Origin of the sequence: Streptomyces sp. NRRL F-5630 (assembly GCF_000719475.1) — a bacterium.
Lineage (GTDB): Bacteria > Actinomycetota > Actinomycetes > Streptomycetales > Streptomycetaceae > Streptomyces.
The window spans coordinates 109,068-157,520 of record NZ_JOGO01000002.1 but is presented as its reverse complement, the minus strand read 5'-3'; the positions used below and the strand labels follow the sequence as shown (position 1 = coordinate 157,520).

General features: G+C 73.0%; 43 protein-coding genes and 1 tRNA gene (1 of these 44 cut by a window edge). 22 read left to right on the top strand and 22 right to left on the bottom strand.

The genetic code is table 11. The annotated features are described in order from the left end of the window. Positions 1 to 534: 534 nt before the first annotated feature. Positions 535 to 1,032, bottom strand: coding sequence for a MarR family winged helix-turn-helix transcriptional regulator (locus IF99_RS0101300; protein ID WP_030994389.1), 498 nt, complete (start codon positions 1,030 to 1,032; stop codon positions 535 to 537). A gap of 100 nt (positions 1,033 to 1,132) precedes the next feature. Here IF99_RS0101300 and IF99_RS0101295 point away from each other — a divergent pair, with 100 nt between their 5' ends. After that, positions 1,133 to 1,528 carry a RidA family protein gene (locus IF99_RS0101295; RefSeq protein WP_030994388.1) on the top strand — a complete coding sequence of 132 codons (396 nt, stop codon included), beginning with the start codon at positions 1,133 to 1,135 and terminating at the stop codon, positions 1,526 to 1,528. Positions 1,529 to 1,551: 23 nt separating this feature from the next. Then, positions 1,552 to 2,364 carry a trans-aconitate 2-methyltransferase gene (locus IF99_RS0101290; RefSeq protein WP_030994387.1) on the top strand — a complete coding sequence of 271 codons (813 nt, stop codon included), beginning with the start codon at positions 1,552 to 1,554 and terminating at the stop codon, positions 2,362 to 2,364. Positions 2,365 to 2,554: 190 nt separating this feature from the next. Here the strand turns inward: IF99_RS0101290 and IF99_RS0101285 are convergent, their stop codons facing one another. From IF99_RS0101285 to IF99_RS0101275, 3 genes are all read right to left on the bottom strand, one after another. Beyond that, positions 2,555 to 3,154 (bottom strand): Uma2 family endonuclease, encoded by a 600-nt coding sequence (locus tag IF99_RS0101285; protein ID WP_234340543.1) that lies wholly within the window; start codon positions 3,152 to 3,154, stop codon positions 2,555 to 2,557. 271 nt (positions 3,155 to 3,425) lie between these two features. Further along, the gene (locus IF99_RS0101280; RefSeq protein WP_078654943.1) at positions 3,426 to 4,139 is read right to left on the bottom strand and encodes a TetR/AcrR family transcriptional regulator; all 714 of its coding nucleotides are present in this window, start codon (positions 4,137 to 4,139) and stop codon (positions 3,426 to 3,428) included. Positions 4,140 to 4,146: 7 nt separating this feature from the next. Then, on the bottom strand, positions 4,147 to 5,130 hold the full coding sequence (locus tag IF99_RS0101275) for an acyl-CoA desaturase (protein WP_030994384.1): 984 nt from the start codon (positions 5,128 to 5,130) through the stop codon (positions 4,147 to 4,149). Positions 5,131 to 5,556: 426 nt separating this feature from the next. On the opposite strand from IF99_RS0101275, the gene ppc reads away from it, so the two are divergent. Then, positions 5,557 to 8,298 (top strand): phosphoenolpyruvate carboxylase, encoded by a 2,742-nt coding sequence (ppc, locus tag IF99_RS0101270; protein WP_030994383.1) that lies wholly within the window; start codon positions 5,557 to 5,559, stop codon positions 8,296 to 8,298. A 162-nt stretch (positions 8,299 to 8,460) separates the two neighbouring features. On the opposite strand, the gene pth is transcribed toward ppc, so the two are convergent. The 6 genes from pth to IF99_RS0101240 all read right to left on the bottom strand — a co-directional run bounded on the left by pth (position 8,461) and on the right by IF99_RS0101240 (position 13,543). Next, positions 8,461 to 9,057 carry an aminoacyl-tRNA hydrolase gene (gene pth, locus IF99_RS0101265; protein ID WP_030994382.1) on the bottom strand — a complete coding sequence of 199 codons (597 nt, stop codon included), beginning with the start codon at positions 9,055 to 9,057 and terminating at the stop codon, positions 8,461 to 8,463. 106 nt (positions 9,058 to 9,163) lie between these two features. Next, positions 9,164 to 9,757: a 50S ribosomal protein L25/general stress protein Ctc gene (locus IF99_RS0101260; RefSeq protein WP_030994381.1), complete on the bottom strand. Its 594-nt coding sequence runs from the start codon at positions 9,755 to 9,757 to the stop codon at positions 9,164 to 9,166. A gap of 276 nt (positions 9,758 to 10,033) precedes the next feature. Next, complete coding sequence (locus IF99_RS0101255; RefSeq protein ID WP_030994380.1) at positions 10,034 to 11,017, bottom strand: ribose-phosphate diphosphokinase; 984 nt, start codon at positions 11,015 to 11,017, stop codon at positions 10,034 to 10,036. Positions 11,018 to 11,158: 141 nt separating this feature from the next. After that, a complete protein-coding gene (glmU, locus tag IF99_RS0101250; protein ID WP_030994379.1) occupies positions 11,159 to 12,607 on the bottom strand; it encodes a bifunctional UDP-N-acetylglucosamine diphosphorylase/glucosamine-1-phosphate N-acetyltransferase GlmU in 1,449 nt (482 codons plus the stop codon). Between the two features lie 132 nt (positions 12,608 to 12,739). After that, positions 12,740 to 12,811, bottom strand: a tRNA-Gln gene (locus IF99_RS0101245). Between the two features lie 12 nt (positions 12,812 to 12,823). Beyond that, the gene (locus IF99_RS0101240) at positions 12,824 to 13,543 is read right to left on the bottom strand and encodes a hypothetical protein (protein ID WP_051703317.1); all 720 of its coding nucleotides are present in this window, start codon (positions 13,541 to 13,543) and stop codon (positions 12,824 to 12,826) included. 144 nt (positions 13,544 to 13,687) lie between these two features. On the opposite strand from IF99_RS0101240, the gene IF99_RS0101235 reads away from it, so the two are divergent. Further along, complete coding sequence (locus tag IF99_RS0101235; RefSeq protein ID WP_030994377.1) at positions 13,688 to 14,980, top strand: sensor histidine kinase; 1,293 nt, start codon at positions 13,688 to 13,690, stop codon at positions 14,978 to 14,980. 41 nt (positions 14,981 to 15,021) lie between these two features. On the opposite strand, the gene IF99_RS0101230 is transcribed toward IF99_RS0101235, so the two are convergent. Together IF99_RS0101230 and IF99_RS0101225 are read right to left on the bottom strand one after the other, a co-directional pair. Beyond that, positions 15,022 to 15,582 carry an SUKH-3 domain-containing protein gene (locus tag IF99_RS0101230; protein ID WP_030994376.1) on the bottom strand — a complete coding sequence of 187 codons (561 nt, stop codon included), beginning with the start codon at positions 15,580 to 15,582 and terminating at the stop codon, positions 15,022 to 15,024. 18 nt (positions 15,583 to 15,600) lie between these two features. After that, positions 15,601 to 16,185 (bottom strand): YwqJ-related putative deaminase, encoded by a 585-nt coding sequence (locus tag IF99_RS0101225; RefSeq protein ID WP_030994375.1) that lies wholly within the window; start codon positions 16,183 to 16,185, stop codon positions 15,601 to 15,603. A 390-nt stretch (positions 16,186 to 16,575) separates the two neighbouring features. On the opposite strand from IF99_RS0101225, the gene IF99_RS0101220 reads away from it, so the two are divergent. The 6 genes from IF99_RS0101220 (at position 16,576) to IF99_RS0101200 (ending at position 22,083) form a co-directional block, all read left to right on the top strand. Beyond that, positions 16,576 to 17,580, top strand: coding sequence for an HNH endonuclease (locus IF99_RS0101220; protein ID WP_030994374.1), 1,005 nt, complete (start codon positions 16,576 to 16,578; stop codon positions 17,578 to 17,580). Between the two features lie 5 nt (positions 17,581 to 17,585). Beyond that, the gene (locus tag IF99_RS31555; RefSeq protein WP_030994373.1) at positions 17,586 to 19,790 is read left to right on the top strand and encodes an SUKH-4 family immunity protein; all 2,205 of its coding nucleotides are present in this window, start codon (positions 17,586 to 17,588) and stop codon (positions 19,788 to 19,790) included. Between the two features lie 99 nt (positions 19,791 to 19,889). Continuing rightward, positions 19,890 to 20,834, top strand: coding sequence for a DivIVA domain-containing protein (locus tag IF99_RS0101210; RefSeq protein WP_030994372.1), 945 nt, complete (start codon positions 19,890 to 19,892; stop codon positions 20,832 to 20,834). A gap of 102 nt (positions 20,835 to 20,936) precedes the next feature. Further along, entirely contained in the window at positions 20,937 to 21,647 is a 711-nt protein-coding gene (locus tag IF99_RS0101205) for a SanA/YdcF family protein (RefSeq protein WP_107048915.1), read from the top strand. Positions 21,648 to 21,760: 113 nt separating this feature from the next. After that, positions 21,761 to 21,886: a hypothetical protein gene (locus tag IF99_RS35390; protein WP_267882227.1), complete on the top strand. Its 126-nt coding sequence runs from the start codon at positions 21,761 to 21,763 to the stop codon at positions 21,884 to 21,886. After that, positions 21,883 to 22,083: a DUF397 domain-containing protein gene (locus tag IF99_RS0101200; RefSeq protein WP_030994370.1), complete on the top strand. Its 201-nt coding sequence runs from the start codon at positions 21,883 to 21,885 to the stop codon at positions 22,081 to 22,083. Before IF99_RS35390 ends, IF99_RS0101200 begins: the two co-directional genes overlap by 4 nt. 128 nt (positions 22,084 to 22,211) lie before the next feature. Here the strand turns inward: IF99_RS0101200 and IF99_RS30470 are convergent, their stop codons facing one another. Both IF99_RS30470 and IF99_RS0101190 read right to left on the bottom strand, forming a co-directional pair. Further along, positions 22,212 to 22,850, bottom strand: coding sequence for a MerR family transcriptional regulator (locus tag IF99_RS30470; protein WP_234340542.1), 639 nt, complete (start codon positions 22,848 to 22,850; stop codon positions 22,212 to 22,214). An 8-nt stretch (positions 22,851 to 22,858) separates the two neighbouring features. Beyond that, positions 22,859 to 23,467: a TetR/AcrR family transcriptional regulator gene (locus IF99_RS0101190; protein WP_037826263.1), complete on the bottom strand. Its 609-nt coding sequence runs from the start codon at positions 23,465 to 23,467 to the stop codon at positions 22,859 to 22,861. 82 nt (positions 23,468 to 23,549) lie between these two features. On the opposite strand from IF99_RS0101190, the gene IF99_RS0101185 reads away from it, so the two are divergent. Further along, positions 23,550 to 24,500: an NADP-dependent oxidoreductase gene (locus IF99_RS0101185; protein ID WP_030994368.1), complete on the top strand. Its 951-nt coding sequence runs from the start codon at positions 23,550 to 23,552 to the stop codon at positions 24,498 to 24,500. A 260-nt stretch (positions 24,501 to 24,760) separates the two neighbouring features. Here IF99_RS0101185 and IF99_RS0101180 read toward each other — a convergent pair whose 3' ends face one another. Further along, the gene (locus IF99_RS0101180) at positions 24,761 to 26,416 is read right to left on the bottom strand and encodes a penicillin-binding transpeptidase domain-containing protein (protein WP_030994367.1); all 1,656 of its coding nucleotides are present in this window, start codon (positions 26,414 to 26,416) and stop codon (positions 24,761 to 24,763) included. Positions 26,417 to 26,502: 86 nt separating this feature from the next. On the opposite strand from IF99_RS0101180, the gene IF99_RS30465 reads away from it, so the two are divergent. From IF99_RS30465 to IF99_RS0101150, 6 genes are all read left to right on the top strand, one after another. Next, positions 26,503 to 27,537, top strand: coding sequence for a LysR family transcriptional regulator (locus tag IF99_RS30465; RefSeq protein ID WP_199806434.1), 1,035 nt, complete (start codon positions 26,503 to 26,505; stop codon positions 27,535 to 27,537). Further along, entirely contained in the window at positions 27,534 to 28,445 is a 912-nt protein-coding gene (locus IF99_RS0101170) for a serine hydrolase (RefSeq protein WP_051703316.1), read from the top strand. The genes IF99_RS30465 and IF99_RS0101170 overlap by 4 nt, the downstream gene beginning before the upstream one ends. Positions 28,446 to 29,117: 672 nt before the next feature. Continuing rightward, a complete protein-coding gene (locus IF99_RS0101165) occupies positions 29,118 to 29,909 on the top strand; it encodes an ABC transporter ATP-binding protein (protein ID WP_030994365.1) in 792 nt (263 codons plus the stop codon). Next, a complete protein-coding gene (locus IF99_RS0101160) occupies positions 29,906 to 32,473 on the top strand; it encodes an ABC transporter permease (protein ID WP_030994364.1) in 2,568 nt (855 codons plus the stop codon). The genes IF99_RS0101165 and IF99_RS0101160 overlap by 4 nt, the downstream gene beginning before the upstream one ends. A 243-nt stretch (positions 32,474 to 32,716) precedes the next feature. Continuing rightward, positions 32,717 to 33,361 (top strand): dihydrofolate reductase family protein, encoded by a 645-nt coding sequence (locus IF99_RS0101155; protein WP_030994363.1) that lies wholly within the window; start codon positions 32,717 to 32,719, stop codon positions 33,359 to 33,361. A gap of 211 nt (positions 33,362 to 33,572) precedes the next feature. Then, the gene (locus tag IF99_RS0101150) at positions 33,573 to 34,178 is read left to right on the top strand and encodes a dihydrofolate reductase family protein (RefSeq protein WP_030994362.1); all 606 of its coding nucleotides are present in this window, start codon (positions 33,573 to 33,575) and stop codon (positions 34,176 to 34,178) included. Positions 34,179 to 34,365: 187 nt separating this feature from the next. Here IF99_RS0101150 and IF99_RS0101145 read toward each other — a convergent pair whose 3' ends face one another. The 5 genes from IF99_RS0101145 to IF99_RS0101125 all read right to left on the bottom strand — a co-directional run bounded on the left by IF99_RS0101145 (position 34,366) and on the right by IF99_RS0101125 (position 38,250). Further along, positions 34,366 to 35,283 carry an AraC family transcriptional regulator gene (locus tag IF99_RS0101145; protein ID WP_030994361.1) on the bottom strand — a complete coding sequence of 306 codons (918 nt, stop codon included), beginning with the start codon at positions 35,281 to 35,283 and terminating at the stop codon, positions 34,366 to 34,368. A gap of 69 nt (positions 35,284 to 35,352) precedes the next feature. After that, entirely contained in the window at positions 35,353 to 36,261 is a 909-nt protein-coding gene (locus IF99_RS0101140; protein WP_030994360.1) for a zinc-binding dehydrogenase, read from the bottom strand. A 635-nt stretch (positions 36,262 to 36,896) separates the two neighbouring features. Continuing rightward, a complete protein-coding gene (locus IF99_RS0101135) occupies positions 36,897 to 37,088 on the bottom strand; it encodes a DUF397 domain-containing protein (protein ID WP_030994359.1) in 192 nt (63 codons plus the stop codon). Between the two features lie 149 nt (positions 37,089 to 37,237). After that, the gene (locus tag IF99_RS0101130; protein ID WP_030994358.1) at positions 37,238 to 37,432 is read right to left on the bottom strand and encodes a DUF397 domain-containing protein; all 195 of its coding nucleotides are present in this window, start codon (positions 37,430 to 37,432) and stop codon (positions 37,238 to 37,240) included. Then, positions 37,429 to 38,250, bottom strand: a complete 822-nt coding sequence (locus tag IF99_RS0101125; RefSeq protein WP_030994357.1) for a helix-turn-helix domain-containing protein — start codon at positions 38,248 to 38,250, stop codon at positions 37,429 to 37,431. The genes IF99_RS0101130 and IF99_RS0101125 overlap by 4 nt, the downstream gene beginning before the upstream one ends. A 313-nt stretch (positions 38,251 to 38,563) precedes the next feature. Between IF99_RS0101125 and IF99_RS0101120 the strand changes: the two genes are divergently transcribed. Next, the gene (locus tag IF99_RS0101120; RefSeq protein ID WP_030994356.1) at positions 38,564 to 39,844 is read left to right on the top strand and encodes a peptide deformylase; all 1,281 of its coding nucleotides are present in this window, start codon (positions 38,564 to 38,566) and stop codon (positions 39,842 to 39,844) included. A gap of 378 nt (positions 39,845 to 40,222) precedes the next feature. Next, the gene (gene mfd / locus IF99_RS0101115; protein ID WP_030994355.1) at positions 40,223 to 43,759 is read left to right on the top strand and encodes a transcription-repair coupling factor; all 3,537 of its coding nucleotides are present in this window, start codon (positions 40,223 to 40,225) and stop codon (positions 43,757 to 43,759) included. Positions 43,760 to 43,844: 85 nt separating this feature from the next. On the opposite strand, the gene IF99_RS0101110 is transcribed toward mfd, so the two are convergent. Beyond that, positions 43,845 to 44,279 carry a VOC family protein gene (locus IF99_RS0101110; RefSeq protein WP_030994354.1) on the bottom strand — a complete coding sequence of 145 codons (435 nt, stop codon included), beginning with the start codon at positions 44,277 to 44,279 and terminating at the stop codon, positions 43,845 to 43,847. 199 nt (positions 44,280 to 44,478) lie between these two features. On the opposite strand from IF99_RS0101110, the gene IF99_RS0101105 reads away from it, so the two are divergent. The 3 genes from IF99_RS0101105 (at position 44,479) to IF99_RS0101095 (ending at position 47,311) form a co-directional block, all read left to right on the top strand. Then, a complete protein-coding gene (locus IF99_RS0101105) occupies positions 44,479 to 45,228 on the top strand; it encodes an HNH endonuclease family protein (RefSeq protein WP_030994353.1) in 750 nt (249 codons plus the stop codon). Between the two features lie 289 nt (positions 45,229 to 45,517). Then, a complete protein-coding gene (locus IF99_RS0101100; RefSeq protein ID WP_051703315.1) occupies positions 45,518 to 46,222 on the top strand; it encodes a SurA N-terminal domain-containing protein in 705 nt (234 codons plus the stop codon). A gap of 33 nt (positions 46,223 to 46,255) precedes the next feature. Continuing rightward, positions 46,256 to 47,311: a nucleoside triphosphate pyrophosphohydrolase gene (locus tag IF99_RS0101095; RefSeq protein ID WP_030994351.1), complete on the top strand. Its 1,056-nt coding sequence runs from the start codon at positions 46,256 to 46,258 to the stop codon at positions 47,309 to 47,311. 70 nt (positions 47,312 to 47,381) lie between these two features. On the opposite strand, the gene IF99_RS0101090 is transcribed toward IF99_RS0101095, so the two are convergent. After that, positions 47,382 to 48,453 carry the end of a GH92 family glycosyl hydrolase gene (locus IF99_RS0101090; protein WP_030994350.1) on the bottom strand. It continues 1,298 nt past the right edge of the window, so only the last 1,072 of its 2,370 coding nucleotides appear in the window; the start codon falls outside the window, past its right edge; it ends in the stop codon at positions 47,382 to 47,384.

Sequence of the window (48,453 nt, the reverse complement as noted above, 5' to 3'; positions counted from 1 at the left end):
TGCTCTGGGGGTGGGCGGAGGACTGCCCTGGGGCAACGGAGGGGCCCCAACCTCTGCGGCAACGGACGGGCCGCCAACTCCTGCCGCAACGGAGGGGCCGCCAACCCCTGCCTCAACGGACGGGCCCCCAACCCCTGCCGCAACGCGACAGACCCCGCCCTCCCAAAGGGGAGGTGGGCCACCCGCTGCCATCAATTCTTCCGCCCCGCCCCCGCCCCTCCCGACCAGAACCGCGAATCTGTGGATAACTCCGCGAAACCCAGAAAACCTCTCACCCTTCCGAGTGAGAGGTTTTCTGGGTTTCCCGGCCAGGAGCCGGCCCCCGGCAACGAGTCCCGCGCCACGCCCCACGCCCGGCCGCCCGCCCCGACCTCCGCCCCACGTGGCCGCCCGCTACCGGCTCCGCCCGCCACAGTCTCCGCGCGCCACTCGCCGCCCGCTGTGGCTGGGGCCGCCACGCTCGCCGCCCACAGCCCACCACCGCCACCGCCGATGCCACGCCCGGACCCCCCGGCCCCCACCCCCGGAGCCCCATCAGTTCGGCGTGTTGTCGAACGGGGCCGTGAGCTGGCGGAGGAGGTTCGCCAGGTCCTGGCGCTGGGCGCCGCTCAGTTCGGACAGGAGGGCGCGTTCCTGGACGAGGAGCCCCGCGAGGGCGGCGTCGGCGACCTCGCGGCCCGAAGGCGTGAGGCGGACCAGGACGCCGCGGCGGTCGTTCGGGTCCGGGAGGCGTTCGACGAGGTTCTTCTTCGCGAGGCGGTCGATACGGTTCGTCATCGTGCCCGAGGTGACGAGCGTCTGCGTGAGCAACTGGCCCGGTGAGAGCTGGTACGGCTGCCCGGCGCGCCGCAGAGCCGTGAGCACGTCGAACTCCCACGTCTCCAGGTGCAGCTCCGCGAAGGCGAGCCTGCGGGCCCGGTCCAGATGACGCGCCAGCCTGCTGACGCGGCTGAGCACCTCCAGCGGCTCCACGTCGAGGTCCGGGCGCTCCCGGCGCCAGGCCGCGACCAGCCGGTCGACCTCGTCCTCCATGCGCTCAGTGTAGAGGGTCGCTCGACATGAAGTCTCTTGACGTCGAGATAACCCGGCTCCATGATGACAGCACACGATCCGCCGCCGAGGAGGCCCCGCCGTGCCGCACCACCACGTCCGTCCCCCGGGCCCCCCGCCCGTCAACGGCTACAGCCACGCCGTCGCCGTCCCGGGGCCCCTCGTCGTGGTCTCCGGTCAGGTCCCCCTCGACGCCGAGGGTGCCCTCGTGGGCGAGAACGACACCGAGGCGCAGGTCCGGCAGGTCTACGCGAACCTCGCCACCGCACTCGAAGCGGCCGGCTCCGACCTCGCGCACGTCGTCAAGTACACCTTCTTCCTCACCGACCTCGCCCGCGACCTGCCCGTCCTGCGCGCGGTCCGCGACGAGCACCAGGACCCCGCCCGGCCGCCCGCCTCCAGCCTCGTCCAGGTCGCCGCCCTCGTGCACCCGGCCTTCCGCGTGGAGATCGAAGCGCTCGCCGTCCCGGCCGTCTGACCAGCCCGCCTCAGGAGTACGTCATGCCCCTCGCCCCCAGCTGGGACCCCGCCCAGTACCTGCGCCACGCCGGCCACCGCACCCGGCCCTTCGCCGAACTGCTCGCCCGCGTGCCCGACCCGGCCACCGAGCGGCCCCGCGTCGTGGACCTCGGCTGCGGTGCCGGGAACGTCACCGCGCTGCTCGCCGCCCGCTGGCCCGCCGCCCACATCACCGGGCTCGACAACTCGGCCGCCATGCTGGACCGGGCCCGTGCCGAGCACGCCGGGCCCCTCGACGGCGGCGGCTCCCTCGACTTCGCCGAGGCGGACCTTGAGGACTGGCGCCCCGACCGCGGCTACGACCTCATCGTCTCCAACGCCGCCCTGCAGTGGGTCCCCGGCCACCTCGACCTGCTCCCCGCCTGGGCCGAGGCCCTGCACCCCGGCGGCACCCTCGCCTTCCAGGTCCCCGGGAACTTCGGCGCCTCGAGCCACGTCCTCATGCGCGAGACCGCCGCGCTGCCCCGCTTCCGCCCGCTCCTCGACGGCGTCCTGCGCCACGAGGACCCCGTCGCCGGGCCCACCGACTACCTTGCCCGGCTCACCGCGCTCGGTCTCGCCGCCGATGTCTGGGAGACCACCTACCTCCACCTCCTCACCGGCGAGGACCCCATACTCGACTGGGTCAAGGGCACAGGGCTGCGCCCCGTCCTCGACGCCCTCGCCCACCACCCCGAGGCCCGCGCCGACTTCCTCACCACCTACCGCGACGCCCTCCGCACCGCCTACCCGGCGGGGCCGCACGGCACCGTCTTCCCCTTCCGCCGCCTCTTCGCCGTCGCCCACGCCGGCTGACGGGGGGAGGGGGACGAGACCGGCTTCCGCTCCGCCCCCCGCAAGGCCCGGCCTTCACGGCACCGCCATCGACACCTCCGCCATCCGCCCCACGGACCGGGGGTTCCCCTCACCCGGGACGACGTCTCCCCGGCCGGGGCCGCTTCTCCGCGCGAGCCCCTTCGGGCAACAGGTGGATTCCCTGAGCCGGTCACAGGGAGTCCACGGCGTCCCAGGTGATGTCGAGATCGATGTCGAACGGAGCCGAGACCTGGAGACGTTTGTGATGGATGCCGGTCAGCGCGTACGCCCCTGTCACGGGATCCAGCTCGTACGTGCGCACCACGGGGTGGGTGTCGTCCGGAGGCATCTCGACGAGCCAGAAGTGCGGAATGCCCGAGGCGGCGTACTTGCGGGGTTTGTACTGTTCATCGCGGAGTCGCGACTCGGGGGAGATCACTTCCACCGCCAGTACGACATCCGTGGCCGCGTACCGCGTCTTCTCCCGGGAGACGGCGTCGGCACGCACTACCGTCACGTCCGGCTCGGGCCCGTTGGCCCCGTCCAGGATCACGGTCATTTCCCGGCGTACCCGAAACCGCCGGGGTGTCGAGTCGCGCAGTCCCGCGACCAACAGGTCGATCATCACGGAGTGGGTGTCTCGCTGCGGACTCACGAAGATCAGGCTCCCGTCGAGCAACTCGGTGTGCGGCGGGAGATCAGGCAGCGTGAAAAGGTCCTCCACGGTCCACCCACCCGGGGGCGGCACCGGCCAGCGGTAACCAGCGTCCTGCGGGGAATCGGCGGTCATCGTTCCTCCCATGGACGCGAGTCTTGAGCTCTGGGATCACCGTAACGGGCGCTTTGCCCGCGCGTCAGCACAAAGAGTGATCAACACCCTGAAGCTGACGCCCCAAGCCCTCAGCCTCCAGGCACTCGGTCCAATGCACCCGGCCCCAGGCCCCAAGGCCCGGGGCCCCGCGCCCAGGCCCCGCGCGCCCCAGCCCCAGGCCCCAGGCCCCAGGGCCAAGGCTCCCCGGCCTCCCGGCGCCCCCCGGCCCCCGGCGCCCCCCCGAAGACCCTCACTGCCGCCGATGCCCTATCAGCCTCGGCTTCTGTTCCAGGCCGTCCAGTCCGTGCCAGGCCAGGTTCACCAGGTGGGCGGCGACCTCCGCCTTCTTCGGCTTGCGGGCGTCCAGCCACCACTGGCCCGTCAGCGCGACCATCCCCACCAGTGCCTGCGCGTACAGCGGCGCGAGCTTCTGGTCGAAACCGCGGCTCTTGAACTCGCTGCCCAGGATGTCCTCGACCTGTGTCGCGATATCGCTGATCAGCGAGGCGAAAGTGCCCGTCGACTGGGCCACCGGGGAGTCACGGACCAGGATGCGGAAGCCGTCCGTGTCCGTCTCGATGTAGTCCAGGAGCGCGAAGGCCGCCTGCTCCAGCAGCTCCCTGGGGTGCCCCGCCGTCAGGGCACCCGTCACCATGTCCAGGAGCTGCCGCATCTCGCGGTCCACCACGACCGCGTACAGCCCCTCCTTGCCACCGAAGTGCTCGTAGACCACCGGCTTGGAGACCCCGGCCTTCGCCGCGATCTCCTCCACCGACGTTCCCTCGAACCCCTTCGCGGCGAACAGCGTGCGCCCGATGTCGAGCAGCTGTTCCCTGCGCTGCGCACCCGTCATCCGGGTACGGCGCGTCCGCCGGGACTTCTCCGCGCTCGTACCGGAGACGCCCCTGCCGGAGCCACTGTTGCCGGGAACACCTGAACCACCTGAGACCGCATCCGTCGCCACGGTGCCATCATGCCGGTTCGGCCGCCTTGTCCCTGCGGCGGGAGCGAATGCGCTCCGCGGAGGGCCAGCGCACGTCGTGCACCCAGCCCGCCAGCTCCATCCAGCGGATGATGCGCGCCGAGGAGTCGATCTGCCCCCGCTCGACGCCGTGCCGCGCGGATGTCGGGTCCGCGTGGTGCAGGTTGTGCCACGACTCACCGCAGGAGAGCACCGCCAGCCACCACACGTTCCCCGAACGGTCCCGCGAACGGAAGGGCCGCTTGCCCACCGCGTGGCAGATCGAGTTGATCGACCACGTCACGTGGTGCAGCAGCGCGACCCGGACGAGGGATCCCCAGAAGAAGGCCGTGAACGCGCCCCACCACGACCACGTCACCAGCCCCCCGACCAGCGGCGGCGTCAGCAGCGACACGAGCGTCCACAGCGCGAACTGCCGCGAGACGCGACGGATCGCCGGGTCCTTCACCAGATCGGGCGCGTACTTGTGCTGCGGCGTCTGCTCCTCGTCGAACATCCACCCCAGGTGCGCCCACCAGAGCCCCTTCATCAGGGCCGGCAGTGTCTCCCCGTACCGCCACGGCGAGTGCGGGTCCCCCTCCGCGTCGGAGAACTTGTGGTGCTTGCGGTGATCCGCCACCCAGCGCACCACAGGTCCCTCCACCGCCATGGACCCCGCGATCGCCAGCGCCACCCGCACCCACCGCTTCGCCTTGAACGAACCGTGCGTGAAGTAGCGGTGGAAGCCGATCGTGATCCCGTGGCAGCCCAGGAAGTAGAAGAAGACCATGAGGCCCACGTCGAGCCAGCTCAGTCCCCAGCCCCAGGCCAGCGGCACCGCCGCGACCACCGCCACGAAGGGCACCACGATGAAGGCCAGCAGCGCGAACTGCTCCACCGAACCCTTGCGGTCACCCCCCATCGTCGCCACCGGAGCGCCGCCCGGTTGCTTCTCTTCCGTTCCCGCCTCGGCGGGTGATGCGGTCGAGGTCATATGAGCCCCTTGCGTGTGTCGAGGATTGTGTGTCCCGAAGGCCGCGGGCCGGGAGCCGGTGCGCGGCCCCTGCTCCCCGTCTACCCGCGGAGTGAACCGTGTGACGAGGTCGTGCGTGTGGGAAGCCGTGCGGCCGGGAAGGTCCCGTTCCGTAGACCCGTACACGTAGATACGCCCGAGCGACGGCAGACTCGCGGCACCACGCCACGGCGCGGCCACGCACAGCTCCGCACCTACGGATACGTAACCTACGGTGACGTAAGTATGGCAGCGCGCTGCGCTCCGGCAAGAGGCCGAACGCCTGTGCTGCCCAGGCGCCACTTATTGTGGGGACGGTCGGACAGCGCGGTCCGCTCGGAAACCCGCCCGGGCCCCACCGCCCGGGTTCCCTCCTGTTCAGCCACCACACTGCAAGGAGCCGCACCTGTGAGCAGTGCCGACGAACACCGTCTTCCCGCCCCGGCCGCCGCACCGGAACTGCGCGCCGACATCCGCAGGCTCGGCGATCTCCTGGGCGAGACCCTCGTCCGCCAGGAGGGCCCCGAACTCCTCGAACTCGTCGAACGCGTGCGCCACCTCACGCGCAGCGACGGCGAAGCCGCGGCGCGCCTGCTCGGGGAAACCGAACTGGAGACCGCGGCGCAGCTCGTGCGCGCCTTCTCCACGTACTTCCACCTCGCGAACATCGCCGAGCAGGTCCACCGCGGACGCGAACTGCGCGAACGGCGCGCCGAGGAGGGCAGCCTCCTCGCCCGTACCGCCGACCGCCTCAAGGACGCCGACCCCGAACACCTGCGCGAAACGGTCGCCCACCTCAACGTCCGTCCCGTCTTCACCGCGCACCCCACCGAGGCCGCCCGCCGCAGCGTCCTCAACAAGCTCCGCCGCGTCGCCGAACTCCTCGACACCCCCGCGAACAGCGCCGACCGCCGCCGCGTCGACACCCGCCTCGCCGAGAACATCGACCTCGTGTGGCAGACCGACGAACTCCGCGTCGTCCGCCCCGAACCCGCCGACGAGGCCCGCAACGCCATCTACTACCTCGACGAACTCCACGCCGACGCCGTCGGAGACGTCCTGGAGGACCTCAGCGCCGAACTCGAACGCATCGGCGTCAAGATCCCCGACGACACCCGCCCCCTCACCTTCGGCACCTGGATCGGCGGCGACCGCGACGGCAACCCCAACGTCACCCCGCAGGTCACCTGGGACGTCCTGATCCTCCAGCACGAGCACGGCATAAACGACGCCCTCGAACAGATCGACTACCTGCGCGGACTCCTCTCCAACTCCATCCGCTACACCGGCGCCACCGAGGAACTCACCGCCTCCCTGGAGAACGACCTCGCGCACCTGCCCGAGATCAGCCCCCGCTACAAGCGCCTCAACGCCGAGGAGCCCTACCGGCTCAAGGTCACCTGCGTGCGCCAGAAGCTGGAGAACACCAAGAACCGCCTCGCCAAGGGCACCCCCCACGAGCCGGGCCGCGACTACCTCGGCACGAGCGAACTCCTCACCGACCTCGCCCTCGTCCAGGACTCCCTGCGCGCCCACCGCGGCGGCCTCTTCGCCGACGGCCGCCTCAGCCGCATCATCCGCACCCTCGCCGCCTTCGGCCTCCAGCTCGCCACCATGGACGTCCGCGAACACGCCGACGCCCACCACCACACCCTCGGCCAGCTCTTCGACCGCCTCGGCGAGGAATCCTGGCGCTACGCCGACATGCCCCGCGAGTACCGCGCCAAGCTCCTCGCCAAGGAACTCCGCTCGCGCCGCCCCCTCGCCCCCACCCCCGCGCCCCTCGACGCGGCCGGCGAGAAGACCCTCGGCGTCTTCCACACCATCCACCGCGCCCTCGACGTCTTCGGCCCCGAGGTCATCGAGTCCTACATCATCTCCATGTGCCAGGGCGCCGACGACGTCTTCGCCGCCGCCGTCCTCGCCCGCGAGGCCGGACTCATGGACCTCCACTCCGGCTGGGCCAAGATCGGCATCGTCCCGCTCCTGGAGACCACCGACGAGCTGCGCGCCGCCGACACCATCCTCGACGACATGCTCTCCGACCCCTCCTACCGCCGCCTCGTCTCGCTCCGCGGCGACGTCCAGGAGGTCATGCTCGGCTACTCGGACTCCTCCAAGTTCGGCGGCATCACCACCTCCCAGTGGGAGATCCACCGCGCCCAGCGCCGCCTGCGCGACGTCGCCCACCGCCACGGCGTACGCCTGCGCCTCTTCCACGGCCGCGGCGGCACCGTCGGCCGCGGCGGCGGCCCCAGCCACGACGCGATCCTCGCCCAGCCCTGGGGCACCCTCGAAGGCGAGATCAAGGTCACCGAGCAGGGCGAGGTCATCTCCGACAAGTACCTCGTCCCCTCACTCGCCCGCGAGAACCTCGAACTCACCGTCGCGGCCACCCTCCAGGCCAGCGCCCTGCACACCGCGCCGCGCCAGTCCGACGAGGCACTCGCCCGCTGGGACGCGGCCATGGACCTCGTCTCCGAGGCCGCCCACACCGCCTACCGCGACCTCGTCTCCGACCCCGACCTCTCCGCCTACTTCCTCGCCTCGACCCCCGTCGACCAGCTCGGCGACCTCCACCTCGGCTCCCGCCCCTCGCGCCGCCCCGACTCCAGCGGCGGCCTCGACGGACTGCGCGCCATCCCCTGGGTCTTCGGCTGGACGCAGTCCCGGCAGATCGTCCCCGGCTGGTACGGCGTCGGCTCCGGCCTCAAGGCCCTGCGCGAAGCCGGGCTCGACGGCGTGCTCGACGAGATGCACGAGCACTGGCACTTCTTCCGCAACTTCCTCTCCAACGTCGAGATGACCCTCGCCAAGACGGACCTGCGGATCGCCCAGCACTACGTCGACACCCTCGTCCCCGACGAGCTGAAGCACATCTTCGACCTCATCAAGGCCGAGCACGACCTCACCGTCGCCGAAGTCCTCAAGATCACCGGCGGCGAACAGCTCCTCGACTCCAACAAGCCCCTCCAGCAGACGTTCAACATCCGCGACGCCTACCTCGACCCGATCTCCTACCTCCAGGTCACCCTTCTCGCCCGCCAGCGCGCCGCCGCCGAGGCCGGCGAGGAACCCGACCCGCTCCTCGCCCGCGCCCTCCTCCTCACCGTCAACGGCGTGGCGGCAGGGCTCAAGAACACCGGCTGAGCGGACCCACGGGCACGGGCCCGCACCCGCCCGCACACGCAACCGGCCCCGGCGACACCACGTCACCGGGGCCGGCCCCGTACCGCGCCGGACCGGCGGGAGCGGCACCGGACCCCCGGGAGCGGCCCGTACCGCGCCGGGCCCGCGGGACGCGACAGCCGCTCAGGAGTGGTACGAGCCCTGCGCCCGCTCCAGGCCCTGCGTCACCAGCGCCTCCACCGCGTCCGCCGCGCGGTCCACGAAGTAGTCCAGCTCCTTGCGCTCGGCCGAGGAGAAGTCCTTCAGCACGAAATCCGCGACCTGCATCCGCCCCGGTGGCCGGCCGATCCCGAACCGCACCCGGTGGTAGGCGGGACCCATCGCCTTCGTCATCGACTTCAGCCCGTTGTGCCCGTTGTCCCCGCCCCCGAGCTTCAGCCGCAACACCCCGTAGTCGATGTCCAGCTCGTCGTGCACCGCCACGACCCGCTCCAGCGGCACCTTGTAGAAATCGCGCAACGCCGTCACCGGACCGCCCGAGAGATTCATGTACGAGAGCGGCTTCGCGATCACCACCCGCGTACTCGACACCCCCGGCACCCCGAGCCGCCCCTCCACCACCTGCGCCTGCGCCCGCGCCGCGCGCTTGAAGCGCCCGCCCACCCGCGCCGCGAGGAGATCGGCGACCATGAACCCCACGTTGTGCCGGTTGCCCGCGTACTCGGGGCCCGGATTGCCGAGCCCCGCCACCAGCCACGGCGCGTTCTCGTCCGCTGCCATTGCGTCCTCCACCGCTGTTCGTACGTACGACGGCGGGGTGGCGCCCCCACCGGACGCCCCCCCCCGCCACAACGATCCGTGAGAGCCCTCGGGCCCCCGCGAGGGCTCAGCCCTCCTCGGAAGCGCCCTCCTCGGCGGCACCCTCGGCCGGGGCCTCCTCGGCCTGCGCGGCCAGGACCTGGATGACGACCGCGTCGGGCTCGACGGCGAGCGAGACACCGCTGGGGAGCTTGATGTCCTTCGCCTCGATCGAGGCACCCGCCTCAAGACCGGCGACCGAGACGGTCAGCTGCTCGGGGATGTGGGTCGCCTCGGCCTCGACGGGGAGCGAGTTGAGGACGTACTCCAGGAGGAACTGGCCCGGGGCCAGGTCACCCTCGGCGAGCACCGGGATGTCGACCTGGACCTTCTCGCCGCGCTTGACGAGGAGGAGGTCGACGTGCTCCAGGAAGCCCTTCAGCGGGTCGCGCTGGACGGCCTTCGGGATGACCAGCTCGTTCTTGCCGTTCAGCTCGATGGCGAGCAGCACGTTCGAGGTCTTCAGGGCCATCATCAGCTCGTGACCCGGGACGGTCACGTGGACGGGCTCGGCGCCGTGGCCGTAGACGACGGCGGGAACCTTGCTCTCGCGGCGGATGCGGCGGGCCGCACCCTTGCCGAACTCGGTACGGGTCTCAACGGCGAGCTTGACCTCGGCCATGGCTCTTCTCCTCAACAGACGGTTCACAGGGGTGGTCACCCGGCCACGAACGGCCTGCTACGAAGAGCGCGTCGATAACGGAGCGCCGGACCACGTCCACCAACGGACGGAGCGGCCTCCCTCGCCGAGCAACTCTCGCGAGTCTACCCGGCGGGGAGGCCGCCCCAGAAATCGATCACCAGCGAGCGGTCAGCGGCGGCGGGCCACCGCGCGGTGGCCCATGCAGAACCGTTCCTGCAACTCCCGCCCCGACGCCCGCACCACCACCGGCGGGCCTCAGCCCACCGGCTCCTCCTCGAACAGGCTCGTCACCGAACCGTCCTCGAAGACCTCACGCACCGCACGCGCGATCGTCGGCGCGATCGACAGCACCGTGATCTTGTCCAGCTCCAGCTCACCCGGCGTCGGCAGCGTGTTCGTCAGCACGAACTCACTCACCTTCGAGTTCTTCAGCCGGTCCGCCGCCGGACCCGAGAGCACCCCGTGCGTCGCCGTCACGATGACGTCCGCCGCGCCGTGCGCGTAGAGCGCGTCCGCCGCCGCGCAGATCGTCCCGCCCGTGTCGATCATGTCGTCCACCAGGACACACACGCGGCCCTTCACATCACCGACGACCTCGTGCACCGTCACCTGATTCGCGACGTCCTTGTCGCGCCGCTTGTGCACGATCGCCAGCGGCGCCCCCAGACGGTCGCACCAGCGGTCCGCGACCCGCACCCGGCCCGCGTCCGGCGACACGATCGTCAGCTTCGAGCGGTCCACCTTCGCACCCACGTAGTCCGCCAGGATCGGCAGCGCGAACAGGTGGTCCACCGGCCCGTCGAAGAAGCCCTGGATCTGGTCCGTGTGCAGGTCCACGGTGAGAATCCGCGTCGCGCCCGCCGTCTTCAGCAGATCCGCCATCAGACGCGCCGAGATCGGTTCACGCCCGCGATGCTTCTTGTCCTGCCGCGCGTAACCGTAGAACGGCACGATCACCGTGATGGAACGCGCGGAAGCCCGCTTCAGCGCGTCCACCATGATGAGCTGCTCCATGATCCACTTGTTGATCGGAGCCGTGTGGCTCTGGATCACGAAGCAGTCCGCACCGCGCGCGGACTCACGGAACCGCACGTAGATCTCGCCGTTGGCGAAATCGAAGGCCTTGGTCGGAACTATGCCGACACCGAGCTGGTGCGCCACTTCCTCCGCCAGCTCCGGGTGGGCGCGGCCGGAGAAGAACATGAGCTTCTTCTCGCCGGTCGTCTTGATTCCGGTCACAGCACTTGTCTCCTCGGACGAGTTCTTTCGCTGCTGCACCCGTCGGGCATCCCGGACCCCATCACGACACCCAGAACCAACGAGCCAGCCGAATCGCGTGCGCCTATCACGGTACGCCGTGAAGGACGCACCTGTTTTCGGTCAGCTTTCGCCTTCCGAACCCCGGGAAGAGTCCTCGGCGGCCTTCGCCGCCGCGCTCCCGGGACGCTTACGGGCCACCCAGCCCTCGATATTCCTTTGCTGGCCACGGGCCACGGCGAGCGCACCCGCCGGCACGTCCTTCGTGATCACCGAGCCCGCCGCCGTGTACACACCGTCCCCGATCGTGACCGGTGCCACAAACATATTGTCCGAGCCCGTACGGCAGTGAGAGCCGATCGTCGTGTGGTGCTTGTTCACGCCGTCGTAGTTCACGAACACGCTCGCGGCCCCGATGTTCGTGTGCTCGCCGATCGTCGCGTCCCCCACGTACGACAGGTGCGGCACCTTCGTACCCGCACCCACGGTCGCGTTCTTCATCTCCACGTACGTACCCGCCTTCGCGCCCGTCCCCAGACGCGTCCCCGGCCGCAGGTACGCGAACGGGCCCACGCTCGCCTCGGCCCCGATCTCCGCCCCGACCGCCACCGTGTTGTCCACTCGCGCGCCCGCGCCCACGACCGTGTCCGTCAGCCGCGAGTTCGGCCCCACCTCGGCACCGTCCTCGACCCGCGTCGCACCGAGCAACTGCGTACCCGGGTGCAGGACCACGTCCCGCCCGAAGCCGACCGTCGCGTCCACGAAGACGCTCGCCGGGTCGATCACCGTCACGCCCCCCAGCATCGCGGCCTCCAGCAGCCGCTCGTTCAGGACCCGGCCCGCCTGCGCGAGCTGCACCCGGTTGTTGATCCCCGCGATCTCCCGGTGATCGCCCGCGAGCGCCGCCCCGACGCGGTGGCCCGCCCCGCGCAGGATGCCCAGGACATCGGTCAGGTACTCCTCGCCCTGCGCGTTGTCCGTGCGGACCTGCCCCAGCGCCTCGGCGAGCAGTCGGCCGTCGAAGGCGAAGACACCCGAGTTGATCTCGCGGATCGCCAGCTCCTCCGGGCCCGCGTCCTTGTGCTCCACGATCGCCGTCACGGCGCCCGAGCCGTCCCGCACGATGCGCCCGTAACCGCTCGCGTCGGGCACCTCGGCGGTGAGGACGGTGACGGCGTTGCCGTCGGCGGAGTGCGTACGGCACAGGGCGTCGAGCGTCGTGCCGGTGAGGAGCGGGGTGTCGCCGCACAGCACGACGACCGTGCCCTCGACGGTGCCGCCGAGTTCGGCGAGCGCGGTGCGGACGGCGTGGCCCGTGCCGCGCTGCTCCTCCTGCACGGCGGTGCGGACCGCCGTGCCGCTCTCGGCGAGGTGCGCGGTGACCTGCTCGCGGCCGTGCCCGACGACGACCACGACCTCCTTGGGCTCCAGCTCGCTCGCGGCCTGGAGCACATGGCCGACGAGGGTGCGGCCGGCGAGGCGGTGCAGGACCTTGGGCGTGGCGGACTTCATGCGGGTGCCCTCACCCGCTGCGAGGACGACGACGGCTGCCGGGCGGTTGGTGGCACTCACGAGCGGGCCCTTCGGCTTCGGTGCGGATGACACGCGAACAATACCGGGGGGTGTGGGGGAGAACGCGGGAAAGGCCCTGACCGGGGGGATCAGAGCCTTGTGGGGTGGTTCGGGGGAGGTTCCTGGAGCTTGCTCCCCTGCCAGGACTCGAACCTGGAACACCAGAACCAAAATCAGGCGTGTTGCCAATTACACCACAGGGGATGGCAAGAAGGGCTAAGCGGACATTTCGATAGTCCTTCTTGGAGCGCCCCCTACTATGCCGCACCAAGCTCCCTCCACGCGACGGTACAAGTCCGCGCTCTTGGCAACTTTTACGACAAGGCAGCCGCGATAGGCGACGCCGGTGTTCTTGCGAACCGTGAGCGGGTTGTGACGCTTGAGTGAGGTTTTGAGGAAGTCTGAGCGCGGGATGCCGGTGACCTCCGCCCAGAACTCTTCGGCGCCCCCGACATCGGCCGATTCGTGGATCAGCAGGGACAGTCGGCGATGGGCGCGGGGGACGTCGAGCAGGTCGAGCCACTTCATGAAGAGGCCGATCATGTCCGGGTCGCTGTTGACGAAGACGAGGCGTTCCCGGCGGGCGTAAGCCTTGTCCTTCGTTCCCTCCGCCCAGTACAGCCCCACCCCCACCAGGAACAGCTCCCGGTCGCTGAGCCGTCCGATCTCCGACCGCGCCTCCTCCTTCACGCGCCTGCGGTGCTCCTCGCGCTCTGCGAGCACCGGCTCCCAGCGGGCGCGGGCGGCCTCGCGGGCGCGTTCCTGCGAGGTGAAGTTCGGTTCCGGCTTCGGCAGGTCCCGCACCCAGAGCGAGACCGAACTCTTCGAACACCCCACCTCCTCCACGATCCGGTCATAGGTCCACCCCTTCAGGCGGAGTTCTCGTGCTTTTTTCCGTGCGTCTGTGCGTGCCGCGACCATGTGGACGATCTTCATGGCGGAATCACAGGTTCCGGCACGGTTCGGGGGTGTTTCGCCTGATCGGGTGAAGGGTGGGGGTGTGCGGGGCGCGCGGTCCGGGTGCTGTGGGCTGGCGCACTCCCCCGGGATTCGGGACGGATCGCCCGTACGCTGGGGGCCATGACCACGACGGGGGAAGGGCACCGGGCGGCCGGGGGGCCGTGGTGGTGGCAGCGGCGGCGGAGTGCCGTGCTGGATGTGGGCCTTGCGGGAATCTCGGCGCTGGAGTGCGGCGTCGAGGGGGCGGTGTTCAGCGACCGGGTGGGGCTCGGCGCGCTGCTCGGGGTGGTGCTGGGGCTCGTGGTCGGGTCCGTGCTCGTCCTGCGGCGGCGGTGGCCGGTCGCCGTGGTGCTCGTGGCACTGGCGGTCTCGCCCGCCGAGATGGGGACGGTCCTCGGCTTCGTGGGCCTCTACACACTCGCCGCCTCGGAGGTGCCGCGCCGGATCACGGCCGTGCTCGCGTCGATGTCGGGGCTCGGCTCGCTCGTCGTCTCGCTGGTGCGCACGGGGCAGCACGTGGACGAGAACGGCTCGGCGATGACGCCGTGGTTCACGCCGTCGATGGCGGTGCTCATGGCGCTCGGGATGACGGGGCCACCCGTGCTGCTCGGTCTCTACGTGGGGGCGCGGCGCCGGCTCATGGAGAGCTTGCGGGAGCGTGCGGATTCCCTCGAACGGGAGCTTCAGTTGCTCGCGGAGCGCGCGGAGGAGCGTGCGGAGTGGGCGCGGGGCGAGGAGCGGCGGCGGATCGCGCGCGAGATGCACGACGTGGTGGCGCACCGGGTGAGTCTGATGGTGGTGCATTCGACGGCTTTGCAGGCGGTCGCGCTGAAGGACCCGGAGAAGGCGGCGAGGAACGCGGCGCTCGTGGGGGACATGGGGCGGCAGGCGTTGACGGAGTTGCGCGAGATGCTCGGGGTGATGCGGGCGTCGTCGGGGGTGCCGGTGGCGCGGGCGGCGGAGCCGGAGCCTGTGGTGCCCGTGCCGGAGCCGCGTGCGGTGCTCGTGGAGGAGGAGCAGGGGCCTTCGCTGGCGGAGTTGGAGGAGTTGGTGGGGCAGTCGCGGGCGGCCGGGATGGTGGTGGAGTTCTCGGTGGAGGGGGAGGGCTCGGGGTACGGGGCGCGGGTGGAGCGTACGGCGTACCGGGTGGTGCAGGAGGCGTTGACGAACGCGCACAAGCACGCGGCGGGTGCGACGACGCGGGTGCGGCTCGCGCGGCGGGCCGAGGAGATCGCGATGCAGGTGGAGAACGGCCCGCCGCCGGAGGGTGGCGTGGACGCGAAGCTGCCGAGCGGGGGGAACGGGCTCGTGGGGATGCGGGAGCGGGTGCTCGCGCTCGGCGGGGTCTTCGTGGCGGGGCCGACGGACGCGGGGGGCTTCCGCGTGTCGGCGGTGCTGCCGGTGGGGGAGTAGAGGCGGCAGGGGGCCGGTGCGGGTCGCGGGGTGTCCGGTGCTCAGCTCTTGGGCGGGTCCTCCACGCAGAGGCGTTCCGGGGCGGTGCCGGTCAGGAGGGTGGTGAGGCCCTGGTCGATGTCGGCGCCGAGGTACCAGTCGCCGGTGTGGTCGAGGGCGTAGACGCGGCCTTCGTCGTCGATGGCGAGGGCGGCGTGGGTGGTGGTGTCGAGGCCGAGGGGGCACAGGTGGGTGCCGAGGGCGGTGCCGAGGTCGCCGAGGGTGCGGGCGAGGTGGAGGCCGTGGAGGGGGTCGAGGTCGAGGCGGGCGGGGGCGAGGTGGCGGCCCTTGGCGGTGGGGTGCGGGCTGAGGCCGCCGAATTCGGCCCAGGCTTCGACGGCGGCGGGGGAGACGTGGTGTTCGTGCCCGGCGGGTGAGGTGTGGGCGCGCAGGGTGTCGGCCCAGATCTCGGCCTGGGCGATGTCCCAGCGGCCGGGGGTCCATCCGGCGGTGCGCAGGGCGGAGTCGACGGCGTCGGGGAAGCGTCCGGTGGGGACTTCGCCGAGGGCGTCGAGTCCTTCGAGGCGGGTGAGTTCTTCGAGGGGGTGGGGCGGGGTCTTCATGGGATGCGCCGTCCGGGTTCAGTCCTGGAGGGTGGGGTCGATGACGCGGACGCCGAAGTGTTCGGCGAGAGCGGTGCAGGAGCGGCAGGGCGGGGCGAAGGCGCCGTGGAGCGGGTCGCCGTCCTCGCGGATGTGCCGGGTGGTGAGTTTGGCGCCTTTGAGTGCTTTGCGGGCTTCGCCGGGGGTCATGGGGCGGCGTGCCGCGCGTTTGGAGCGGGCGGTGCGGGCGGCGTCGGCCTCGGTGAGGTGGCGGGAGAGGAGGACGGCTTCGGCGCAGCGTCCGGTGAAGCGTTCGCGTCTCTCGCTGGTGAGGGTGTCGAGGAAGTCCTGGACGAGGGGGTGCAGGGCGGGGGGCTGGTCGCCGCGTGCGGCGGTTCCGGTGAGGGTGGTGCCGCGTACGGAGAGCGCGGCGGCGACGGCGGGGAGGATGCCGTCGCGGCGGTGGCGCAGGGCGGGCGGTTTGCTGCCGTCGTGGCTCCAGTCGACGCGGGGGTCGTGGGCCGGCAGGAGGGAGGAGGGGCGCGGGACGCGGGGGTTGGGGGTCGCGGGCGTCGCGGGGGCGGTGGGCGCGGTGGCCTCGGGGCCTGGTTGTGCGGTGTGCATGGCGGTGCCTTCCCCTCCGTACCTTCCCCCGTGTTGTTCTCCCGGGGGGACCGTGTGGCGCCCGGCCGGCCCTGGAGAGCGCTGTCAGCCTGCCAAACGTGCGCTTCCGGGTGGTGGTGGGGGTGTCCTGCCGGGGTTACAGCTTCGCACGTGGCGGGCGTGGGAACGGTCCGGCGCGGACGGCCCTTGGCTCGTGCCGCCGCCCGCCCCGGGCCCGGCTGCCCGCCGTCGCCGTCCCGTGCCACCGCTTGTCCCCGCCTGTGCGGCTGCTGGCCCTGTGACCCCTCGGGGCCCACCGCATAGGCTGGGGCGACTGCTTCCGGCGCGGTGTCCGGTTGGTGTCCATTGGTGTCAGTGTTGGTGTCAGCGAGCGTGCAGGGGGCTTCCGCCATGACGACAGGTCGGCTCGGTGAGGGGGCGCCCGCGCAGGGTTCTCCGGTGCGGAGCGCGCCGCCGAACGCCGCGTACGCGGGGCAGTCGGTGCGCTTCCCGGACCCGGTGCGGGCGGCGCGGTATCCGGCGGGTGTCGCGGTGGACGGCGGGGGGCGGCCGGTGTTCACGCCGTACGCGCGGGCCGCTGTGGAGATCGCGGAGCCGCCGACGGGCTTCGGCGTGGACGAGCTGCGGCTGACGGATTACGTGTCGGCGAACGCGGCGATGGCGGCCTCGGGCGACGCGTTGTGGGAGGGGCTGCCCGCTGTGGCGACCCCGCACGGCTGGACGTGGCACCACGTGGCGGACGCGCGGCGGCTCGAACTCGTGCCCGTGGAGGTGAAGGCGCTGCTGCGGCATCACGGGGGGCTGGCGACGGCGCGGGTGGAGCACGAGCGGCGGGGGACGCGGCCTCTTCAGCAGACGAGGCCGGCGCACTTCGGGCTGCCGCGTGAGCTGGTCGCGGTCGAGGAGCGGCAGGTCCTGGCGCTGGAGGAGGACTTGGGGTACCGGTTGCCGGGTGCGTACCGCTCGTTCCTGAAGGCGGGCGGCGGGTGTGCGCCGGTGGGGGTGGCGCTGGACGCGGAGTTGGGGCTGCTGGTGGACCAGCCGTTCTTCACGGTGCGTGAGGAGGCGGCGGTCAACGATCTCGCGTACATCAACAAGTGCTTGCGTGATCATGTGACGAAGGACTACCTGGGGGTGGCCTTCGTGCAGGGCGGGCTCCTGGTGGTCAAGGTGCGGGGTGAGGCGCCGGGTTCGGTGTGGTTCTGCCCGTACGACGACGCGCGGGACCGGGACGGGCTCGATGTGGCGGCGCGGGTGCGGGAGTTGCTGCTGCCGTGCGGTGCGGACTTCGACGCGTTCCTGTCGCGGCTGGCGGGGAGTCCGCCGGAGCTGGAGACGGTGGCGCAGTTGATGGTGGACGGTGGGTTCGCGCGTGTGGTCCCGGTGGGGGAGTGAGTGACGTGGTGACGTTCGCGCAGGCGCAGGAGCGCGGGGAGCGCTGGATCAACGGGGACGTGCCGCGCTATCAGCATCGTGAGGTGCGGGTGCGGGAGTTCGGGCTCGGTTTCGTGGTGTGGGCGGAGGACCGTGCGGAGGCGGGGCCTTCGGACGGGGGCGGGCAGCGCGTGGTGATCGCGCGGGACGGCCGGGATGTGACCTTGTGGCCGGATCTGCCGGTGGCGGAGGTGATCCGGCGGTACGAGGAGGAGTACGGGGCCGTGGCGGAGGAGGAGGCGCCGCCCGAGCCGCCGGAGCGGATCGACCTGAACCAGACCTCGTTCCTGCTGTCGCCGCCGGAGTGGTTGCAGGAGGCGGCGGACCAGTTGGGCATCCCGGGCGGGCGCGGGGACGCCGCGCGGGGCGGTGAGGCGACGGAGGACGAGGCCGCGACGGCCGGTGCTTCCGCCGCGAGCGGTTCCGGTGCGACCGCGGGCGGTTCCGGTACGACCGTGGGCGGTGCGCGGTCCGCCGAGCCGGTCGCTGGTGAGGGGACGTGGGAGGCGGCGGACACGACGGGGGCGGCGCAGGGCCGACTGGTCGTGCCCCCGGCCACGGTGGACACGGCGCAGGGCGACGAGGAGGCGGCGGGCGGTCCCGGTGCCGGGGAGGTCGCGGAGTCGGAGGCGCGGACGCGGTTGCTGGACGGGACCGTGCCGCCGCCCCCCGGTTTCCCCGGGGCGAGGGACGCGCTCGGGGCGCCGGATGTGCCGCCGCGTCCGGCTCCGGGCGCGGAGGAGCTGAGCGAGGCCGCGACGAGCAAGGCGGCGCCGAGGCGCCCCGACCGGGCCCCGGTGCCGCCGCCCGGTCCGGCCCCGGCGGGTCCGGGCGCGGGCCCCGGCGGCACGGGGCAGGACGGTGCGGGCCAGGACGGTGCGGGGCGGGGCGCCTCCGGTGCCGGGGTGCACCACGCCCCCACTGTCTTCGCGCCGCCGCCCCCCGGCCCTGTCGGCGGGACCCCGGCGGCGCCGCCGCCCCCGCCGCCCGCGACCGCCCCGCCCGAGGGCGTGGCGCACGCGGCCACGGTCCTGTCGCGCCCCCCGGGCCCGGGCACGCCCCCGCCGCCCCCGGTCCCCGCCCCGCAGGCGCCGCCCGTACCGCAGACCCCGCCCGGCCCCGTGGCGCCGCCGCAGCCTCCGCAGCCTCCGCAGCCGCCGCAGCCGCAGGGCTACGGCTCTCCGCGCCCGGGGGTGCCGACGGTCGGCCCCGGTTACCAGGCGGTGCTGCGGTTCCGGGCGCCCGACGGGTCCGAGCAGCAGGTGATCCGGCGTTCGGCGCCGGGGCTGCCGCACCCGGAGTGGCAGATCCTGCACGAGTTGCGGGCGAGGAACGTGCCGCCGCAGCAGGTGCTCGAACTCCACACGGAGCTGGAGTCGTGCGAGCTGCCCGGGGCGTACTGCGCGCGGATGATCAGGGAGACGTTCCCGCAGGCGCGGATCACGTCGATCGCGCCGTACGGGACCGATCACGCGAGCAGGCAGAGCGGGATGGCGCAGTTGCTCGCGCACCAGGGCGAGCTGCACCAGGTCGCGGACGGCCCGGCGCGTCCGGCGCCGGTGCGGGTGCCGCTGCCGCAGGTGCCGCGGGCGCCCGCCGTGCCGCTCGACGAGGTGGCGCGGGAACTGGCCGGGGCCTTCGGGCCGCAGGGCGTGTTCCGCTTCGAGCCGCAGGCGGTGGCGCGTGCCGGGGTTCCCGAGGTCGTCGCGGCGTCGCTGACGGCGGCGGGGCTGCCGTTCGACATGGGCCCGTTCTTCTGGGCGCAGGCGCAGCCGGGACGTCCGGTGCCGACGCTGGCGGAGCTGGCGCGGGAGCGGGGCGTCGCCGCGGCCCCGGACGCGGGGACGTATCTCGTCGTGGGCAGCGACTTCGGCAAGGCGCTGTGCGTGCAGTACGGGACCGGGCACATCGTCGCGGTGCCGGTGGAGGCGGGGCCGGGCGGGGCGCCGGTGCCGCCGCAGTTCGTGAACACGGGGCTCGTCGAGTTCACGCGGTGCCTGGCGATGCTGGGCCGCATGTGGCGGCTGCGCTACGGCCTCACGCAGGAGCAGGCGGGCCGCTGGACGGTCGACTTCCAGGCGGAGCTGGCGGCGCTGGACCCGGCGGCGCTGGCCTCTGCGGAGTCGTGGTGGTCGGTGGTCCTGGAGCAGTTGTGGGACGGGCTGCTGTAGGGCTCACAGTGTGCCGTGCGGCTCACTCGCGGGGGGCGCTTCCGCCGCTGGGATGACGCATCCTTGTGAGTGTCATCAGCGGAGACGGAGGCCCCCGGCGTGAGCAGCAACGAGCACGGTTTTTCGCCCGCGCCCCCCTCCGTCCGCCCGCGCGCCTACCGTCCCGCCGAGGTCGACGCGTTCCTCGACCGCCTCGGTGAGGAGTACACGCTCGCGCGGGCCCGGGCCGAGGCGCTGGAGGCCGAGGCGGCGCGGCTCGGCGCGGAGGCCGAGGCGTTGCGCGAGGCGGTCGCGGCGCTGCCGCCCGCCGATTACGCGGTGCTCGGCGGCGGGGCCGCCGATCTGCTCGGTCTCGTCGAGGAGGAGGCGGAGGAACTGGTCGCCGCCGCGCGTGCCGACGCGGACGCGCTGGACGAGCGGGCGCGCGCGGAGGCGGTACGGCTCGCGGCGGCGGCGCACGAGGCGGCGACGGCGGCGCGTGCGGGGGCCGACGCGGAGGCGCAGGCGCGGCGCGCGGCGGCCGAGGCCGAGGCCGAGGCGGTACGGACGGCGGCGCGCGCGGACGCGGAGCGGGTGCGGGGCGAGGCCCGTGCGGCGCTGCGGGAGGTGAAGGAGGCGACGGCGGCGCATCTCGCGGCCGTCGAGCAGGAGCACGGCGAGCGCGCGGCCGCCTTCGCGCGCGAGGCGGAGGCGGCGCGTACGGCGGCGGCCGAGGAGGCGGCGGCACGTCTGGACACGGCGGAGTCGGCGCTCGCGGCGGCGCGCAGGGAGCGCGCGGAGGCGGAGGAGGCGGCGCGCCACCGGCAGGAGGACAGCGAGGCGCGGGCGGCGGCGCTGCGCGCGGAGGCGACGGCGCGGGCGTCGGCGGTGCTGCGCGAGGCGGAGCGGTACGCGGCGGCGCGGGCCGAGCGCAGTGAGCACGTCCGGGCGCATCTGCGGCACATCAAGGGCGCGCTGGCGGCGCTGACGGGGCGGGGCGTGGCCCCGGCGGACCCGGGCGAGGACGCCCCCGTGGACGGCGAGGCGGCGGACGCGCACGGGTGAGCGGGAACCGGGCGGATGGGCGCGGGCGTTCTCGCTCCTGACACCCGGTGAGGGAGCGCGGGCGCGGGTCCGGGGCGGCACCGGACGGGAACGGGGGCGGCGGTGGCGGGGTGGCGGGCCCGGGTCCGGGCGTGGGTGCGGGTGCCGGGGTGGCTGCGGACGCGGCGGGGGCAGCGGCTGGCGTTGCGGGCGGTGGTGGGGCTGTGCGTGCTCGCGCTGCTGCCCTCGGCGTGGATACGTGTGGCGGCTGACGACGGCGTGCGGGCCGAGGCGGACGTGGACCGGGCCCCGGTCGCGGTGGTCTTCGGCGCGGGGCTGTGGGACGGCGAGCCCTCGCCGTACCTGGCCCACCGGCTGGACGCGGCGGCGCGCCTGTACGCGGCGGGGCGGGTCACGGCGGTGCTGGTGACGGGGGACAACAGCCGCACGACGTACGACGAGCCGACGGCGATGCGCGACTACCTGACGCGCGCGGGCGTCCCGGCGCGCCAAGTGGTGCGGGACTACGCGGGGTTCGACACGTGGGACTCGTGCGTGCGGGCGCACCGGATCTTCGGCGTGGACAAGGCGGTGCTGATCAGCCAGGGCTTCCACATCCGCCGGGCGGTGGCGCTGTGCCGCACGGCGGGCATCGACTCCCAGGGCGTCGCGGCCCGCGACCCGCGCGACCTCACCTGGTACTACGGCGCGACCCGCGAGATCCTGGCCGCCCCGAAGGCGGCCCTGGACGCCCTGGTCCACCGCACCCCGACCCTCGGCCCCCGCGAGCCGGCACTGCGCGAGGCGGTGGCCCGGGGACGGGCGCGCGGATAGGGCGCATCAGGGAGTGCGGGGGCGACACCGGCCCGGGTGGTCGCGATAGAGCGGGCAGGGGTGGCGGCACGGCGGGAGGACCCGGACCCGCCAGGGGATCGGTGAAGGAGGCGGTGACGGACAAGCCAAAGGAAGTGGCTCACTTCAACCGCATGTTCGATGCTATGGCGGCCTGTGCCCGCCCGCCGGGCGAGACGCCGGAGTTCATGGCCCAACTAGCGAGAGAGATCGCACAATGAACGAACCCGGCCGCGCTGTGCCCGGCGTCCAGTGGCGCACGTCTTCCTACAGCAATGGCACCGGCAACTGCGTCGAGGTCGGCCACGGTCGCTCCTCGTCCGTCTCCCTCCGCGACTCCAAGGTGGCGGACGGCCCCGTGGTCGTCGTCTCGCGCGCGGCCTTCGCGGAGTTGACGGGGACGTTCGGGCGTTCCTGATCCGAGCCCTGCCCCGGCGCGCTCCCGGGCGAGGGCGGCGGGGCAGGGCAATCCCCGTCCTCCCTGCTCGACGGAGGCCGTCCGCCTACGCCGTCGCGGCGGCCCCTCCGGGCAACCGCCTGCTCAGCTCACGCCGGGGCCGTCGTGAAGACCGGCCAGCCGATCTCCGTGCGCCGGCGGGAGGGGTCCGGGGTGTCGTGGAAGCAGACCAGGTAGAACTCGTGGACCGGGCCCGCCACGGCGAGGGCGTGGGGTGACGTACGTGGTGAGGCCGCCGTACGCGCGGTCGACGCCCGCCTCGGGGCCGTCGTGGGCGATGACGGCCAGTTCCACCGGGGGAGTTCCGTCAGCCGTACGCGTCCCGCCGCGCGCGGCTCCGCCGCGATCGGCACGTTGACCGTGGCGCGCCCGTGTCCGAGGGTGAACAGGCTGTCCTCGTGGACGCCGCCCGGCGGGCCCCCGGGCGGGACACCCTGGCTGTCGAGCAGCGCGAACGGCTCGCCGAGCGCTCCGTGGTACCAGGCGCCGATGTCGGCGACGTGGAGGTCTTCGGCGGTGACGGCGGCGACGTGGCGCGCGGCCAGGCGGCGGTGCGTGATCGGGCCGGTTGTCTCGGGGTGCTCCAAGAGGTCGCGCAGGGAAGAGACGGCGTCGCGGGTGCGGGCGGGCCGGTCCTCCAGGCGTCGCAGGTGCCTCGCGATCAGCGCGTTGCGGGCGCCGGGGTCGGGGGTGCGCAGGGTCTCGCCGATGTCGGCCGTTTCCCGCACAGCCGGTTCTACGCTCCCCGCGAGGCCGGGCCGTTCGGGGCCGACTCGGCGGAGGACGGAGCCGGCGGGGCGACCACTTCGTGCAGCTCGGCGGTGGCCTGGGCCATGAGCTCAGCGAGGGTGGTGTCCGGCTCTGCCAGCCAGCGGGACATGGCGCGCCGGTGGATCGCCAGCACCACGTCGATGACGAAGCGTGCTTGTCCGGGCCCTACGCCGCGGCGCTCGAGCGCCGGTGCCAGCGCGTCGGCGATGTCGGCGAGCTTGATCAGATCCCGCTCGGCCAGCGCCGGGTTGGCGGCGATCACTCTTCCCCGGCGCAGCAGGAACTCGCGCGACGGGAAGAACTCTTCGGCGGTTCCCAGCGCGTTCAGCAGCGCCTCGACCGGGGTGAGGCCCGGGTCGGCCGCCTCGACCTGGCCGACGAGGTGGGCCTCGAGTCCGTTGCCGGCGAAGAGGACCTCCCGCTTGTCGGGGAAGTAGCGGTAGAAGGAGCGCTCCTTCAGACCGGCGGCGCCCGCGATCTGCGCGACCGAGGTGCGCTCGAACCCCTGCGTCTCGAACAGTTCGAGCGCCGCGCGTTCGAGCCGGCCCTGTGCGTCGGATTCCCATCGCGGCATACCACCAGGATACGACGACAGAAGCTGTCATCCGCTGGTACGGTCGATGACAACAGATGCTGTTATCAGTCGGGAGATCGTGATGAAGGCTCTGCAGTTCGACCGGTTCGGTTCTCCGGACGTGATCGTGCTCCGCGACGTCCCACGGCCGGAGCCCGGAGCCGGCCAGATCCGGATCGCCGTGCGGGCGTGCGGCCTGACGCCTGCCGACTGGCACCTCGTCGACGGTCTCCTCGCCGACCATCTGCCGCCTTTGCCGCGCGGGCTCGGCCTCGAGGTCGCGGGCACCGTCGACGCGCTGGGCGAGGGCGTCACCGGTGTCCAGGCCGGCGACCGCGTCTTCGGCCCGGCCGCCTTCGACGGCCCGACGGCAGGCGCCGCCGAGTACGCGGTGATGCCGGCCTGGGCGCGCGTTCCCGAGGGCCTGAGCGCCGAGCGGGCCGCCGCACTGCCGGTGGCGGCCGAGACGGCGTGGCGTGCGCTGGACGGCCTCGGCGTTCAGCCCGGTGAGCTGCTGCTCGTCCACGGCGCGGGCACCACCGTGGGTGAGGCGGCGGTGCGCCTCGCGCTGCACAGGGGCGTCCGGGTGATCGCCACCGCCGGGCCGACCCGGGCCGCTGCCTTGGGAGAGATCGGTGCCCAGGTGACCTCCTACGGCGAGGGCATGGCCGCACGCGTCGGCCAACTGACCTCGGGCCCCGTGGATCGTGCCCTGGACGCCACGCCGACCGGGGGCCGGATCGACCGCGCCGACCAGGCCAGTCCGGCCGGGGGATCGCTGCCGACCCTGATCGAGCTGACCGGGGACCCCGATCGTGTCCTCACCGTGTCGGACTTCGCCGCCGCGGCCGAACTGGGCGTCCGGATCAGCGCCGAGCTGCGCTACGACCGGATGGACGAGTTCGCCAGGCTCGCCGGGGAAGGCATCCTGGTCGTACCGGTCGCCCGCACCTACACCCTCGACCGGATCCAGGAAGCGGCCAGGCTCAGCCAATCCCGTCGCCCCGGCGGCAAGCTCGTCGTCGTCCTGTGATCACCGGGCCGTCGTGGTCGAGCGAATGAAGTCCACGTGACGTGATGATCGCCCGGTGACGGCCCCCGTTCCCGGCCAGGCCCCGCGAGAGCCCGACGTCACGCTGGAGTCCTCGCCGCCCGGCCCCGCCGGTCTTCGAGCCGCACGCGGACGGGGGGCTTGCTACGGGGCGCCGAGACACCCGCGCGAGACCGGGCAGTGCGGCGGTCCCCCCTACCGCCCGGCCCCCGCCGCGCCCGCGCCCCTACCGCCCCGCCCCCCTACTCCCCGTCCCCCGGCACCCGTGACAGCAGGTCGTGGAGGATGGGGCCCGCCGAGCCGCTGCCGGTCACGCCGCCCTCGACCACGCAGGCGAGGGCGACATCGCCCCGGTGGGCGACCATCCAGCCGTTGTTGGGGGCGTCGTCGGAGACCTCGGCGGTGCCGGTCTTGCCGCCGATCTCGCCGGGGAGGTCGGCGAGGACGCGGGCGGTGCCCTCGGTGACCGTGGCGCGCATGAGGGCGCGGAGGTCGGTGGTGACCCCGGCGGGGAGCGGGGTCGTCTTCGTCGTGTCCTGGGGGTGGGGGACGAGGTGGGGCATACGGAAGCGGCCCGTCGCGGCGGTCGCGGTGACCGAGGCCATGATGAGGGGGTTCGCCTGGAGGCGGGCCTGGCCGATCATCGAGGCGGCCTTCTCGGTCTCGTCCTTCGGGGCGGGGACCGATCCGTCGTAGGAGGGGACGCCGATGTGCCACTCCTGGCCGATGCCGTAGTACTCGCGGGCGACGTCACCGAGGGCGGTCGGGGCGAGTTTGTCGCGCAGGCTGATGAAGGCCGTGTTGCACGACTCGGTGAAGTCCTTGCGGAAGGTCGCGCCGGGGAAGAACGACGTCTCGACGTTGTGGAACTCCTTGCCGACGACGAGGCGCTTGGGACAGTCCACGACCGTGTCGGGACGCACGACGCCCTTCATCAACAGGGCGCTGCTCGTGACGAGTTTGAAGGTCGAGCCGGGCGCGTACGTACCGGAGACGGCCCGGTTGAAGCCGGTGGCGGGGGAGTTGGCGACGGCGAGGATCTCGCCCGTGTCGCTGCGGAGTGCGACGAGCGAGGCGTTGCGGCCCTCGGGCTCGGCCGCGAGCGCGTGTTCGGCGGCCTTCTGCCACGTGCGGTCGAGCGTCGTCGTCGCGACCTTGCCGGTCGCCTCCTTCGCGCCGAACTTGGTTTCGGTGCGCAGGACTTCGCCGCTCGTGCGGTCGACGAGGCGGATGGCGCCGCGCGGCGCTCCGCCGCCGCCGAGCTGGGCGAGGACGGGGGCGAGGGAGGGGGTGGCCGCCGAGGTGAGGGTCTTGCCGTGCCGGTCCTTCGCCTTCGGCCCGTTCGTGTCCTCGCGGTCCAGGCGGAACTTCGCGGTGTCGCTCAGGCGCGGGTGGACGAGGCCGAGTCCCCAGTCGACGAGCCAGCGCCCGCCGTCGCCGCCCTTCGCCTCTCTGAGGGTCAGCCGTGAGGTGTACGTCCAGGTGCCGAGGCCCTTGACGGGCATCCGGGCCGTGAAGGGGACCTCGACCGCGCCGTCCTTCTCCTCGCGGGCCGTTCCGGCGGTGAGGCGCGGGCGGGTGATCTCCAGGCCCGAGGTGAAGCTGCCGAGGACGCGGCTCGCCTCGGCGGGGTGCGTCGTACGGGCACCGGCCGCGTCCAGGCGGTCGTGCGACCAGTCGGCGAGGAAGCCGCGCGCCTGCGCCCGCGCCGCCGGGTCGGGCCCGCTCGCCCGCGCGAAGGGGCCCGTCTTCGTCACGTACAGGCCGAGTGCCGTCAGCGCGAGGGCGAGGAGGACGGCGAGGAGCGCGATCAGCGCGGTGCGGGAGCGGCGCGGCGGGCCCTGCGGGGGGTTCCAGGGGGCGAGCGGCGGTCCAGGGGTGCCGTGGTGGGTCGTCATGCGCCGAGCAGACCAGCGCGCCACCCACTCTGTCCAAGTTCGCTATCAATCATTCATCTATAGCGATATGCGTATCATTGCTGCTCGTGGACCTGATCCGGCACCTGGAGTGCTTCGTGGCTGTTGCCGAAGAGTCACACTTCGGCCGTGCCGCGCGCCGGCTCGGCATGGCACAGCCGCCGCTCTCGCAGCGCGTGCAGCGGCTTGAGAAGGAGCTGGGGGTGCGGCTCTTCGCGCGCACGAGCCGCCGCGTCGCGCTCACCCGGGCCGGTCAGCTCCTGCTGCCGGAGGCGCGTGCGCTCCTCGACCGGCACGAGGCGCTGCGTGCCGTCGCGCGGCGCGTGCGCGAGGGCGGGAGCGGCCTCCTGCGGGCCGGGCTGCCGCCCGACCTCGCGGGGCCGACGGTCGCGGCCCTCCTCGAAGGCTTCCGCCGGGCGGACACCGGCATCGAGTTGGAGGTGCGGGAGCTGACGACCGCCGAGCAGCTCGCGGCGCTGCGGGCGCGGGAACTCGACGTGGGTCTCGTCCACCACCCTTGCGCGCTCCAGGGCTTGGCGCTCGGCCCCGTGCTCCGGCGCGAACTCGGCGTGCTGCTCGCCGAGTCGGCGGACGTGGCGGGGGTGGAGAGTGTGCCGCTCGCGGCACTCGGCGCGCGCGAACTCGTTCTCTTCCCGCGCGCGGAAGCGCCCGCGCTCTACGACGAACTCCTCAACTCCTGCGCCCGCGAGGGCTGGACGCCCCGCGCCGTGCGCCACGGCCGGGGCGAGAACTTCGTGCGGGGCCTCGTCCTCTCGGGGCGGGCCGTCGCCTTCGCCCCGCGCGCCGAGGCGGTGGACGTACCGGGGCTCGTGTGGCGCCCGCTCGCCGGGGCGCCCCTCGCCCGCCGCCACTCGGCGGCCTGGCTCGCCGGTCGCGAGGACGCGGCCGTCACCGCGTTCGCCGAGGCGGTGACGGTGGCGCTGCGGGAGCGGGAGGGGGCCGTGGTGGACGGCGGCGGGACCCTCGCCGCGAGCGCGAGCGCGAGCGCGGACGCCGACCGGCCGGGCGAGCGGGCGGCATCGGGGCCCGTGCCCCCCGTACGACCTTTGCACCTACGTCCAGCGGCGGAGTACTGGCTGTGAACGACACACCCGAGGACCCGACGACGCAGGCCCGCGCGGCCGTCGCGGACCGTATCGCCGCCGCCTTCGCGGACGCCGGGGTGGACGGCGCCGTCCACGCGGTGGACATCGACCGCGGGACGCAGGCGGGGCACGGCGCGGACCGGCTCGTGTGCACGGCGAGTGTCCACAAGCTGTGCCTGCTGCTCGCGCTGCACCGCCTCGCGGCGGCCGGGCGGCTCGACCTGACGGAGCAGGTCGAGTGCGCCGTCGAGGGACGTACGCCGGGGGGCACGGGGCTCGCGGCGATGCTCGACGCGTCGCGCATGTCGCTGCGCGACCTGGCGTACCTCATGATCGCCGTGAGCGACAACGCGGCGGCCGACCTGCTGCTCGCGCGGGTCGGCCTGGAGGAGGTCAACCGCACGACGCGGGCGCTGGGTCTGCGGCACACCCGGGCGGTGGAGAGCTTCGCCGCGATGCAGGAGGGGATGCGGGAGGACGCGGGCCCGGCGGCCGCCCGCGCGCTGACCGACCCGCTCGTCCTCGCGCGCCTCCGCGCCCTGGACCCCACGCACGGCAACCGCTCCACCCCGCGCGAACTCACGCGCCTGCTCGGGGCGGTGTGGCGGGACGAGTTCCTGCCCGAGGCGCACGGCGCGGCGGTACGCAGGCTGCTCGGCCTCCAGGTCTGGCCGCACCGCCTCGCCTCCGGCTTCCCCTTCGACGACGTCCAGGTCTTCGGCAAGACCGGCACGCTCCCGACGCTGCGGGCCGAGGCGGGGGTCGTGGAGTACCCGGACGGGGGCCGCTACGCGGTGGCCGTCTTCACACGCGCCGCCGACACGCGGCACGTCGTCCCCGCGGCGGACGCGGTGATCGGCCTCGTGGCACGCCTGGCGGTGGACGGACTGCGCGGGGCCTCGTAAGGCGGCGGCCTTCCGGGGCGCGGCTGCGGCGCCCCCAGCGCGCGGGCCGGGCCCGGGCCGGTGGTGCGGTACCCCGAGGCGTCCCCTAAGGGATTCCCCTGAGAGCGTGCCCGGGGCGGTGGTACCGGCGGAGGAGGTGGGCGCGCCCGGTGGGCGCCTAGGGTTTGTCTTCCCTCTCGCCTCGTCGCCCGCAGGGCGGCCGCGTGGCGTCCGGTGCGTGCTCTCGGCGTGCCGGCCGGAATCCGTCGTACTGGACGTACTTCGGGTTTCGGCCGGTGCGGCGAGAGTGCGTACCGGGCGTCGTGCGGCAGAGGCGAGAGGGAAGACAGACCCTAGCCTGGCGGAGCGAGGCTGACCGCAGCGGCGGAGGGGGGCTAACCCCCCGCCCGATTCTGCGCTCAGCCGCACTGCGCCGGGGGCAGGGGGGCGGCGAGTATGGAACACGTCAGCAGGTAGGGGCGACGCGAGGTCGCGGCACGGCACGTACGGCCGCGGCGCGGGGTCGCGGCGCGTACGGCCGTCCGTACGGCATCGGCGCCGACCGCCCCGTACCCGCGTACCCACAGGACTTCCGCACCACAGGACCTTCGCTCCGCGAGCCGCCCCAGGGGGGAACGGCGGGCGGCGCGGGGCGCGTTCACGCGCCTTGATGACCGACATAGGAGACATCACGTGACAACGGCACTGACCACACACCCGCGCCAGGGGGGCGCGGGCGGCCGGGCGGCAGTGGCCGCGCGGACCCGGGGGCTCGTCAAGGCGTACGGCTCGGGGGAGACGCGGGTGCGGGCGCTCGACGGCGTCGACGTGGACATCGCGAAGGGGCGCTTCACCGCGATCATGGGCCCCTCGGGCTCCGGCAAGTCCACGCTCATGCACTGCCTCGCGGGGCTCGACACCGTGAGCGAGGGGCAGGTGTACCTCGGTGAGGACGAGATCACGGGGCTCAGGGACAAGCGGCTCACGCGGCTCCGCAGGGACCGGATCGGCTTCATCTTCCAGGCGTTCAACCTCATCCCGACGCTCAGTGCCCTGGAGAACATCACGCTGCCCCTGGACATCGCGGGCCGCCGCCCCGACCGCGCCTGGCTCGACCAGGTCGTCGAGACGGTCGGCCTCGCGGGCCGCCTCAAGCACCGCCCCCACCAGCTCTCGGGCGGTCAGCAGCAGCGCGTCGCCGTGGCCCGCGCGCTCGCCGCGCGCCCCGAGATCGTCTTCGGCGACGAGCCGACGGGGAACCTCGACTCGCGGGCGGGCGCCGAGGTGCTCGGCTTCCTCCGTGCCTCCGTCGACCGCTTCGGGCAGACCATCGTGATGGTCACGCACGACCCGGTGGCCGCCTCGTACGCGGACCGGGTCCTCTACCTCGCGGACGGCAGGATCGTCGACGAGATGTACGAGCCGACCGCCGAGCAGGTCCTCGACCGCATGAAGGACTTCGACGCGCGGGGGCGGACCTCGTGACCGTCTTCCGTACCTCCATGCGCAACTTCTGGGCGCACAAGGGCCGTATGGCGCTCTCCGCCGTGGCCGTGCTGCTCTCCGTCGCCTTCGTGTGCGGCACCCTCGTCTTCACCGACACGATGTCCACGACCTTCGACAAGCTCTTCGCGAAGACGGCGGCCGACGTCACCGTCAGCCCGAGCGAGGCCGCGCGGGACCGGGCGCAGACCGGGAGCGGGGCCACGCTGCCCGCCGCCGAGGTCGCGAAGCTCGGCCGCGTGGACGGGGTGGCGCGCGCCGAGGGCGCGGTCAGCACGCAGTCCGTCACCGTCGTCGGTGCGGACAACAAGAGCCTCGGCGCCGCCACGGGCGCGCCGACGATCGCGGGGAACTGGACCCGCACCGACGAGCAGTCCATGGAGCTGACCTCCGGGCACCTGCCCCGCTCGCGCGCCGAGGTCGTCGTGGACGCCGACACGGCGAAGAAGCACCACCTGAGGACCGGCGACGCGGTCCGCACGATCACCGCGCACGGCGACTTCACCTCGCACGTCAGCGGCGTGGCGGCTTTCACCGTGACCAACCCGGGCGCGGCCGTCTTCTACTACGACACGGCGACCGCGCAGCGCGAACTCCTCGGCGCGCCGGGCCGGTTCACGCAGATCAACCTCACCGCCGCGAAGGGCGTGAGCGACACCGCCCTGAAGGCGGACGCGAGCGCGGTGCTCGGCGAGGCGGGGCACAAGCTGCTCACGCGGCAGGAGTCGGCCGACGAGTACAGCAAGGACACCGCCTCCTTCCTCGACGTCCTGAAGTACGCGCTGCTCGGCTTCGCCGGGATCGCCTTCCTCGTCGGGATCTTCCTCATCGTCAACACCTTCTCGATGCTCGTCGCCCAACGCACCCGCGAGCTGGGCCTGTTGCGTGCGGTCGGCTCCTCGCGCCGCCAGGTCAACCGCTCGGTGCTCGTGGAGGCGCTGCTGCTCGGGGCCGTCGGCTCGGTGCTCGGCGTGGGCGCGGGGGTCGGGCTCGCGGTCGGGCTCATGAAGCTGATGAACGCGGCCGGGCTGAACCTGTCCACGAACGACCTCACGATCGCCTGGACCACGCCCGTCATCGGGCTCGTCCTCGGCGTCGCGGTGACCGTGCTCGCCGCGTACCTCCCGGCCCGGCGGGCCGGGCGCGTCTCGCCGATGGCGGCGCTGCGCGAGACGGGCAGCCCCACGGACCGCCGCGCGGGCGCGGTGCGTTCGGCGCTGGGCGCGGTGCTCACCCTCGGCGGTGCCGCCGCGCTCCACCAGGCCACGACCGTGGCGAAGGCCGGGGACGGGGCGCCGTGGCTCGGTGGCGGGATCTTCCTGAGCCTGCTCGGGCTGATCCTCGTCGGTCCGCTGCTCGCCGGGCTCGTCGTCCGCGTCATCGGGGCGGTCGTGCTGCGGGTCTTCGGGCCGATGGGGCGCCTCGCCGAGCGGAACGCGCTGCGCAACCCGCGCCGGACCGGCGCCACGGGGGCCGCGCTGATGATCGGGCTCGCGCTCGTCGCCTGCCTCTCCGTCGTCGGCTCCTCGATGGTCACCTCCGCGAGCGCGCAGCTCGACGAGTCGGTCGGCGCGGACTTCATCGTCGACACGATGAGCCAGCCTCTCGTGCCGGAGGCCGAGAAGGCGGTCGCGGGGATCGACGGCATCGCGCACGTCTCGCACCTCAAGCGCGTCGGCGCGACGGTGACCTTCCCGGACGGCAGGCGCTCGCACGACGGCCTCTCCGCGACCGAGCCGACGTACCAGGAGGACGTGCATCAGAAGACCGTGTCGGGCAGCCTGGCCGCCGCCTACGAGAGGGACGGCATGTCGCTCAACGAGGGCGCGGCCGAGAAGTACGGCGTGAAGGTCGGCGACAAGCTGGCCGTCGCCTTCCACGAGGGCGCCACCGCGCGGCTCACGGTCCGCGCGATCACCTCGGACGAGACGGTCTTCGACAAGGGCGCCTGGTACGTGTCGCTCGCCACCGCCCGCGCGCACCTCCCCGCCGGGAAGGTCCCGCCGTCCGTCGCGCTCTTCGCGAAGGCCGACGACGGGAAGCAGAAGGCGGTGTACGCGGACCTGAAGAGGGCCCTGGACCCGTATCCGCAGTACGAGGTGGCCAACCAGGCCGACTACAAGCAGCTTCTGAAGGACCAGGTCGGCCAGCTCCTCAACATGATCTACGGGCTGCTCGCGCTCGCGATCGTCGTCGCGGTCCTGGGCGTCGTGAACACGCTCGCGCTCTCGGTCGTGGAACGGACCCGGGAGATCGGCCTCATGCGGGCGATCGGCCTCTCGCGCCGACAACTGCGCCGCGTGATCCGCCTCGAATCGGTCGTGATCGCCCTGTTCGGCGCGGCACTCGGCCTGGGACTCGGCCTCGGCTGGGGCGCGAGCGCGCAGTCCCTCCTGGCACTGGAGGGGCTGAAGGTCCTGGACATCCCCTGGGCCACGATCGGCGGCGTCTTCGCCGGCTCGGCCCTGGTGGGGCTCCTCGCGGCGCTGGTACCGGCGTTCAGGGCGGGGCGGATGAACGTCCTCGGGGCGATCGCCACGGAGTGAGCGGGCGACCGGCGGTCGGCGTGGCGCGACGGGGGGCCACGGGACCGGTGGGTAGCAACGGACCGGCCCGGCGGGGGAACCGCCGGGCCGGTCGGCGTGGCGCCCCGACGAGACGGGTGACCGGTGACGCGTGACGGGCGGTGGGGAGCGACACGCGGACCCTCACCGCCCCGTTGTCACCTCCTCCTCGTACAGTGCGCTCACCGAAGCGAATCCGCCGCCCGGCAAAGGAAGTGATCGGCCATCAGCAAGGTCCGCGTACACAATCTCCATATCTCGCTCGACGGCTACGGGGCGGGTGAGACGGTCACGCTCGACAAGCCCATCGGGGACGCCGGGGCGCTCTTCGCGCCGTTCGACGGGCGCTTCATCGACGGTGTCGACGGCGTGGACGCGCCCATCACCCTCGATCGCGCGCTCACGGCGACCTGGGGCCAGGGCATCGGGGCGGAGATCATGGGCCGGCGCAAGTTCGGCCCGCAGTCCGGCGCGTGGCCCGACGACGGCTGGCGGGGCTGGTGGGGCGAGGAGCCCCCGTTCCGTACGCCCGTCGTCGTGCTCACGCACCACGCGCGCGAGCCCCTGCACTTCGACAACGGGACGAGCTTCCACTTCCTCGACGCGACCCCCGAGGAAGCGCTCGCCCACGCCCGGGACCTCGCGGGCGGCAAGGACATCCGCCTCGGCGGCGGTCCCTCCACCATCCGCCAGTTCCTCGCCGCCGACCTCGTCGACTTCATGCACCTGGTCACCGTGCCCGTCACGCTCGGGGCGGGGGTCCTGCTGTGGGAGGGGCTGGACGGTATCCAGGACCGCTTCACCATCGAGTCCGCGTCCTCCGCGAGCGGCCTGACCCACCAGTTCTGGAACCGCGTCACCCAGGCGTAGGCCGGTGAAGTGCGGATCACCGGGCGGACCGGCGGTAGACGCCCGCGAGGTGCGTCGGGGGCCGCTCCGGCAGAGGCGGGCGCGGTCTTCTCGAACGCGGGTGGCGAAGCCCCGCCACCGCTTCGGGCTGCTGCCCTTCGCCTTCCCGTCCGCCTCCGCCGATGAGTTTGTGGCGGTCGCGCGGTCCACCTGTCGACGAAGGGAGCGCACCATGCGCAAGATCAACGTTTGCACGTTCCTGACACTGGACGGCGTCATGCAGGCGCCGGGCGGCCCGGACGAGGACGCCGAGAGCGGCTTCGCGCACGGCGGCTGGCAGAAGCCGGTCACCGACGACGAGGTCGGCGCGGCCATCGCCGGCTGGTACGAGCACTCCGACGCGATGCTGCTGGGCCGCAAGACGTACGAGATCTTCGCGTCGTACTGGCCGACCGCCGATCCCGGCAACCCGTTCACGCACCGGATGAACAGCGCGCACAAGTACGTGGCGTCCCGGACCCTGACCTCCGTCGAGTGGCAGAACTCCACGCTGCTGGAGGGCGACATCCCCGACGCCGTGCGCGCGCTGAAGGCGTCCGAGGGGGGCGACATCAACGTCGTCGGCAGCGGCGACCTCGCCCAGACGCTCATGCGGCACGGCCTCGTCGACGAGTACCGCCTGACCATCCACCCGGTGATCATCGGCACCGGCAAGCGGCTGTTCGCCGAGGGAGCGATCCCCACCGCGCTGGAGCCGGTCAGCGTCTCGACGACCAAGGGCGGCACCGTCATCGGCGTCTACCGGCCGAACGGCAGCCCCGCCCAGGACAGCTTCTAGGGTCCGCCCGGCACTTCCCTCGTCGCTCGCACGGCGACCGCGCGGTGCCGGGCGCGCTCCTGCCGAAGGCCGGGACGCGGAGGCTTCTGCACCGCACGAGGAGAGTTCCGGCGAAGGGCTCGGGGAGTCGCCGCGCAGGCACTAGCTGGGGGGCGTCCGACTGGTGCTGCTCTCTCCCGTGCGCGGGTCAGGTGCGGAGTCGGGAGCGGTACGCGCCCGGGGCGGTGCCCCGGGCGCGTCTGAAGGCGCGGCTGAACGCGTGCGGGGAGCCGTAGCCGACCGCGCCGGAGATCGACTCGACCGGCTCATCGGTATCGCGGAGCCGGACGGACGCCAGGTCGATGCGCCACTGCGTCAGGTACGCGCCCGGCGTCTGGCCGAGGGCGGACCGGAAACGCCTGGACAGCGTCGCCCGGGAGACGCGCGTCGCGGCGGCCAGGGTCTCCGTGGTCCAGGGGTGACCCGGCTGGGCGTGGACACACGCCAGAGCGTCGCGTACGACCGGATCGCGCATCGCTCCCAGCCATGAGCCGGACCGCTCCTGCGGATGGCGGGCCAGCCAGGCGCGGACGAACTGGACGAGTAGCAGGTCGACGATGCTGTTGACGGCGGCGGTGGTGCCGATCTGCGGCTGTGCGAGTTCGGCGGCGAGGAGTTCGACGGTCCTTCCGAGCTGCGCGTTCTCCCGGGCCGTGACGTGCAGCGGCCGCGTGAGGGAGGTGAGCACCGGGGTGCGCACCTCCGGGTCCTGCCCGTAGTGCAGGACGATCACCTCCGTCCGCACCGGCGCCGAGCCCAGGCGCAGCGCCCGGCCCGCGGCGATGGCGCGGGCCGCCTCTTCCCTGTCGCAGGAGCCCATGGTCACGTCGGCCTCGCCGGCTAGCCCGTGCGTGGTGCCCGGCGGCACCAGGACGGCGTCTCCGGCCCGCACCTCAAGGGGCTTCCCGCCCGCGACGTGGAGCCACATCGTGCCGCGGGAGACCACGTGCAGTGCCGCTCCGGGGAAGGTGTCCAGCCGCAGGCCCCAGGTTCCTCCGGCCTTCAGCACGACCCCGAGCGCTCCCCGCGCACCCGACACGTGCAAGGCCTCCGCCAGCACATCCATGGGACCCTCCTCGTCCACCGCCGCGCACCGTCGCCGACGGCCGACGACGCCGTGTCCTCGTCCACGGCCTCAGGCCACGTCGAGGACGATCTTTCCGTGCACCTTCCGTGCGAACAACGCCTGGACGGCCTCGCCCACTCCCTCCCAGTCGCCTCGGAGGCCGACCGGTGCCGAGAGCCTCCCGGCGGCCATGAGGCCGAGCAGGTCCGTCAGCTCCCCGCCGGTCGGCGTCATGTCGCCGTAGGTGGCGATGCTGCGGGGCTCGCCGAAGCCGAACAGGGCCCCCGAGGGGAACGTGGTGTCCTGCCCCGAGGAGTAGCCGACCAGGTGGAGGGTGCCGCCCTCGGCGAGGGAACTCCACGCCTGCGCCACCAGCGGGCCGCCGACCGTGTCCAGGACGAGGTCGAACCGGTCCCCGGCCCCGGCCACATCGGTCAGGACCCTGTCGGCGCCGAGTTCACGGAGCCCGGTGGCCCGCTCCGGCGCACCGACGAGTGCCGTCACCCGGGCGCACGCGAGCGCCGCCAACTGGATGGCGAAGTGCCCCACGCCCCCGCTGGCGCCGGTGATCAGCACGTCCCGGGCCAGCAGGGAACGCGTGCGCAGCACCCGGAGCGCGGTGACCCCGGCGATCCCCAGCGCGGCGGCGTCGGCCAGATCCACGCCCTCGGGGACGGTGCCGAGCGAGGCCGGGCTGACCGCCACCCGCTCCGCCCACGCGTGAGGAGCCATCCCCACCGCGACGCGCGTACCCTCCGGCGGCCCCGAGCCGTCGGACGCGGCGCGCACCACGACGCCGGACGCGTCGTGACCGTGCACAGCGCCGTCCGGCCACTGGCGCACGTAATTCAGCTCCCCGAAGTTGAGACTGATGTGCCGCACCTCCACCAGCGCCTCACCGGCGGACGGTACGGGCTCCTCGACATCCGCGAACCGGACGGGTCCGGCCTCACCGTGATCGACCACAAGGGCGCGCATAGGGGGTGCTTCCTTCTCTCGGCGGATGTGCCAGCACATGCGGCACGGCAACGGACGGAGGGTGCGAATGCCGCACCGTCGTCCTCTTGGAACCCTTTCGCAGCACCGGGAGAGCGACCAGAGCCGTGAGAATCAAGGAGTTGACCATCTGTGTCAGCGTGGCTCAGGGCGCGTCGAGCCCGCGCCCGGCCGGTAGGGGCGGGGGGCCCTCTCACGCGGGCAGGCAGCGCGTTCGGCCGACGCCTCCCGCACCGCCGGTTCGTCCCCGGCCCGGTCGGCAGGGCAAAGGCCACGCCGGGCGACCATGCGGGCGGCGCTGCTGGGCGAGGCCGGGGTGCGGAGCGCGCCGTCCCGTCGCGTATCCACGTCACCGGCCCGAGCAGGGGCGGCTCGCCACCTGGAGCCTCGCCGTCCGCCCCCGGGCCCTCACCGCACCTGCGGCGCGGCCTGTGGACGCGGCGCCCCGCCGCCCTGCCCGGCCGGTCCGTCGCGGCCTTTCACGGCGAGCGAGGACCGCGCGGGCTGACCGCGCGGCGGGGCGGAACGAGTATGTCCGCTCCTAGAACCGGTCGTCGCTCGCGCGGGTGCCTGCGCGCCCACCGGCGGGCGCCCGGCTGGAGCGCACGGACGGCCCGTCAGCGATCGACGGTCACGGCGCCGAGAAAAGCGGCGAACGTCTCGCGACTGAACTTGATGACCGGGCCTTGTTCGGCCCGCTTGCTGTCGCGTACGGGCAAGGACGCCTCACCGACCGCGATTTCGATGCAATTGCCGTTGTCGCCGCCGCTGTAGCTGCTCTTGGTCCACCTGCGTGTCCGGTCCGTCATGGGTCCGCTCCCTCGTGTCGGGCCTGGAGTCTGCCCACTCGCGCGCAAGGCGAAGCCCGCCGGGCTCCCTGGTCTTGGGAGCGCGGCGGGCTTCGCGGGTCGCGTGCAGGGTTGCCACCGAGGGGGGGAAGTGGCAGACACGCGACGTCTTAACGGTCCGTCGTCACGGACCCGAGGAAGGCGGCGAACGCCTCACGACCGAATTCAACCACGGGGCCGTCCGCCGGCCGCTTGCTGTCACGCACAGGAATGATCGGCTCGCCGAACGCGATTTCGACGCAAGAGCCGTTGTCGCCCCCGCTGTAAGTGCTCTTGATCCACGTGCGAGCGGAATTCTTCGTCATTCGTCTGCTCCTTGTTGCTGTGCCAGGCTGCGGAGTAGGTCCAGCGAATCCTGGGCGGACGCCGCCGTCATGCGCAGATGATCACACACCTCCGCCGTCTTTGCGATTGTCTCGGGAGACCTGTCCACCGAGCCACCGCCCACCCAGGATTCCGAGTAAGCCACTTGGTGACCATCCACAGTGAGCAGAATGAACGGCAGGTGCGTAGGGGGCGCCCCGTCCCGGGCCCGAAGAATCTGGAATGTGACGTTGGGTCGCTCGGCAAGCTTCGTTAGGTACCCGAGCTGCCCCCGCATGACCTCCGCTCCACCGACGCCCATTCGCAGCACACTCTCCGTCACGATCATCCACAACCGTGGCGGGTTAGGGCGGTTGAGGATCTGCTGCCGTTGTACGCGGAGCTCGACGCGGGCCCTGACCTCATCCTCGGTTTCAGTGGGGTTCGTGGCACGGAAGACCGCTGCCGCGTACTCCTCGGTCTGCGCGAGTCCTTCGATCAGGATCGAGCTGTAGCTGACTATTGCCGTCGCACCCTGTTCAAGATCGGCGTACGGCTTGAACCAGTCCGGGTAGTCCTGGCGGAACAGATCGTCGTGGCGGCGGGCGTACACCCCTGCCGTATCGCCCGCCTTGTCCATGGCCTTGGCGAACTCGGAACTTGCCGGGACCTCGCCCCGTTCGACTTTCGAAACCAGGGGCTGCGAGAAGTTGAGCAAATTGGCATATGCCGTTTGACTAATCCCCAAATGCTGCCGCTGCTGACGCACTTCTTCGGCGAAGGCGGCAATCGCCCTGCTTCGCCGAGAGGATTCGCTCACGCGTCCTAACTCCCCTCTCCCACCTGCGATTTGAATAATGCTCCCCAAGGGGGAATGGGGCTACCCCTACGTGCATGGGGTTCTGGCTGTCGGCCCGCCTCCTGGTGACGCACTGTAGAGGCATGAACACAGCCCCACAGCGTCGTTCCGGGCTTTCGGTCTCGGACTGCCCCCGGTGTCTCGAACTTCTGCGCGAGGAGCGGGCCGCGCGTGCGCGGCGTGACTACTCGGCCGAGTCGGACTGTCGTGTGCTCCGCAAACGCCACCCGCACACCGGGGGTGTGGCGGCGGGGCACGGCGCCGAGGGTGAGCGGTGAGCGTGGTCGCCGAGCGTCCCGGGCTCCCGGCCCGGCCCTCCGCGCGGGAGTTCGCGGTACGGGCACGGGGCGGGGACGCGCGCGGGGCCTGGGTGCTCGCGGCGGGGGAGGCGCGGGGGGCGGAGGAGTGCGGGGCGTGGCTGCGGGCGACGGCGCTGCGGCTCGCGGTACGGCTCGACCCGGGACCGCGCGTGCGCTGGGCGCCGGGCGGACTCGTACGGCCGACGTACGCGCCCGGCCCGGACGCGCCGACCGCGCTGCGCGCGTGGGCGGAGGACGTGGTCCTTCAGGCGGCGGTGGGGGAACTGCTGGAAAACGGCGAGCCGTTCGGGGTGTGGTTCCCGGACGTGGACGGCGGCTGGTACGAGCTGGCCGCCGCGCCGGTCCCCGTACCGGCCGCGGCGGATGAACGGAAACCTGGAGCCCCCATGAGTGACACGAGCCGGGCCGACGCCGCCCTGGCGCCCGCGCGGTGCGACGCGGAGACGGATGTGCCGCACCTGATGCGGATCTTCGCGAAGCGGCTGAGCATCCACACGGTGGGCGGGGAGCCGGCGCACCGTACGCGGTGCGCGCTGGAGCGGCACGAGGGGGTCGAACACCTGGGCAGAGTCCGGGTGTTGCGGGAGGGGGCGGTGTGGGTGACGTTCACGCGCGAGATGCCCCCGTACCAGGCGCGGTTGCTCCCGCCGTGCCCGCGCCTCGCGTGGTGCGGGCTCTTCGAGGGGCACACCGGCCGCTGCCTGGCCGAGGAGCCGGAGCCGGTGGCGCCGCAGCGGATGGGGGAGCTGGGGGTGCTGGTGGAGGGAGCGCCCGAACTGGCCGTACCGGTGCGAGAGTTCGACCTGCCGAGGGAGCGCGGGGAGGCGGCGAGGACGGTGCGGGAGATCGAGGCGGTGCTGGACCGCGTCCTGCGGACGTTCCCCTTTCCCGGGGGAGTGGGCCTTTCGGCGCCGCAGATCGGCGTACCGCGCGCGGCGGCGCTGGTGCAGCCCCCGTGGGGGGCGCCGGCGGTGACCCTCCTCAATCCGTGCCTCATCGGCGGCTCACGGGAGACGTCGGAGGCGTACGAGAGCTGCCCCAGCCGCCCCGGACCCGGGGCGCTCACCTCGCGCCCGGACGAGATCACCGTGCGCTCGACGACCCTCACCGGCCACCCGCTGACCACGACCTACACCCAGCCCCTGGCCCGCCTCGTCCATCACGAGATCGACCACCTGGAGGGCCTCCTCCACCCGCCCCGCCTCCCCGTACGGACGAACCGCTCCGGCGCCTGAGGGACAGGGCGGCCCCCTCGGCGCTCTCCCGCGCGGGCCGCCCGGCCCCGCTCCGTGGACACGGGGCGGGGCGGCCGCGTACAGCGAGTGTCCGCGTACGGTCGGGGGCGGGTGTGCGCGAAGAGTGAGCGCACCGCGTCCGCCCCGGCGCACCGCCCGGCTCGCCGTGCGCACTCTCCTCGCCCGCCCGACTCGCCGCACCCGTTTCGGCACGGAGGGTCACTGTCCCGCCCGTCCGTCCCTCGCGCGTCGTACGCTGGAAGACCCCCGGCCCGTACCGCGTGCCGGTCTTTCGCGCTGCCCCGGGCCGTTTCGCCCCGGGCCCAGGGACGGACCACCGGGACAAGCACGGACCCCGGCCAAGGACGGATGGCATTCATGAGTCTGCACGGTCTTCTCGACGCGGTGCTCGACGACCCGGCGCTCGCCGAGGCGGTCAAGGCCGCGGGCGACGGGCACCGCACCCAGGCGGATGTCGTCGGCCCGCCCGCCGCCCGGCCCTTCGTCGTGGCCGCGCTCGCGCGCGAGGCGCGCCGCACCGTGCTTGCCGTCACCGCGACGGGCCGCGAGGCCGAGGACCTGGCCGCCGCGCTGCGCACCCTGATCCCCGCCGAGGGCGTCGTCGAGTTCCCCTCCTGGGAGACGCTCCCGCACGAGCGCCTCTCGCCCCGCGCCGACACCGTCGGCCGCCGCCTCGCCGTGCTCCGCCGCCTCGCCCACCCCGAGGCGGACGACCCCGAGGCCGGGCCCGTCTCCGTCGTCGTGGCGCCGATCCGCTCCGTGCTCCAGCCCCAGGTCAAGGGGCTCGGCGACCTGGTGCCCGTCGCGCTGCGGCAGGGGCAGAGCGCCGATCTCCAGGAGATCGTGGAAGCGCTCGCCGCCGCCGCGTACGCGCGCGTCGAACTCGTCGAGAAGCGCGGCGAGTTCGCCGTGCGAGGCGGCATCCTCGATGTCTTCCCGCCGACCGAGGAGCACCCGCTCCGCGTCGAGTTCTGGGGCGACGAGGTCGAGGAGGTCCGCTACTTCAAGGTCGCCGACCAGCGCTCCCTGGAGATCGCCGAGCACGGGCTGTGGGCCCCGCCCTGCCGCGAACTCCTCCTCACCGACGAGGTGCGCCGCCGCGCCGCCGTGCTCGCCGAGGAGCATCCCGAGCTGCACGAACTGCTCGGCAAGATCGCCGAGGGCATCGCCGTCGAGGGCATGGAGTCGCTCGCGCCCGTCCTCGTGGACGACATGGAGCTGCTGCTCGACGTCATGCCCGAGCGCTCGCTGACGCTCGTATGCGACCCCGAGCGGGTCCGTACCCGCGCCGCCGACCTCGTCGCGACGAGCCAGGAGTTCCTGCAAGCCTCCTGGGCCGCCTCGGCGACCGGCGGCGAGGCCCCGATCGACGTCGGCGCCGCCTCGCTGCGGTCGCTCGCCGAGGTGCGCGAGCACGCCGTGCACGACCTCGGCACCCCGTGGTGGTCCGTCTCGCCGTTCGCCGTGGACGAGGAGCTGGACGGCGACACGATCAGCCTCGCGATGCACGCTCCCGAGACGTACCGGGGCGACACCGCGCGCGCCCTCGCCGACACGAAGCGCTGGGTCTCCGAGGGCTGGCGCACGGTGTACGTCACGGAGGCGCAGGGCCCCGCGTCCCGCACCGCCGAGGTCCTCGGCACCGAGGGCATCCCGGCCCGCCTCGACCTCGACCTCGGCGCGATCTCGCCCTCCGTCGTGCACGTCTCCTGCGGCTCCATCGACCACGGCTTCATCGACCCGGCGCGCAAGCTCGCCGTCCTCACCGAGACGGACCTCTCCGGGCAGAAGGCGGCGGGCAAGGAAGGCGCCCGGATGCCGGTGCGCCGCCGCAAGTCCATCGACCCGCTGACGCTGGAGACCGGCGACTACATCGTCCACGAGCAGCACGGCGTGGGCCGCTACATCGAGATGGTGCAGCGCACGGTCCAGGGCGCGACGCGCGAGTACCTCGTCGTCGAGTACGCGCCCGCCAAGCGCGGCCAGCCGGGCGACCGCCTCTACATCCCCACCGACCAGCTGGAGCAGATCACGAAGTACGTGGGCGGCGAGGCCCCCACGCTGCACCGGCTCGGCGGCGCCGACTGGACCAAGACGAAGGCGCGCGCCAAGAAGGCCGTCAAGGAGATCGCCGCCGACCTCATCAAGCTCTACTCCGCGCGCATGGCCGCGCCGGGCCACGCCTTCGGGCCCGACACGCCCTGGCAGCGCGAACTGGAGGACGCCTTCCCGTACGCCGAGACGCCCGACCAGCTCACGACGATCAGCGAGGTCAAGTCGGACATGGAGAAGACGGTCCCGATGGACCGTCTGATCTGCGGCGACGTCGGCTACGGCAAGACGGAGATCGCGGTACGGGCCGCCTTCAAGGCCGTCCAGGAGGGCAAGCAGGTCGCCGTCCTCGTCCCGACGACGCTCCTCGTGCAGCAGCACTTCTCGACGTTCTCGGAGCGGTACGCGCAGTTCCCCGTCACGATCCGCGCGCTCTCCCGCTTCCAGACCGACACCGAGGCGAAGGCGACCCTGGAGGGGCTGCGGGACGGCTCCGTCGACCTCGTCATCGGCACGCACCGGCTCTTCTCCTCCGAGACGAAGTTCAAGGACCTCGGGCTCGTCATCGTCGACGAGGAGCAGCGCTTCGGCGTCGAGCACAAGGAGCAGCTGAAGAAGCTGCGGGCGAACGTGGACGTGCTCACGATGTCCGCGACGCCGATCCCGCGCACGCTGGAGATGGCCGTCACCGGCATCCGCGAGATGTCCACCATCACCACCCCGCCCGAGGAGCGGCACCCCGTCCTCACCTTCGTCGGCCCCTACGACGAGAAGCAGATCGGCGCCGCGATCCGCCGCGAACTCCTGCGCGAGGGCCAGGTGTTCTACATCCACAACCGCGTCGACTCGATCGACAGGGCAGCGGCCCGGCTGCGCGCCGTCGTCCCCGAGGCGCGCATCGCGACCGCGCACGGGCAGATGAGCGAACAGGCCCTGGAACAAGTGGTCGTGGACTTCTGGGAGAAGAAGTTCGACGTGCTCGTCTCGACGACGATCGTCGAGTCCGGCATCGACATCTCGAACGCCAACACCCTCATCGTGGAGCGCGGCGACAACTTCGGGCTCTCCCAGCTCCACCAGTTGCGCGGGCGGGTCGGCCGTGGCCGCGAACGCGGGTACGCGTACTTCCTCTACCCGCCGGAGAAGCCGCTCACCGAGACCGCGCACGAGCGCCTCGCGACGATCGCGCAGCACACCGAGATGGGCGCGGGCATGTACGTCGCGATGAAGGACCTGGAGATCCGCGGAGCGGGCAACCTGCTCGGCGGCGAGCAGTCCGGGCACATCGCGGGCGTCGGCTTCGACCTGTACGTGCGGATGGTGGGCGAGGCCGTCGCCGACTACCGCGCGCAGCTCGACGGGACCTCCGAGGAGGAGCTGCCGCCCGAGGTCAAGATCGAACTCCCGGTGGACGCGCACGTCCCGCACGCCTACGCGCCGGGCGAGCGGCTCCGCCTCCAGGCGTACCGCGCGATCGCCGCGGCCACCTCGGAGGAGGACATCACGGCGGTGCGGGAGGAGCTGACCGACCGGTACGGGCCGCTGCCCGAGCCCGTCGAGAACCTGCTCCTCGTCGCCGGGCTGCGGCTGCTCGCGCGGGCGTGCGGGGTCGGCGAGATCGTCCTCCAGGGCAACAACGTGCGCTTCGCACCCCTGCCCGAACTGCGCGAGTCGCAGGAGCTGCGGCTCAACCGGCTCTACCCGGGCACGGTGCTCAAGCCGGCCCAGCGCTCTGCGCTCGTGCCGCGGCCGAAGACGGCGAAGATCGGCGGGAAGCCGCTGGCGAACCGCGAACTGCTGGCCTGGGTAGGGGAGTTCCTGACGTCGATCGTGGGGTCGTAGGGGACGCGCGGGGCGGGCCGGGAGCGTGCGGTTCGAGGCCGGGGCGCCGCCCTCCGCGCAGGCGGCCCGTCCGCCCCGCCCCGCCTCAGCCGATCCGCTCGGCCAGCGCCACGATGATGCCCGCCGGGCCGCGCAGGTAGCACAGGCGGTAGCTGTCCTCGTACCGCGCGACCGTGCCGAGGAGTTCGGCGCCGTGGGGGCGGAGGCGGGCGATCGTGTCGTCGATGTCGTCCACGGCGAACATCACGCGGTGCAGCCCGAGCGTGTGGGGGGCGGGCGGGGCCGCCTCGATCGCCGCCGGGTGGTGGTACTCGGTCAGCTCCAGGCGGCTGTGGCCGTCCGGGGTCCGCATCATCGCGATGGCGCTGCGGACACCGTCGAGCCCGACGGTCTGGTCCGCGAAGAGCCCCTCGATCTCCGCCTCCCCCTCCAGCTCCAGCCCGAGCGCGAGAAAGAAGGCGACAGCCGCGGCGAGGTCGTCGACGACGACGGCGACGTTGTCCATCCGTTGCACAGTCATGGGCCGACCCTAGGCCGTGTCAGCGAAGTCCCTCCGTCGCCCGGAGGGCGAGCCCCGCGGCGTCTGGTGCATGCTCTCGGCACGCCGGACGCAGTCCCGCGCCCCCGGGCGTACGCCACCCCGCGCGGTAGCCCGTGGTGGGGCCCGGGTAGACAGTGGGGGTGGCCGGAGGGACCGGCCGCGTGGGAGGGGTGGCGAGATGCGGTACGGGGCACGGCGGGGCGCGAGCGGAGTGGTGGGCGCGGTGGCGCTGGGCGGGCTGTTGCTCGGTGCGGCGGGGTGCAAGGACGTCGAGGTCTCCGGCGGGGCCGGCGGGGAGGCGAGCAAGCCCGCGCAGGGCGCGGAGGGCTCGGCGCTCAAGGCCGTCGACGGGCTCACGGTCAAGGGGCGCTCCCCCAAGACCGGTTACGACCGCGACAAGTTCGGGTCCGCGTGGGCCGACACGGACTCCAACCACTGCGACACCCGCAACGACATCCTCAAGCGCGACCTGAAGGACGTGAAGTTCAAGTCGGGGGACTGCGTCATCGCGAGCGGCGTGCTCAACGACGACCCCTACTCCGGCGACGACATCCGCTTCACGCGCGGCGCGAGCAAGATAGACATCGACCACCTCGTCTCGCTCTCGGACGCCTGGCAGAAGGGCGCGTCGAAGTGGGATCCGAGCAAGCGGATCGCTCTCGCCAACGACCCCCTCAACCTCCTCGCCGTGAGCGCCGGTCCCAACCGCAGCAAGGGCGACGGCGACACGGCGACCTGGCTCCCGGCGAACAAGGGCTACCGCTGCACGTACGTGGCGGGCCAGGTCGCGGTGAAGGCGAAGTACGGCCTCTGGGTCACGTCCGCCGAGAAGGCCGCGATGAAGAAGGTCCTCGCTACCTGCCCGGACCAGAAACTCCCGGAGGGCACGGCCCCGACGAAGGCCCCGGAGCGCTTCCGGGCGAAGTGACGGCAGCGCCTGGGACGGACCGGTCGCGCTCAGGGACCGGTCGCGCTGACGGGCCCACGGCGCGGCGTCACGGGGCGGGTGCGGTGCGCGGCACGGCGCCCGCCCCGTGACGCCCCCGCCCCGTGACGCCCCCCGGCCCCGCACGGTTCCGTACCGCCCCGAAGGCCCCCGTACCGCCTCCCCGCCCCGACTCGTTGCTCCCAGGTGGTGGCCCTCCGCCCGGCCACCTCCTACGATCGACCCCGGACTTTGTGCATCGACGCACAAACTGCTCGCAGGGAGGCCCACCTTGCACCGCCGCACCACTCTCACCCTGTCCGCCCTCGCCCTCGTCGCCGCGCCCCTGCTGAGCGCCTGCGGCGGCACTGCGCACCCCGGCGCCGCCGCCGTCGTGGGGGGCAGCCGGATCACCGAGGCGCAGCTTCAGCACCGCGTCGGTGAACTCCACGACGCCGTCAGGGAACTCAGCTCCGACGCGCAGACCTCCGAGCGCATCATCTCGGGCAGCGGCAGCCTCGCCCGGCCCACGCTCCAGGGCATGGTGCGCGACCGCGTCGTCGCCCGCGCCGCCGCCGACAAGGGCGTCAGCGTCAGCCGCGCGGAGGTCCAGAGCGCCCGCGCCCAGCTCACCCAGCAGGCGGGCGGCGAGCAGGGCCTCAAGGTCGAGTGGCTCACCCGGTACGGCGTCCCGCCGTCCCGTCTCGACGACGCCCTGCGCGAGAACATCGCCGAGCAGAAGCTGTACGCGGCACTCGGCGCCGACCCGTCGAGCCCCGACGGCAAGGCGACCGTCGACAAGGCGCTCGCCGCGACCGCGAAGAAGCTCAAGGTCGGCCTCAACCCGCGCTACGGCACGTGGGACGCCGCCAAGGCCACGCGCGCCGACGCCCACCCGGGGTGGCTGCGCGACGTGAGCCGCGCCCCGGCGGGCGAGGCGGCGGGCGCCGGCGCGGGTGCCGACGCCGGGACCGGCGCCGAAACGGGGCAGGGCTGACGGAGGACGCGGCCCCGCCTGGGTTACGTTGCCGTGGTGAACGAAACCAGCCACGGAAACGGCCCGGAAGACCGCCCCGACAGCCCCGGGAACAGCAAGGGCACCGGCCGCATCGTCCTGCTGACCACGAGTCACCGGGTCGCGCCAGGGCTGCTGTCCTGGCGCGCCTGGCAGACCCTGCGCGGCGCGGCCCGCGTGCTGTGCGCGGACCCGGAGCACCCGCAGCTCCCGTACCTGCGCGAGGCCGGGGTCTCCGTCGAGTCCTCCGTGCCCGCCGCCGAGGAGCTCGTCGCGGCCTGCGCGGACGGATCGACGGTCGTCGTCGTGGCGGGCGAGGGCGCCGACGAGCACAAGCTCACCGACCGCCTCGCCGCGCTCGCGGGCTCCGGGCGGCACGCCATGCCCGAGCTGGAGCTGCTGCCCGCCTCCTACGACCTCCCCGGCGCCCGCCTCATCGACCTCGTGCAGGTCATGGACCACATCCGCCTCGACTGCCCCTGGTCGAGCCGTCAGACGCACGAGGGCCTCGCGAAGTACGCGCTCGAAGAGGTCTACGAACTCGTCGAGGCGATCGAGGACGGGGACCGGCACGAGCTGCGCGAGGAACTGGGGGACGTCCTGCTCCAGGTCGTCTTCCACTCCCGTATCGCCGAGGACGACACCGAGGACCCCTTCTCGATCGACGACGTCGCGGGCGCGCTCGTCGAGAAGCTGATCCGCCGCCACCCGCACGTCTTCGGCGACGAGAGCGCCGAGACGCCCGACGAGGTCCGCACGCTGTGGCTCGCCGCCAAGGCCGACGAGAAGCAGCGCGCCTCCGTCACCGAGGGCATCCCGCTCGCGCAGCCCGCCCTCTCCCTCGCCGCGAAGCTCGCGGCCCGCGCCCGTACGGCGGGACTCCCGGTCCCCGTGCCCGAGCCGGGCGCCGACTGGGGCCCCGCCCTCCTCGCCCTCGCCGCCCGCGCCGAGGCGGCGGGTGTCGATCCCGAGGCGTCCCTGCGCGCCTCCGCCCGCGCCTACCGCGACGCGATCCGCCGGGCGGAGACGGCGAAGGGGAGCGCGGACGAGGAGGCGGCGGAGGAGGAGTAGGACGAACGCACGGGGGCGGGTCCACCGGCGCGCTGCCGGTGGACCCGCCCCCGTGCCGTCCCTGCCGCCGCTACGGCTGGGAGGGCGTCACGGCCGGTGGTGCGTCGCTGGCCGCCGTTCCCCACGCCGAGGGCTCGGTGCCCACCGCGAAGTCGAGCCGCCGTCCCTCGCGCAGGTCCTCCGTCGTCAGGTACGTGCGGTCCCACGCCCTGCCGTCGAGCCGCACGGACCGCGTGTACCGCTGCTGCGCCGACGTGCCCGGCGCGGTGATCGTGAAGCGGCCCGCCGGGTAATAGCGCTTGTCCAGCCTGAGATCGACCCGGTCGAAGACCGGCGTCGACAGGCTCCACGTGGCGGTCCCCGGCTGCACCGGGTACACGCCGATCGCCGAGAGCACCATCCAGGCCGACATCGTGCCGAGGTCGTCGTTGCCGGTCATGCCGGTCGGGGTGTCGGTGAACAGGGTGAGCGCCGCGTGCACCACGTCGGTGGTCTTCCACGGCTGCCCCGTGGACAGATACGTGTACGGGGCGATCAGGTCGGGCTCGTTCTGCGGGTTGTACTTGTCCGCGTTGTAGTAGTCGTACGGGCCGTTGACCCACACCTCGCGGGCCGTCTTCGCCGGGTCGGCCACGAGCTGGTCGTAGGCGAAGAAGGAGTCGAGCCGCTGCCGCGCCGCGTCCCGGCCGCCGATCAGGCCGATCATGCCGGGCAGGTCCTGCGGCACCATCCACTGGTACTGCCACGCGGTGCCCTCGTGGAAGCCCTCGCTGCGCGCCGGGTCGGCGGGCCCCGCGAAGGCGCCCGAGGCGTCCCGGGAACGGAAGAAGCCGGTGGAGGGGTCGAAGATCTTGCGGTAGTTCTGGGCGCGCGCGGCGTAGCGGCGCGCGTCCGCGTCGTGCCCGAGGTCCTTCGCCATCCGGCTCAGCATGCCGTCCGCCAAGGCGTATTCGAGGGTCGCCGAACCCCCGTGGTCGAAGTCCGAGTCACCAGGCTTGGCGTGCGGACGGCCCTTGATGTACGGCGCGTAACCATCCTTCAGGTACGCGGCGTTGGCCTCGCGGCCGACGGCGGGCGAGTCTGTGGGCGGCACCCCGTCCGCGTTCTTCCTGAGCGCCCGGTACGCCTCTTCCTCGTGGCCC

Excerpts from the sequence above, each read along its gene's own strand:
- IF99_RS0101145 (WP_030994361.1), bottom strand. The coding sequence starts at position 35,283 with ATGGATGTGCTGGCGGAGGCCTTGCACGTGTCGGGTGCGCGGGGAGCG.
- IF99_RS0101110 (WP_030994354.1), bottom strand. The coding sequence starts at position 44,279 with ATGACTGTGCAACGGATGGACAACGTCGCCGTCGTCGTCGACGACCTC.
- IF99_RS0101240 (WP_051703317.1), bottom strand. The coding sequence starts at position 13,543 with ATGAAGATCGTCCACATGGTCGCGGCACGCACAGACGCACGGAAAAAA.
- IF99_RS0101300 (WP_030994389.1), bottom strand. The coding sequence starts at position 1,032 with ATGGAGGACGAGGTCGACCGGCTGGTCGCGGCCTGGCGCCGGGAGCGC.
- IF99_RS0101180 (WP_030994367.1), bottom strand. The coding sequence starts at position 26,416 with ATGACGACCCACCACGGCACCCCTGGACCGCCGCTCGCCCCCTGGAAC.
- IF99_RS0101260 (WP_030994381.1), bottom strand. The coding sequence starts at position 9,757 with ATGGCCGAGGTCAAGCTCGCCGTTGAGACCCGTACCGAGTTCGGCAAG.
- IF99_RS0101185 (WP_030994368.1), top strand. The coding sequence starts at position 23,550 with ATGAAGGCTCTGCAGTTCGACCGGTTCGGTTCTCCGGACGTGATCGTG.
- IF99_RS0101190 (WP_037826263.1), bottom strand. The coding sequence starts at position 23,467 with ATGCCGCGATGGGAATCCGACGCACAGGGCCGGCTCGAACGCGCGGCG.
- IF99_RS0101290 (WP_030994387.1), top strand. The coding sequence starts at position 1,552 with ATGCCCCTCGCCCCCAGCTGGGACCCCGCCCAGTACCTGCGCCACGCC.
- IF99_RS0101275 (WP_030994384.1), bottom strand. The coding sequence starts at position 5,130 with ATGACCTCGACCGCATCACCCGCCGAGGCGGGAACGGAAGAGAAGCAA.
- IF99_RS0101150 (WP_030994362.1), top strand. The coding sequence starts at position 33,573 with ATGCGCAAGATCAACGTTTGCACGTTCCTGACACTGGACGGCGTCATG.
- IF99_RS0101285 (WP_234340543.1), bottom strand. The coding sequence starts at position 3,154 with ATGACCGCCGATTCCCCGCAGGACGCTGGTTACCGCTGGCCGGTGCCG.
- IF99_RS0101220 (WP_030994374.1), top strand. The coding sequence starts at position 16,576 with ATGACGACAGGTCGGCTCGGTGAGGGGGCGCCCGCGCAGGGTTCTCCG.
- IF99_RS0101130 (WP_030994358.1), bottom strand. The coding sequence starts at position 37,432 with ATGACGAAGAATTCCGCTCGCACGTGGATCAAGAGCACTTACAGCGGG.
- pth (WP_030994382.1), bottom strand. The coding sequence starts at position 9,057 with ATGGCAGCGGACGAGAACGCGCCGTGGCTGGTGGCGGGGCTCGGCAAT.
- IF99_RS0101230 (WP_030994376.1), bottom strand. The coding sequence starts at position 15,582 with ATGAAGACCCCGCCCCACCCCCTCGAAGAACTCACCCGCCTCGAAGGA.
- IF99_RS0101135 (WP_030994359.1), bottom strand. The coding sequence starts at position 37,088 with ATGACGGACCGGACACGCAGGTGGACCAAGAGCAGCTACAGCGGCGGC.
- mfd (WP_030994355.1), top strand. The coding sequence starts at position 40,223 with ATGAGTCTGCACGGTCTTCTCGACGCGGTGCTCGACGACCCGGCGCTC.
- IF99_RS0101200 (WP_030994370.1), top strand. The coding sequence starts at position 21,883 with ATGAACGAACCCGGCCGCGCTGTGCCCGGCGTCCAGTGGCGCACGTCT.
- IF99_RS0101140 (WP_030994360.1), bottom strand. The coding sequence starts at position 36,261 with ATGCGCGCCCTTGTGGTCGATCACGGTGAGGCCGGACCCGTCCGGTTC.
- IF99_RS0101235 (WP_030994377.1), top strand. The coding sequence starts at position 13,688 with ATGACCACGACGGGGGAAGGGCACCGGGCGGCCGGGGGGCCGTGGTGG.
- IF99_RS0101105 (WP_030994353.1), top strand. The coding sequence starts at position 44,479 with ATGCGGTACGGGGCACGGCGGGGCGCGAGCGGAGTGGTGGGCGCGGTG.
- IF99_RS0101225 (WP_030994375.1), bottom strand. The coding sequence starts at position 16,185 with ATGCACACCGCACAACCAGGCCCCGAGGCCACCGCGCCCACCGCCCCC.